Origin of the sequence: Pseudomonas sp. RIT-PI-a (genome assembly GCF_001187875.1) — a bacterium.
Lineage (GTDB): Bacteria > Pseudomonadota > Gammaproteobacteria > Pseudomonadales > Pseudomonadaceae > Aquipseudomonas > Aquipseudomonas coleopterorum.
Genome location: NZ_LGIR01000018.1, coordinates 115,343 through 172,573 on the forward strand (window position 1 = coordinate 115,343; position 57,231 = coordinate 172,573).

51 protein-coding genes and 2 pseudogenes (2 of these 53 only partly in view) are annotated in these 57,231 nt (G+C 62.9%); 24 read left to right on the top strand and 29 right to left on the bottom strand.

All coding sequences use genetic code 11. From position 1 onward, the window contains the following. The 6 genes from AC788_RS13305 to AC788_RS13330 all read left to right on the top strand — a co-directional run. Positions 1-272, top strand: partial view of a DNA-3-methyladenine glycosylase I gene (locus AC788_RS13305; RefSeq protein WP_049861064.1) — the end only. 400 nt of this gene lie to the left of the window's left edge; the window shows 272 of its 672 coding nt (coding positions 401-672); the start codon falls outside the window, past its left edge; it ends in the stop codon at positions 270-272. Positions 273-548: 276 nt separating this feature from the next. Next, on the top strand, positions 549-1,613 hold the full coding sequence (locus AC788_RS13310; protein ID WP_049861065.1) for an ABC transporter substrate-binding protein: 1,065 nt from the start codon (positions 549-551) through the stop codon (positions 1,611-1,613). Positions 1,614-1,900: 287 nt separating this feature from the next. After that, positions 1,901-2,743, top strand: coding sequence for an ABC transporter permease (locus AC788_RS13315; protein ID WP_049861066.1), 843 nt, complete (start codon positions 1,901-1,903; stop codon positions 2,741-2,743). After that, positions 2,730-3,527: an ABC transporter permease gene (locus tag AC788_RS13320; RefSeq protein WP_049861067.1), complete on the top strand. Its 798-nt coding sequence runs from the start codon at positions 2,730-2,732 to the stop codon at positions 3,525-3,527. Before AC788_RS13315 ends, AC788_RS13320 begins: the two co-directional genes overlap by 14 nt. A 1-nt stretch (position 3,528) precedes the next feature. Further along, positions 3,529-4,518, top strand: coding sequence for an ABC transporter ATP-binding protein (locus AC788_RS13325; protein ID WP_049861068.1), 990 nt, complete (start codon positions 3,529-3,531; stop codon positions 4,516-4,518). A gap of 24 nt (positions 4,519-4,542) precedes the next feature. Further along, positions 4,543-5,196 (top strand): HAD family hydrolase, encoded by a 654-nt coding sequence (locus AC788_RS13330; RefSeq protein WP_049861069.1) that lies wholly within the window; start codon positions 4,543-4,545, stop codon positions 5,194-5,196. Positions 5,197-5,199: 3 nt separating this feature from the next. Here the strand turns inward: AC788_RS13330 and AC788_RS13335 are convergent, their stop codons facing one another. Beyond that, the gene (locus tag AC788_RS13335; RefSeq protein WP_049861070.1) at positions 5,200-5,796 is read right to left on the bottom strand and encodes a tRNA-uridine aminocarboxypropyltransferase; all 597 of its coding nucleotides are present in this window, start codon (positions 5,794-5,796) and stop codon (positions 5,200-5,202) included. A gap of 146 nt (positions 5,797-5,942) precedes the next feature. On the opposite strand from AC788_RS13335, the gene AC788_RS13340 reads away from it, so the two are divergent. After that, positions 5,943-6,401, top strand: a complete 459-nt coding sequence (locus AC788_RS13340; protein ID WP_049861071.1) for a hypothetical protein — start codon at positions 5,943-5,945, stop codon at positions 6,399-6,401. Between the two features lie 11 nt (positions 6,402-6,412). Here the strand turns inward: AC788_RS13340 and AC788_RS13345 are convergent, their stop codons facing one another. Next, on the bottom strand, positions 6,413-7,738 hold the full coding sequence (locus AC788_RS13345) for a sensor histidine kinase (protein WP_049861072.1): 1,326 nt from the start codon (positions 7,736-7,738) through the stop codon (positions 6,413-6,415). Beyond that, positions 7,735-8,418, bottom strand: coding sequence for a response regulator (locus tag AC788_RS13350; protein ID WP_049861073.1), 684 nt, complete (start codon positions 8,416-8,418; stop codon positions 7,735-7,737). The genes AC788_RS13345 and AC788_RS13350 overlap by 4 nt, the downstream gene beginning before the upstream one ends. Positions 8,419-8,646: 228 nt before the next feature. On the opposite strand from AC788_RS13350, the gene AC788_RS13355 reads away from it, so the two are divergent. After that, a complete protein-coding gene (locus AC788_RS13355) occupies positions 8,647-9,462 on the top strand; it encodes a TlpA disulfide reductase family protein (protein ID WP_049861074.1) in 816 nt (271 codons plus the stop codon). A gap of 291 nt (positions 9,463-9,753) precedes the next feature. Here AC788_RS13355 and asd read toward each other — a convergent pair whose 3' ends face one another. The 5 genes from asd to leuC all read right to left on the bottom strand — a co-directional run bounded on the left by asd (position 9,754) and on the right by leuC (position 15,091). After that, positions 9,754-10,866, bottom strand: a complete 1,113-nt coding sequence (gene asd / locus AC788_RS13360) for an aspartate-semialdehyde dehydrogenase (protein WP_049861075.1) — start codon at positions 10,864-10,866, stop codon at positions 9,754-9,756. 66 nt (positions 10,867-10,932) lie between these two features. Beyond that, the gene (gene leuB, locus AC788_RS13365; protein WP_049861076.1) at positions 10,933-12,015 is read right to left on the bottom strand and encodes a 3-isopropylmalate dehydrogenase; all 1,083 of its coding nucleotides are present in this window, start codon (positions 12,013-12,015) and stop codon (positions 10,933-10,935) included. 58 nt (positions 12,016-12,073) lie between these two features. Beyond that, complete coding sequence (locus tag AC788_RS13370) at positions 12,074-12,811, bottom strand: class I SAM-dependent methyltransferase (protein WP_049861077.1); 738 nt, start codon at positions 12,809-12,811, stop codon at positions 12,074-12,076. A gap of 208 nt (positions 12,812-13,019) precedes the next feature. Then, positions 13,020-13,661 carry a 3-isopropylmalate dehydratase small subunit gene (leuD, locus tag AC788_RS13375; protein ID WP_049861078.1) on the bottom strand — a complete coding sequence of 214 codons (642 nt, stop codon included), beginning with the start codon at positions 13,659-13,661 and terminating at the stop codon, positions 13,020-13,022. Further along, positions 13,658-15,091, bottom strand: coding sequence for a 3-isopropylmalate dehydratase large subunit (gene leuC / locus AC788_RS13380; protein WP_049861079.1), 1,434 nt, complete (start codon positions 15,089-15,091; stop codon positions 13,658-13,660). Before leuC ends, leuD begins: the two co-directional genes overlap by 4 nt. Before the next feature lie 136 nt (positions 15,092-15,227). Here leuC and AC788_RS13385 point away from each other — a divergent pair, with 136 nt between their 5' ends. Continuing rightward, on the top strand, positions 15,228-16,139 hold the full coding sequence (locus AC788_RS13385; protein ID WP_049861080.1) for a LysR family transcriptional regulator: 912 nt from the start codon (positions 15,228-15,230) through the stop codon (positions 16,137-16,139). Here AC788_RS13385 and AC788_RS13390 read toward each other — a convergent pair. Continuing rightward, positions 16,116-16,910, bottom strand: a complete 795-nt coding sequence (locus tag AC788_RS13390; protein ID WP_049861081.1) for a PhzF family phenazine biosynthesis protein — start codon at positions 16,908-16,910, stop codon at positions 16,116-16,118. The two genes, AC788_RS13385 and AC788_RS13390, sit on opposite strands and share 24 nt — an antisense overlap. Positions 16,911-16,999: 89 nt before the next feature. Continuing rightward, a complete protein-coding gene (ybaK, locus tag AC788_RS13395) occupies positions 17,000-17,473 on the bottom strand; it encodes a Cys-tRNA(Pro) deacylase (protein ID WP_049861082.1) in 474 nt (157 codons plus the stop codon). A 296-nt stretch (positions 17,474-17,769) separates the two neighbouring features. Here ybaK and AC788_RS13400 point away from each other — a divergent pair, with 296 nt between their 5' ends. From AC788_RS13400 to glpD, 4 genes are all read left to right on the top strand, one after another. Then, positions 17,770-18,609, top strand: a complete 840-nt coding sequence (locus tag AC788_RS13400) for an MIP/aquaporin family protein (RefSeq protein ID WP_049861083.1) — start codon at positions 17,770-17,772, stop codon at positions 18,607-18,609. A 55-nt stretch (positions 18,610-18,664) separates the two neighbouring features. Beyond that, positions 18,665-20,167 (top strand): glycerol kinase GlpK, encoded by a 1,503-nt coding sequence (gene glpK, locus AC788_RS13405; RefSeq protein ID WP_049861084.1) that lies wholly within the window; start codon positions 18,665-18,667, stop codon positions 20,165-20,167. Between the two features lie 137 nt (positions 20,168-20,304). Continuing rightward, positions 20,305-21,060 (top strand): DeoR/GlpR family transcriptional regulator, encoded by a 756-nt coding sequence (locus AC788_RS13410; RefSeq protein ID WP_049861085.1) that lies wholly within the window; start codon positions 20,305-20,307, stop codon positions 21,058-21,060. A gap of 253 nt (positions 21,061-21,313) precedes the next feature. Further along, entirely contained in the window at positions 21,314-22,852 is a 1,539-nt protein-coding gene (gene glpD, locus AC788_RS13415; RefSeq protein WP_049861086.1) for a glycerol-3-phosphate dehydrogenase, read from the top strand. A gap of 76 nt (positions 22,853-22,928) precedes the next feature. Here glpD and AC788_RS22070 read toward each other — a convergent pair whose 3' ends face one another. From AC788_RS22070 to AC788_RS13430, 4 genes are all read right to left on the bottom strand, one after another. After that, on the bottom strand, positions 22,929-23,054 hold the full coding sequence (locus AC788_RS22070) for a PA1414 family protein (protein ID WP_330218330.1): 126 nt from the start codon (positions 23,052-23,054) through the stop codon (positions 22,929-22,931). A gap of 149 nt (positions 23,055-23,203) precedes the next feature. Next, positions 23,204-24,130 carry a DMT family transporter gene (locus tag AC788_RS13420; RefSeq protein ID WP_049861087.1) on the bottom strand — a complete coding sequence of 309 codons (927 nt, stop codon included), beginning with the start codon at positions 24,128-24,130 and terminating at the stop codon, positions 23,204-23,206. A 234-nt stretch (positions 24,131-24,364) separates the two neighbouring features. After that, entirely contained in the window at positions 24,365-24,757 is a 393-nt protein-coding gene (locus AC788_RS13425; RefSeq protein WP_049861088.1) for a hypothetical protein, read from the bottom strand. Between the two features lie 141 nt (positions 24,758-24,898). Further along, positions 24,899-26,242 carry a DEAD/DEAH box helicase gene (locus AC788_RS13430; protein WP_049861139.1) on the bottom strand — a complete coding sequence of 448 codons (1,344 nt, stop codon included), beginning with the start codon at positions 26,240-26,242 and terminating at the stop codon, positions 24,899-24,901. A gap of 184 nt (positions 26,243-26,426) precedes the next feature. Between AC788_RS13430 and AC788_RS13435 the strand changes: the two genes are divergently transcribed. Beyond that, on the top strand, positions 26,427-27,692 hold the full coding sequence (locus tag AC788_RS13435; RefSeq protein WP_049861089.1) for a mechanosensitive ion channel family protein: 1,266 nt from the start codon (positions 26,427-26,429) through the stop codon (positions 27,690-27,692). A gap of 135 nt (positions 27,693-27,827) precedes the next feature. Here the strand turns inward: AC788_RS13435 and AC788_RS13440 are convergent, their stop codons facing one another. After that, positions 27,828-28,109 carry a hypothetical protein gene (locus AC788_RS13440; protein ID WP_049861090.1) on the bottom strand — a complete coding sequence of 94 codons (282 nt, stop codon included), beginning with the start codon at positions 28,107-28,109 and terminating at the stop codon, positions 27,828-27,830. A 313-nt stretch (positions 28,110-28,422) separates the two neighbouring features. On the opposite strand from AC788_RS13440, the gene AC788_RS13445 reads away from it, so the two are divergent. After that, the gene (locus AC788_RS13445; protein ID WP_049861091.1) at positions 28,423-29,322 is read left to right on the top strand and encodes an SDR family oxidoreductase; all 900 of its coding nucleotides are present in this window, start codon (positions 28,423-28,425) and stop codon (positions 29,320-29,322) included. A gap of 46 nt (positions 29,323-29,368) precedes the next feature. Here the strand turns inward: AC788_RS13445 and AC788_RS13450 are convergent, their stop codons facing one another. Continuing rightward, a complete protein-coding gene (locus AC788_RS13450; RefSeq protein ID WP_236690521.1) occupies positions 29,369-30,253 on the bottom strand; it encodes a hypothetical protein in 885 nt (294 codons plus the stop codon). 250 nt (positions 30,254-30,503) lie between these two features. Here AC788_RS13450 and AC788_RS22220 point away from each other — a divergent pair. Then, a pseudogene (locus AC788_RS22220) lies at positions 30,504-31,586 on the top strand (HAMP domain-containing protein); the annotation flags it as partial. A gap of 324 nt (positions 31,587-31,910) precedes the next feature. After that, a pseudogene (locus AC788_RS22225) lies at positions 31,911-32,447 on the top strand (methyl-accepting chemotaxis protein); the annotation flags it as partial. 329 nt (positions 32,448-32,776) lie between these two features. Here the strand turns inward: AC788_RS22225 and AC788_RS13460 are convergent. From AC788_RS13460 to AC788_RS13475, 4 genes are all read right to left on the bottom strand, one after another. Next, positions 32,777-35,107, bottom strand: a complete 2,331-nt coding sequence (locus tag AC788_RS13460) for a TonB-dependent receptor (protein WP_236690524.1) — start codon at positions 35,105-35,107, stop codon at positions 32,777-32,779. Positions 35,108-35,274: 167 nt separating this feature from the next. Further along, complete coding sequence (locus AC788_RS13465) at positions 35,275-36,222, bottom strand: FecR domain-containing protein (protein WP_049861142.1); 948 nt, start codon at positions 36,220-36,222, stop codon at positions 35,275-35,277. Continuing rightward, positions 36,219-36,731, bottom strand: a complete 513-nt coding sequence (locus AC788_RS13470; protein ID WP_049861093.1) for a sigma-70 family RNA polymerase sigma factor — start codon at positions 36,729-36,731, stop codon at positions 36,219-36,221. Before AC788_RS13470 ends, AC788_RS13465 begins: the two co-directional genes overlap by 4 nt. 304 nt (positions 36,732-37,035) lie before the next feature. After that, entirely contained in the window at positions 37,036-38,223 is a 1,188-nt protein-coding gene (locus tag AC788_RS13475; protein ID WP_049861094.1) for a sugar transporter, read from the bottom strand. A 302-nt stretch (positions 38,224-38,525) separates the two neighbouring features. Here AC788_RS13475 and AC788_RS13480 point away from each other — a divergent pair, with 302 nt between their 5' ends. Together AC788_RS13480 and AC788_RS13485 are read left to right on the top strand one after the other, a co-directional pair. Then, positions 38,526-38,828 carry a type II toxin-antitoxin system RelE/ParE family toxin gene (locus AC788_RS13480; RefSeq protein WP_236690522.1) on the top strand — a complete coding sequence of 101 codons (303 nt, stop codon included), beginning with the start codon at positions 38,526-38,528 and terminating at the stop codon, positions 38,826-38,828. After that, positions 38,825-39,148: an addiction module antidote protein gene (locus tag AC788_RS13485; RefSeq protein WP_049861095.1), complete on the top strand. Its 324-nt coding sequence runs from the start codon at positions 38,825-38,827 to the stop codon at positions 39,146-39,148. The genes AC788_RS13480 and AC788_RS13485 overlap by 4 nt, the downstream gene beginning before the upstream one ends. Here the strand turns inward: AC788_RS13485 and AC788_RS13490 are convergent. Both AC788_RS13490 and AC788_RS13495 read right to left on the bottom strand, forming a co-directional pair. Then, positions 39,138-40,004, bottom strand: coding sequence for a carboxylate/amino acid/amine transporter (locus AC788_RS13490; RefSeq protein WP_049861096.1), 867 nt, complete (start codon positions 40,002-40,004; stop codon positions 39,138-39,140). The two genes, AC788_RS13485 and AC788_RS13490, sit on opposite strands and share 11 nt — an antisense overlap. Positions 40,005-40,152: 148 nt before the next feature. Beyond that, a complete protein-coding gene (locus tag AC788_RS13495; protein ID WP_049861097.1) occupies positions 40,153-40,470 on the bottom strand; it encodes a hypothetical protein in 318 nt (105 codons plus the stop codon). Between the two features lie 49 nt (positions 40,471-40,519). Between AC788_RS13495 and AC788_RS13500 the strand changes: the two genes are divergently transcribed. From AC788_RS13500 to AC788_RS13510, 3 genes are all read left to right on the top strand, one after another. Then, positions 40,520-41,467, top strand: coding sequence for a LysR family transcriptional regulator (locus tag AC788_RS13500; RefSeq protein ID WP_049861098.1), 948 nt, complete (start codon positions 40,520-40,522; stop codon positions 41,465-41,467). Between the two features lie 150 nt (positions 41,468-41,617). After that, on the top strand, positions 41,618-42,181 hold the full coding sequence (locus AC788_RS13505) for a peptidylprolyl isomerase (protein ID WP_049861099.1): 564 nt from the start codon (positions 41,618-41,620) through the stop codon (positions 42,179-42,181). Between the two features lie 66 nt (positions 42,182-42,247). Continuing rightward, entirely contained in the window at positions 42,248-44,077 is a 1,830-nt protein-coding gene (locus AC788_RS13510; RefSeq protein WP_049861144.1) for an ABC transporter ATP-binding protein, read from the top strand. A gap of 154 nt (positions 44,078-44,231) precedes the next feature. On the opposite strand, the gene AC788_RS13515 is transcribed toward AC788_RS13510, so the two are convergent. Further along, entirely contained in the window at positions 44,232-45,356 is a 1,125-nt protein-coding gene (locus tag AC788_RS13515; protein ID WP_049861100.1) for a GNAT family N-acetyltransferase, read from the bottom strand. 278 nt (positions 45,357-45,634) lie between these two features. Between AC788_RS13515 and AC788_RS13520 the strand changes: the two genes are divergently transcribed. Next, the gene (locus tag AC788_RS13520; protein ID WP_049861101.1) at positions 45,635-46,918 is read left to right on the top strand and encodes a putative porin; all 1,284 of its coding nucleotides are present in this window, start codon (positions 45,635-45,637) and stop codon (positions 46,916-46,918) included. 85 nt (positions 46,919-47,003) lie between these two features. Here the strand turns inward: AC788_RS13520 and AC788_RS13525 are convergent, their stop codons facing one another. From AC788_RS13525 to fadD2, 4 genes are all read right to left on the bottom strand, one after another. Further along, complete coding sequence (locus AC788_RS13525) at positions 47,004-48,125, bottom strand: beta-ketoacyl-ACP synthase III (RefSeq protein WP_049861102.1); 1,122 nt, start codon at positions 48,123-48,125, stop codon at positions 47,004-47,006. A gap of 76 nt (positions 48,126-48,201) precedes the next feature. Beyond that, on the bottom strand, positions 48,202-52,113 hold the full coding sequence (hrpA, locus tag AC788_RS13530) for an ATP-dependent RNA helicase HrpA (protein ID WP_049861103.1): 3,912 nt from the start codon (positions 52,111-52,113) through the stop codon (positions 48,202-48,204). Between the two features lie 101 nt (positions 52,114-52,214). Continuing rightward, positions 52,215-53,912, bottom strand: coding sequence for a long-chain-fatty-acid--CoA ligase FadD1 (fadD1, locus tag AC788_RS13535; protein ID WP_049861104.1), 1,698 nt, complete (start codon positions 53,910-53,912; stop codon positions 52,215-52,217). 261 nt (positions 53,913-54,173) lie between these two features. Further along, on the bottom strand, positions 54,174-55,859 hold the full coding sequence (gene fadD2, locus AC788_RS13540; RefSeq protein ID WP_049861105.1) for a long-chain-fatty-acid--CoA ligase FadD2: 1,686 nt from the start codon (positions 55,857-55,859) through the stop codon (positions 54,174-54,176). A 165-nt stretch (positions 55,860-56,024) separates the two neighbouring features. Between fadD2 and AC788_RS13545 the strand changes: the two genes are divergently transcribed. Beyond that, positions 56,025-56,495: a MaoC family dehydratase gene (locus AC788_RS13545; RefSeq protein ID WP_049861106.1), complete on the top strand. Its 471-nt coding sequence runs from the start codon at positions 56,025-56,027 to the stop codon at positions 56,493-56,495. Between the two features lie 238 nt (positions 56,496-56,733). Here AC788_RS13545 and AC788_RS21795 read toward each other — a convergent pair whose 3' ends face one another. Both AC788_RS21795 and AC788_RS13555 read right to left on the bottom strand, forming a co-directional pair. Continuing rightward, entirely contained in the window at positions 56,734-56,934 is a 201-nt protein-coding gene (locus AC788_RS21795) for a hypothetical protein (protein ID WP_049861107.1), read from the bottom strand. 24 nt (positions 56,935-56,958) lie between these two features. Further along, on the bottom strand, positions 56,959-57,231 hold the 3' portion of the coding sequence (locus AC788_RS13555; protein WP_049861108.1) for a hypothetical protein. It continues 54 nt past the right edge of the window; the window shows 273 of its 327 coding nt (coding positions 55-327); the start codon falls outside the window, past its right edge; its stop codon occupies positions 56,959-56,961.

The following is a 57,231-nucleotide window of genomic DNA, read 5'->3' on the forward strand; positions in this document are numbered from 1 at the left end:
ACATCACCGGCTTGTGGCAGTACATCGCCAAGCACGGCAACCAGATGGGTGGGCTGTCGGCGCCGCGTTTCCTGCGCATGATCGGCAAGGACACTTTCATTCCCAGCTGGGACGTGGTGGCCGCGCTGAACGCCCAGGAGATCGTCGACAAGGTGCCCAGCTCCAAGCGCGATCAGGCGGCCGTGCAGGCCGCATTCAACCAATGGCATGCCGAAAGCGGCCGGCCGATGTGTCAGCTGTCGGCGATGCTGGCCTTTACCGTGAACCACTGATCCCCCTGCGCCTTGCGGGGCCCGCTTGGCGGCCCTGCCCGGCTAGCGCTCCGTACATCCCTGCTTGCAACTGCCCTCGCGCCGTATCGATCGAAACGGCAAATCTCGTCTACGCTTGATTTCCAGGGGCCTGACAGCCCTGAGCATGCCTGCGGCCGACGCGCTCGACGTCAAAATGTCACGCGCGTCTCCTACGTTGGCTCGGGTATTGCTGATCCTGATCAATCCAATCGTCGACAGTCCCCTCGTTTCGATAGGCGCCCATAGGAGCACCGGATGAAAAAGCTTTTCCTGGCCACACTGTTAGGTTCGAGCATCGCGTTGTGCAACCTGGCTTCGGCCGCGGATACCGATCTGCAAACCCTGGAAGCCGCGGCCAAGACCGAAGGCACGGTCAACAGCGTCGGCATGCCCGATGCCTGGGCCAACTGGAAGGGTACCTGGGAAGACCTGGCCAACAAGTACGGCCTCAAGCACATGGACACCGACATGAGCTCGGCCCAGGAAGTGGCCAAGTTCGCCGCCGAGAAGGACAACGCCAGTGCCGATATCGGCGATGTCGGTGCAGCGTTCGGCCCCATTGCCACCAAACAGGGCGTGACCCAGCCGTACAAGCCTTCCACCTGGGCGCAGATCCCCGACTGGGCCAAGGACGCCGATGGCCACTGGATGCTGGCCTACACCGGCACCATCGCGTTCATCATCAACAAGCAACTGGTCAAAGCCGAAGACGCGCCCAAAAGCTGGGCGGATCTGAAGAACGGCAAGTACAAGGTGGCGATCGGCGACGTCAGCACAGCAGCCCAGGCGGCCAACGGCGTACTCGCCGCGGCCATCGCGTTCAAGGGCGACGAGAGCAACCTGGCCCCTGGCCTGCAACTGTTCACCGAACTGGCGCAACAGAAGCGCCTGTCGCTGGCCAATCCGACCATCCAGACCCTGGAAAAAGGCGAGATCGAGGTGGGTGTGGTCTGGGACTTCAACGGCCTGAGCTACCGCGATCAGATCGATCCGAAACGCTTCGACGTGTTGATCCCCTCGGATGGCTCGGTGATTTCCGGCTACACCACCATCATCAACAAGTACGCCAAGCACCCGAATGCAGCCAAGCTGGCGCGTGAGTACATCCTCAGCGATGCCGGCCAGATCAACCTGGCGCGCGGCTACGCGCGGCCGATCCGGGCCGACCACATCAAGCTGCCGGAAGATGTCGCGGCCAAGCTGCTGCCGGCCGAGCAGTACCGCAACGTCACGCCGATCAAGAACCCGGACGTGTGGGAAGCCAGCGCCAAGGCCCTGCCCCAGCAGTGGCAGGAACAGGTCATCTTCGAGATGCAGTGATTGCCTGAGGTGCATCAGGTAGGGCCCCTTCGCGGGCAGAGACCCGCTCCCACAGAGACTCGGACTGCGCCTATGTGGGAGCGGGTCTCTGCCCGCGAAGAACCCACCACCACCCCTCCTGACACCCCGCAACCCCGGAGCCCTCCAGCAGTGATCACCCCCACCCGCGGCAGAACCCTGGCCCTCCCACAGGAGCAGAAGCGTCACTCCTTGTGGGAGCGGGTCTCTGCCCGCGAAGCAGCCACCACCAACCCCCTGATACCCCGCAACCCCGGAGCCCTCCAGCAGTGACCACCCCCACCCGCGGCAGAACCCTGGCCCTGCTCCTGCTGGCGCCCTTCGCCCTGTTCTTCATCGTCTTCCAGATCGCCCCCCTCGCCTGGGTGGCCATCCACAGCGTGCAAACCGATGCCGGTTGGAGCCTGGACAATTTCAGCAAGGCTTTCGGCTCGCGCTTCTACCGCCAGGCCATCCAGTTCAGCCTGGAAATCAGTTTCTGGTCGAGCCTGTTCGGCATCGTCATCGCCGTCATCGGTGCCTACTCCCTGCGCCGGGTCGACTCGCGGCTGCGGGATTTCGTCAGCGCCTTCGCCAACATGACCAGCAACTTCTCCGGCGTACCGCTGGCCTTCGCCTTCATCATCCTGCTGGGCTTCAACGGCGCGATCACCCTGGCACTCAAGCAGAGCGGCCTGATCGACGATTTCAATCTCTACTCCAAGACCGGCCTGATCATCACCTACACCTATTTCCAGATCCCGCTGGGCGTCCTGCTGCTGTACCCCGCCTTCGACGCCTTGCGCGAAGACTGGCGCGAGTCCGCCGCCCTGCTCGGCGCCAACGGCTGGGCCTACTGGCGCTACATCGGCCTGCCGGTGCTGACCCCGGCGCTGCTGGGTACCTTCGTCATCCTCCTGGCCAATGCCCTGGGCGCGTATGCCACGGTGTATGCCCTGACCACCGGCAATTTCAACGTGCTGCCGATCCGCATCGCCGCCATGGTGGCCGGCGACATCAGCCTGGACCCCAACCTGGCCAGCGCCCTGGCGATGATTCTGGTGGGGCTGATGACCCTGGTCACCCTGGCCCATCAATGGCTGCTGCGCAGGAGCTACCATGTCGCGCGCTGAACACAACGCCCCCGGCCTCTACCACAGAGTCGTGGTGTGGCTGCTGTTCCTGATCCTGCTGCTGCCCTTGGCCGGCACCCTGCTGTATTCGTTGGCCACCAGTTGGTCGGCGTCGATCCTGCCCAGCGGCCTGACCTTCAAATGGTATTTGCAACTGTGGGGCGATCCGCGGTTCCTGCAGGCCTTCGGTCAATCGCTGGTGGTCTGCGTGGGCGCGCTGGTGCTGTCGGTGCTGCTGATCCTGCCGCTGCTGTTCGCCGTGCACTACCACTTCCCCAGGCTGGATGCGCTGATGAACATCCTCATCCTGCTGCCCTTCGCCGTGCCGCCCGTGGTGTCGTCCGTGGGCCTGTTGAACCTGTACGGCTCGGGACCGCTGGCCATGGTCGGCACGCCGTGGATCCTGATCGGCTGCTACTTCACCGTGGCCCTGCCCTTCATGTACCGAGCCATCACCAACAACCTGCAGGCGATCAACCTGCGCGATCTGATGGACGCTGCCCAGTTGCTGGGCGCCAGCACCTTCCAGGCAGCGTTTCTGGTAGTGCTGCCCAACCTGCGCAAGGGCCTGATGATCGCCCTGCTGCTGTCGTTCTCGTTCCTGTTCGGCGAGTTCGTGTTCGCCAACCTGCTGGTCGGCACCCGCTACGAAACCCTGCAGGTTTATTTGAACAACATGCGCAACAGCAGCGGCCACTTCAACAGCGCGCTGGTGATTTCCTATTTCTTCTTCGTGTTGCTGCTCACCTGGGGTGCGAACCGCTTGAACAAGGACAAAGACTGATATGAGCTTCGTCAGCGTCGAAAGACTGGATAAGCGCTACGGCAACACCGAAGTCTTCAGCGATATCGGCTTCACCATCGAACGGGGCGAATTCATCACCCTGCTCGGGCCGTCCGGTTGCGGCAAGTCGACCCTGCTGCGGGCGATCGCCGGACTGACGCCGATCAACGGCGGGCGCATCCTGCTCGATGGCCAGGACCTCGCCCCGCTCGGTCCGCAGAAGCGCGACATCGGCATGGTCTTCCAGAGCTATGCGCTGTTTCCCAACATGAACGTGGAACAGAACGTTGCGTTCGGCTTGCGCATGCAGAAGGTCAAGGGCGCCGAAAGCACCCGCCGCGTGGCCGAAGTGCTGGCGCTGGTGGAACTGGACGAGTTCGCCAAGCGTTACCCCCATCAATTGTCCGGCGGACAGTGCCAGCGGGTCGCCCTCGCCCGCTCGCTGGTCACCCGGCCGCGTCTGCTGCTGCTCGACGAGCCCCTGTCGGCGCTGGATGCACGCATCCGCAAGCACCTGCGCGAACAGATCCGGCAGATCCAGCGCGAACTCGGGCTGACTACGATTTTCGTCACCCACGATCAGGAAGAGGCGCTGACCATGAGCGACCGCATCTTCCTGATGAACAAGGGCCGCATCATCCAGAGCGGCGACGCGCAAAGCCTGTACACGGCACCGGCGGACGCCTTCGCCGCCGGTTTCATCGGCAACTACAACCTGCTCGATGCCGCCCAGGCCAGTGCCCTGTTGCAGCGACCGATCCATACCCGGGTGGCGATTCGTCCGGAAGCCATCGAGCTGGGTCCGAGCGGCACGCTGGAGGGCGAAATCCGCAGCCACAGCCTGCTGGGCAACGTGATCCGCTACCGCGTGCAGGCCCATGGCGTACTGCTGGTGGTGGATGTGCTCAACCGCACCGCCGCCGACCTGCTGCCCGACGGCCAGCGGGTGTCCCTGACGATTGGGCCGGATGCGCTTTGTGCGGTAGCCTGAGCACCTTTCCAAGGGAGGTTTCATATGGCTCTAGCGATTTTCGATCTCGACGAAACCCTGATCCACGGCGACTGCTCTTCACTCTGGAGCGAGCAGATGGGTCGCCTGGGCTGGGTCGACCCCGAGTCCTTCATGCAACGCGACCACGAGTTGATGCAGGCCTACAGCGAAGGCCGGCTGGCCATGGAGGACTACATGGCGTTCAGCCTGGAGCCGATGCTCGGGCGCTCGCCTGAGGAGGTCGAACACCTGGTCGGGCCCTGGGTCGAGGACTTCATCGAGCCGATCATTTTCAGCGATGCGACCCGCACCATCGCCGCACACCGTGCAGCCGGCGATCGCATCCTCATCATTTCCGCTTCCGGTGTTCATCTGGTTCAGCCCATTGCCGAACGCCTGGGTGTCGACGACGTGCTGGCGATCGACCTGGAACTCAACCACGGCAGCTACAGTGGCAATACGGTCGGCGTATTGACCTACCGCGAGGGCAAGATCAAGCGCCTGCGCGAATGGATGCACGACGAGGGCGAAACCCTGGAGGGGGCCAGCTTCTATTCGGACTCACGCAACGACCTGCCGCTGCTATTGGAAGTGCCCTTCCCCCATGCGGTCAATCCCGACCCGGTACTGCGCGAGCACGCCGAGAAGGCTGGCTGGCCGATTCATCACTGGCGTTGATGGTTACTGGCGTTGATGGTTGCGTCGATACACGTCTTCGCCCATGGCGGCGATCTGCCCTTCGATGAGTGCGTCGAAGGGCTTGAGCAGCGCCTGGAACGAGGCCGGCGCTTCAAGTACTTCCAGGGCCTGGGTGATGGCCTCCAGGGTCGACAGCGCGCCAGGACCAGGTGCCTTGCGCAGCCGATAACGCGAGGGCTCGGCAGCGGCCAGCTGAACCCTGGGCAGGTCGGCGAGCAACGGGTTGAGGTGCAGCAGCTTGCGCGCCTTGCGCCAGGTGCCGTCGGGCACCACCAGCAACCTTGGCTGGGCATCCGGCGCGTAGACACTCAAGGCTTCACTGCGCTCATCGGGAAACAACAGGCAGGGCTGATAGCCTGGCTGCGCCAGCCACCGGGCCAGGTCAGCGAAGACTTCGCCGACCTTGATCTCGCAGTTCTGCAGTCCAAGCGCGGCCAGGCGCGCCGTATTCAGCGCGTGATTCACCTCGCTGGGATGCTGCAGGATCAGCACCCGCGTTCGGCTGGGCAGGTTCGGGATCAACGCACACAAGCACAGGGCCTGAGGGCGTTGGCAGCGAGGGCATTGAGGTCTGGACATACGCAATTGTGCCATGAGGCCGCATGGCGACAATACCGGGCCGGACGCGCGCGTGCGAAAAAGTCGCGCACCGGGCCGCTAAACCTTTGTACCCCGGTGGCCGATCCGCTCTAATGTGAGCCCCACTGTCCCAGGACCCTGCCGCAATGAAATACTGCTGCGCATTACTTTTCAGCTTGCTGTCCCTTACCGCCCAGGCCACGGAAGTCGGCGAACGGCTGGCCCCCTGGACCCTGCTCGATCAGTTCGAACAACCCTACTCGCTCAGCGACGAGACCCAACTGATCATCGTCGCGCGCAGCATGGACGCCGCCCAGTTGATGGGTACGGCCATGGAAAAACGGCCCAAGGACTTTCTCGAGTCGCGACATGCGGCCTATATCGCCGACATCGAGCGCATGCCGTCGGTGGCCAAGTGGATCGCCATTCCCGGCATGAAGAAACTCAACTATCGCATTCTGCTGGACCAGGAAGGCCGCGTCGCACCGCGCTACGACGGCGACCGCGAAACCGTGCAGTGGCTGGAGCTCAAGGATGGCGTGGTGGTGGACATCAAGACCTTCAGCGATTCGCAGCAACTGGCCAGCGCGCTGTCGGCACGCTGAGCCAACGGCGTTCACACCGGTCGGAACGGGATTTTGAAGCTGACGCGCAAGCCGTCTTCGGTACTGTCGAAGTGCAGGGTACAGCCGCAACGCTGGGCGATCGCCTGAACGATGGCCAGGCCCAGCCCGCAACCGGTGCTGGAACGGCTGCGCCAGAAGCGCTGGGTCAGGTGTTCCAGGTCTTGGGCGGCGATGCCAGGGCCGAAGTCACGGACCGTGAAGCATACGCAGCCAGGCTCCGTGGCCAGCGTCAGCCAGACCGGCGCCTGATCGGGGCTGTGCCGCAACGCGTTGTCGATCAGGTTGCGCAGTGCCTGTACCGCCAGGGTCGATGGCATGCCCAAGGCTATTGATGGCAGCCGCGGCGGGACGTGCAATTCGACCCGCCAGCGGTCCTCCGGGCGAGCGTCGCCGATGGCCAGGCGCGCCACCTGTTCGGCGCTGCACGGTGCGCCATCGTCGAACGACAGGCTGCCTTCGACCCTTGCCAGCAAGAGCAATTGTTCGAGGGTGCGCTGCAGGCGGTCGGCGCCCTCCTCGGCATGGCCCAGCGCCTGTTCGTGGGCGAGCCCGGCCGTCATGCGGGCGACCTGCAGGTGGGTCTTGATCGCGGTCAAGGGACTGCGCAGTTCATGGGCCGCATCACCGGTCAGCTGCCGCTCCCGCTCCAGAGTACGGCCGATGCGCAGGAACAGCTGGTTCTGGGTTTCCAGCAGCGGTTGCAACTCACTGGGCAGCGACTTCAGCGCCAGCGGTTCAAGGGCATCGACGTCGCGCTTGCGCAGCGCCTCGCACATGCGATTGAGGGGCGCCAGGCCTTTGCCGATGCCCAGCCAGAGCATCGCGATGCTACCCAGCAGGGCCATCAGTACCGGTGCGGAAGCGGCCAGCAGTACCGAACGGTTCAACGCCTCGCGTTCCAGTTCGCGGTCTGCGGTGGTGATCCGCACATCGTCCCGAGCCAGGGTGAAACTGCGCCAGTGTTCGCCATCGATCTCCTGATCGTGGAAGCCGGTGCGCTGGTCATCCAGCACTTGATCGGCATTGCCATGGCTGCGGGCGAGGATTTCACCACGCAGAGAGCTGACCTGGCAGGCGATACCGTCGGGGATGCTCCATTGATCGGCGCTGAAGCGGGTGCCCTCGCCCTGCGCGGACAACGGTTGCGGCAGCCGATCGACCAGGCCGGCGACCATGCGCGCCGACGCCACCAGGCGCTGGTCGAGAGAGAACATCATCTGGCTGCGCAAGTCGCGGAACATCCAGGTCGCAGCCAGCGCCCAGATCAGCACGAAGGCCGTGCCCAGAATCAGACTCAAGCGCAGGCGCAGGCTCATTGCGGCTCCTGCGCTGCGGCCTGGGCCGGCCCCAAGCGATAGCCCAGGCCGCGGACGGTTTCGACGATGCCGTTGCCCAGCTTGCGCCGCAGATGGTGGATGTGAACGTTCAACGCATTGCTTTCCACTTCGTCGCTGAAGCCATAGACACTGTCCTTGAGCTGCTCGCCCGAGAGCACGCGGCCTCGGTTCTGCAGCAGGGCGTACAACAGCGCCTGCTCGCGACGGGACAGGTCGACGGCCTGGCCGGCCAGCCAGGTCTGGCGGGTGCTGGGGTCGTGTTGCAAAGGGCCGTGTTCGATCATGTTCAGGGTCCGCCCGGCCACTCGGCGCTGCAGGGTGTGCAGGCGCGCGCACAGTTCACGCAGGTCGAAGGGTTTGAGCAAGTAGTCGTCGGCGCCGGCCTGCAGACCAGCAACCCGATCGCTGACGCTGTCGCGGGCGGTCAACACCAGCACCGGCAGCGCCTCGCCCTTGTGGCGCAACCGTTGCAGCAGCTTGATACCATCCTCGTCGGGCAGCCCAAGATCCAGCACCATCACATCGAAGCTGGCGGCCTGCAGCATGGCCTGGGCGGCAGAAGCCGTGGCCACCCGATCGACGTTCAGACCCTGGGCATTGAGCCCGGCGACGATGCCGCTGGCGATCAGGTCATCGTCTTCGCAAAGCAATACGTGCATGACAGCGCTCGAAGGATAAATGCCCACGGTGACAGGCCGTGATTAACACAACATTATGCGCGCAAACGCCCGTGACGACGGGCATCGGCCGCGAAAAATGCAGCGCGGTGTGACTGTCGGGGCCGGGCTGCCCGTTCGCGGCCGCGGACGGCTCATGCGGATTGGGTTAACCGTCGGTTAACCTGAGTGCCGCCATACTTGCTTCATCACCTCAAGAGACCCCTACCGATGCTGAGCCTTTCCGTGGGGCCATTCGCGCTTTCCCTGCATCACCTGCTGATACTGCTGGCCTTGGGCCTGGCCAGCGTCGTGGGTTGGCAGATGTCGCGGCGAGGGCTGGGCAGCAATCCTGAAGTGCTGATCTTTCGCCTGTTCCTGCTGTGCCTGGTGGTGGCACGCGTCGCTTTCGTGATGCGTTACTGGGCGCAGTACCGTGCCGATCCGTGGCAGATTCCCGATATCCGCGATGGCGGCTTCCTGCTGTGGCCGGGGCTGGCGGTCAGCGGCGTGACGGCGCTGGTGTATGCCTGGCGGCGCCCACTGGCGCGGGTCACCTTGGGCACAAGCCTGGTCAGCGGCCTGATGTTCTGGGCCGTCACCAGTCTGGCCAGCCAGTGGTACCTGCAGGAACGCCACGCGCAATTACCCGACGTCACCCTGCACACTGCAGCAGGTGAGCCTGTGGCGCTTCGCAGTTACTCAGGGCAACCGCTGGTGATCAATCTCTGGGCCAGCTGGTGCCCGCCTTGCAGACGGGAAATGCCAGTGCTGCTGGACATGCAGAAACGCCATCCGCAGGTACGTTTTCTGTTCGTCAACCACGGGGAAACCGCGCAGATCATCACAAGCTTTGCGGGAACGATGGGGCTGGATCTGCAACAGGTGGCATTCGACAGCCAGGGCGATCTGGGCCGCGCATTGGGTTCGGTCGCACTGCCAACCACGCTGTTCTACAGCGCCGACGGCAAGCTGCTGGGCAGTCATCTGGGCGAGCTGTCGACGGCCAGCCTGAACCACGCGCTGGAAGCCTTCGAAAACCGGTAACCGCCGACGCCCCCTGTAGCAGCGGCGCAAGCCGCGTCGGCGATGAACGCGGTATGCCTGAAAGAACGCGATGAACCCGGACGCGGCTCGCGCCGCTGCTACAGAGACCGCGCACCCTGTAGCAGCGGCGCAAGCCGCGTCGGCGATGAACGCGGTATGCCTGAAAGAACGCGATGAACCCGGACGCGGCTCGCGCCACTGCTACAGAGACCGCGCACCCTGTAGCAGCGGCGCAAGCCGCGGCGGCGGTCGGTGCGGTTCGGCTGGGGGAACCCAGCGAACCTGAGGAAATCAACGCTCCAGCAAAATCCGCAGCATGCGGCGCAACGGTTCGGCGGCGCCCCACAGCAGCTGGTCGCCGACGGTGAACGCGCCCAGGTATTGCGAGCCCATGTTCAGCTTGCGCAAGCGCCCGACCGGAATGTTGAGCGTGCCGGTGACCTGGGTCGGGGTCAGTTCCTGCATGCTCGCTTCACGGCTGTTGGGTACCAGTTTGACCCATGGGTTGTGCTGGCTGATCAGGCCTTCGATGTCCGCCATCGGCACGTCCTTGTTCAGCTTGATGGTCAGCGCCTGACTGTGGCAGCGCATGGCGCCGATGCGCACGCAGATGCCGTCCACCGGGATCGGGCTCTTGAAGCGACCCAGGATCTTGTTGGTCTCGGCCTGAGCCTTCCACTCTTCACGGCTCTGCCCGTTCGGCAGCTCCTTGTCGATGTACGGAATCAGACTGCCGGCCAGCGGCACACCGAAGTTCTCGGTCGGATAACCCTCGCCACGCATGGCCTCGGCCACCTTGCGATCGATGTCCAGAATGGCACTGGCCGGGTTGGCCAGGTCATCGGCCACCGAGGCGTGGGTGCTGCCCATCTGCTTGATCAGCTCGCGCATGTTCTGCGCACCGGCACCGGACGCCGCCTGGTAGGTCATGGCGCTCATCCACTCCACCAGACCGGCCTCGAACAGGCCGCCCAGGCCCATGAGCATCAGGCTCACGGTGCAGTTGCCGCCGATGTAGTTCTTGGTGCCGGCATCGAGCTGCTGGTCGATCACGCGGCGGTTGACCGGGTCGAGCACGATCACCGCGTCATCCTGCATGCGCAGGCTGGAGGCGGCGTCGATCCAGTAGCCCTGCCAGCCGGCCTCGCGCAGCTTGGGGAATACCTCGCTGGTGTAGTCGCCACCCTGGCAGGTCAGGATCACGTCGAGTGTCTTCAGCTCTTCAATGCTGTAGGCATCCTTGAGCGGGGCAATGTCCTTGCCCACCGCAGGCCCTTGGCCGCCCACATTGGAGGTGGTGAAAAACACCGGCTCGATAAGATCGAAATCCTGCTCTTCCAGCATCCGCTGCATGAGCACGGAACCGACCATGCCGCGCCAACCGATCAGACCTACACGTTTCATCGCAACTACACCTTCTTGAAAAGTGGGCCGCTGCTTTCGATTGAAAGTCGCAGCGGGCCCAAGAGATTACAGATTCCGCAGCGCGGCGACTACTGCATCGCCCATTTCCTGCGTACCGACCCGCGCGTTGCCTTCGGACCAGATGTCGCCGGTGCGCAAGCCCTGGTCCAGGACCAGGCTGACCGCCTGCTCGATGGCATCGGCGGCCGCGTGCTGATTGAAGCTGTAGCGCAGCATCATCGACACCGAGAGGATGGTCGCCAGCGGGTTGGCGATGCCCTGCCCGGCGATGTCCGGTGCCGAACCGTGGCACGGCTCGTACATGCCCTTGTTGTGGGCGTCCAGGGAGGCCGAGGGCAACATGCCGATGGAGCCGGTGAGCATCGACGCCTCATCGGAAAGAATGTCGCCGAACATGTTGTCAGTGACCATCACGTCGAATTGTTTCGGCGCCCGCACCAGCTGCATGGCGGCGTTGTCGACGTACATGTGGCTCAGCTCGACATCGGGATAATCCTTGCCGATCTCTTCGGCCACTTCGCGCCACAGCTGGCTGGACGCCAATACGTTGGCCTTGTCCACCGAGCAGAGCTTCTTGCCGCGGACCTGGGCCATGTCGAAGCCCACGCGCACGATGCGGCGGATTTCGCTCTCGCTGTAGGGCAGCGTGTCGTACGCCTGGCGCTCGCCGCCTTCCAGTTCACGGGTGCCACGGGGGGCGCCGAAGTAGATGCCGCCGGTCAGCTCACGGACGATGAGGATGTCCAGCCCGGCAACGATTTCCGGCTTCAGGCTGGAAGCGTCCGCCAGTTGCGGATAAAGGATGGCAGGACGCAGGTTGGCGAACAGGCCCAACTGCGAACGGATTTTCAGCAGGCCGCGCTCCGGGCGTATGTCGCGCTCGATCTTGTCCCATTTCGGACCGCCCACGGCGCCCAGCAGCACCGCATCGGCGGCACGGGCGCGTTCCAGGGTTTCATCGGCCAGCGGCACGCCGTGCTTGTCGATGGCTGCGCCACCGATCACGTCATGGGCCAGCTCGAAGCCCAGTTGGAACTTGTCGTTGGCCAGCTCCAGCACCTTGACCGCTTCGGCCATGATTTCCGGGCCGATGCCGTCGCCTGGGAGAATCAGAATCTGCTTGCTCATGCTTTCCTCGTTAATTCCGGTAATACGGCGCGCCCTCGGGCAGACCGTGAATGAATGCTCAACGCTGGGCCCACAACACCAGCACGTCGGTGCTGAACGAACCATTGTCGTCGATCTGGTAATACTCGCGCACCTCGGCGCCCACGGCTTGCTGCAAGGTGCGGATGGCCGCACGCATGACCTCAGGGGTGCGCATGCGCTCGACCCAGGACACGTATTCAAGGCGCAGGCGCTGGCGTGTATGCCCGCGCACCTGCAGCCCGGCCGCATTGATCTGGCTCAGCCATTCGCCGGCACTGTAGTCGCGCACATGACTGGTGTCGCGCAGCACTTCCACGCTCTGCAGATAGGTATCGAGCAGAGGGTTGCCCGGCGACATCACGTCGATGAAGCACGCCACGCCACCGGGCTTGAGCACCCGGCGCACTTCGCGCAGGGCCAGGCCCAGGTCGCTCCAGTGGTGAGCCGAGTAGCGGCTGAACACGTAGTCGAATTCGCCATCGGCGAACGGCAGCTGTTCGGCCGGGCCGAGCTGGGTGCTGACGTTGCCCAGCCCTCGCTCGTGAGCGGCGCTGGCGACTACATCGAGCATCTGCTGCGACAGATCATAGGCCACCACCTGCTTGACCAGTGGCGCGCAGTGAAAGCTGACGTGCCCGGCGCCGCAACCCAGATCCAGCAATCGAGCCTGGGACTGGCCGGCCAGTTCCGCCTGAAGCAGCGCAAATTCCGCGCCCTGGGCGTGAACGGCGCTGCTCAGGTAGGCCGAGGCCTGCTCGCCGAACTGTTTCTGCACGACTTGGCTGTGCTAGGTCATGGACTGGGCTTCCTTGTGCCTGGGTTTGTGGTGGCCTTGCCGGCCCCTTCGCGGGCAGAGGGCTCGCCGCCCGCCCCGCTCCCACAGGGTCTCCACTTATCTGTCATGAAGGGAACGGGTGGGAGCGGGGCGGGCGGCGAGCCCTCTGCCCGCGAAGAGGCCAATCCTGCCTACATCAATCAATCAATCAATCGCGAAACAACCAGGGCTGGCTCGCCCGATGCTTGGCCTCGAACGCCGCAATGGCTTCCCCGTCCTGCAAGGTCAGCCCGATATCATCCAAGCCGTTGAGCAGGCAATGCTTGCGAAACTCGTCGATCTCGAAGCTGTACACCTTGCCGCTCGGGCTGGGGACAGTCTGCGCGGCCAGGTCCACGGTCAGCTGGTAACCCGGCGCCGCCTCGACTTCCTTGAACAGCTCATCGACTTCCGCATCGCTGAGGATGATCGGCAGCAGGCCGTTCTTGAAGCTGTTGTTGAAGAAAATGTCGGCATAGCTGGGCGCGATCACGGTGCGGAAACCGTACTCGTCCAACGCCCACGGCGCGTGCTCGCGACTGGAACCGCAACCGAAGTTTTCCCGCGCCAGCAACACGCTGGCGCCTTGGTAGCGCTCATGGTTGAGCACGAAATCCTTGTTCAGCGGGCGCTTGGAGTTGTCCTGGTAAGGTTGCCCGACATCCAGGTAGCGCCACTCGTCGAACAGGTTCGGGCCGAAGCCGGTGCGCTTGATCGACTTCAAGAACTGCTTGGGAATGATCTGGTCGGTGTCCACGTTGGCACGATCCAACGGAGCGACCAGGCCGGTGTGACGAGTAAAGGCTTTCATGCTGCGCTCCCCTGGATCAATTCACGAACGTCGACGAAACGGCCGACAACGGCGGCGGCGGCGGCCATGGCCGGGCTGACCAGGTGGGTACGCCCACCGGCGCCCTGACGGCCTTCGAAGTTTCGGTTGGAGGTCGACGCGCAATGCTCGCCCGACTCCAGCCGATCCGGGTTCATCGCCAGGCACATGGAGCAGCCCGGTTCGCGCCACTCGAAGCCCGCCTCGAGAAAGATCTTGTCCAGGCCTTCGCTTTCGGCCTGTTCCTTGACCAGGCCCGAGCCCGGCACGACGATCGCCTGCTTGATGGTCGAGGCCACCTTGCGGCCCTTGGCGATGACGGCGGCGGCGCGCAGGTCTTCGATGCGCGAATTGGTGCACGAACCGATGAACACACGGTCGAGCTGAATATCGGTGATCGCCTGGTTGGCGGTCAGGCCCATGTATTTCAAGGCACGCTCGATGGAACCGCGTTTGACGAGATCCGCCTCACGGGCCGGATCCGGCACGTTCTGATCCACGGCCAGGACCATCTCCGGCGAGGTGCCCCAGCTGACCTGTGGCTTGATCTGCGCGGCATCCAGATGCACCACCGTGTCGAAATGGGCATCGGCGTCGGACACCAGCCCTTTCCAAGACTCCACCGCCTTGTCCCAATCGCCGCCACGAGGCGCGAACGGGCGACCCTTGACGTAGGCGATGGTCTTTTCATCGGCGGCCACCAGACCCACGCGGGCGCCAGCCTCGATGGACATGTTGCAGATGGTCATGCGGCCTTCCACCGAGAGATCGCGAATGGCGCTGCCGGCGAACTCGATGGCATGGCCATTGCCGCCAGCGGTGCCGATCTTGCCAATCACGGCCAGCACGATGTCCTTGGCGGTGACACCGAACGGCAAGGTGCCTTCGACCAGCACCTGCATGTTCTTCATTTTCTTGGCCACCAGGCACTGCGTGGCGAGCACGTGCTCGACCTCCGAGGTACCGATACCGTGAGCCAGGGCACCAAAGGCACCGTGGGTCGAGGTGTGCGAGTCGCCACAGACCACGGTCATGCCGGGCAAGGTCGCGCCCTGCTCCGGGCCGATCACGTGAACGATGCCCTGGCGCACGTCGTTCATCTTGAATTCGGTGATGCCGTATTCATCGCAGTTGTCGTCCAGAGTCTGCACCTGCAGACGCGACACCTGGTCGGCGATGGCACCGATGCCGCCCTTGCGCTCCGGGGTGGTCGGTACGTTGTGATCGGGCGTGGCGATGTTGGCGTCGATGCGCCATGGTTTGCGGCCGGCCAATCGCAACCCTTCGAACGCCTGGGGCGAAGTCACTTCGTGGATGATGTGACGGTCGATGTAGATCAGCGCCGAACCATCGTCGCGCTGCTTGACCAAATGCGAATCCCAGAGCTTGTCGTAGAGCGTTTTGCCGGCCATCAGACGTTTCCTCATCAGTGTTTCTAATCTTTCTATGCCAATAACCGCTTGGCTTGTAGGGATGATGCTATGGGGTTATCTTGAATAACTCAAATTCATAATTTTCATACTTTGGATAACCAAAAGGAATCGGTTCATGGACCTGGCCAGTCTCAATGCCTTTATCGCCATTGCCGAAGTGGGCAGCTTCTCCAGAGCCGGGGATCGCCTGCATTTGACTCAACCTGCGATCAGCAAACGCATTGCCAGTCTGGAGCAGCAGCTGGGTGTGCGGCTGTTCGACCGGCTGGGTCGGGAAGTCAATCTGACCGAGGCCGGAAGAGCGCTGCTGCCGCGGGCCTACCAAATTCTCGACGTGCTCGAAGACACCCGTCGCGCCCTGACCAACCTCAGCGGTGACGTCACCGGTCGGCTCACTCTGGCCACGAGCCACCATATCGGCCTGCACCGATTACCCCCGCTGCTGCGCACCTACACGCGCATGTACCCCAAGGTCGCCCTGGACATTCAGTTTCTCGATTCGGAAGTGGCCTATGAGGAGATTCTCCACGGTCGGGCGGAGCTGGCGGTCATCACCCTCGCGCCCGAGCCCCACCACCTGGTGCGCTCGGTGCCGGTGTGGCATGACCTGCTGGATTTCGTCGCCGCACCTGAACATCCGCTGGCCCTGCAGGACGCGGTGAAGCTGAGCGATATCGCCGAACATCCGGCGGTGTTTCCCGGCGGCAATACCTTCACCCACCACATTGTCAGTCGTCTGTTCGAGGCTCAGGGCCTGAGCCCCAACATCGCCATGAGTACCAACTACCTGGAAACCATCAAGATGATGGTGTCGATTGGACTGGCATGGAGTGTGTTGCCGCGCACCATGCTCGACGATCAGGTGGCGCGCTTCGTACTGCCCGGTGTGCAGTTGAGTCGGCAGCTGGGCTACATCCTGCACACCGAGAGAACCTTGTCGAACGCCGCCCGGGCATTCATGGCGTTGCTCGATGGCCAGGCCAGCATTTCGGCGGCGGATGAATCAGAGCTGCGGGCCCAGGAGTAGCCGCCCGCTGCTGACCAGCGTGGCATAGCCGCCGATCTTGACCCGATCGCCTTCCCTGCGGCAAAACAGCTCGCCCCCGCGGGCCGAGCACTGGTACGCGCTGAGGCTGGTCTTGACCAGGCGCTTGGACCAGTACGGAATGAGGCTGCAGTGGGTGGAACCGGTCACCGCGTCTTCGTCGATGCCAATGGCCGGGGCGAAATAGCGCGAGACAAAATCGTGATGATCACCCCGTGCGGTGATGATCACCCCAGGCCAGGGCAAGCGAGCCAGCGCCGCCATGTTCGGCTGACATTCGCGCACTGCCTGCTCCGACTCCAGCAGCACGAACAGTGAGGTTGCCGCCATCACATCGACCGCCTCGCAGCCCAGCGCACGCTCCACATCCAGCGTCAGGCCCAGTTGTTCTTCAGGCATCATGGCCGGGAAATCCAGCCACAGGCGGTCGCCCTCGCGGCTGACGGTCAGGGTGCCGGAACGGCTGGCGAACGACAGGCTGGTCGCGGTTTCGCCATAGACGTGGAACAAAACGTAGGCACTGGCCAGAGTGGCATGACCGCACAAGGGCACTTCGGTGCGCGGCGTGAACCAGCGGATGTGCCAGCCCTGAGCCTCGCGCACCATGAACGCGGTCTCGGCCAGGTTGTGTTCGGCAGCGATCTTCTGCATCAGTTCGTCGGCCAGCCAGCTGTCCAGGCGATAGACGATGGCAGGGTTGCCAGCAAACGGATGTTGGGTAAACGCATCGACCTGATGGAAATCCAGTTGCATGGCATTCCTCGCTGTAGCGGAAAGGGGTAGCGCCCAGGCCGTGGGCTATTGGCGTTCGACTCGTGGAGTCGATGAATAATTTCTTGCGTTCATCCAGCACGGCCGATATCGGCGAAGCAGCCTTGGGTATGCTCGGCCAGCAACTGCGGCGCCAGTTCCACTTCCAACCCGCGTCTGCCGGCGCTGACATACACGCTGGGCATCGTCGCTGCGGTTTGATCGATGAACGTGCGCAGGCGCTTTTTCTGCCCCAAGGGGCTGATGCCGCCCAGCAGGTAGCCGGTGGCGCGCTGCGCGGCCTGTGGGTCGGCCATCTCGCACTTCTTGACCCCCGCCGCCTGTGCCAGTGCCTTGAGGTCCAGCGTGCCGGTCACGGGCACCACTGCCACCAGCAGTTCGCTTTTTTCAGTGGCCGCCAGCAGGGTCTTGAACACCTGAGCCGGGGCCAGGCCGAGCTTTTCGACCGCTTCCAATCCGTAGGACGCGGCCTTGGGATCGTGTTCATAGGCATGCACCCGATGGTCGGCGCGATGCTTCTTCAAGAGGTCCAGGGCAGGTGTCATGCAGGGACTCCAGACAAATAAAACCGATGCCCGGCATTAGGACACAGGCAGGCAAGCCACGCCAACCGTGGCTTTGCCGCAAATGGACGAATCCGTTCTCGACCATTGAACGAACTCGTTCACTTTCGACCTTTGACAGCGGCGTTTCTTGTCTATATTTTTTCGTTTGCGAAGATAGGCACGATAGTACAATGTGCTGAAAGGTTGTAATCCGGCGCGCGATGGGGATCGCACGACGGCAGATTCCAGGCGCCAAAAACGGCGTCAGACAAAAAAAACAATTGGGGTAACACACAATGACCGCACAGCAACAAGCGACCCTGTCGGGTCAGTGCATTGCCGAGTTTCTCGGAACCGCACTGCTTATCTTCTTCGGTACTGGCTGCGTCGCGGCGCTCAAGGTCGCAGGGGCCAGCCTCGGCCTATGGGAAATCAGCATCATCTGGGGCGTCGGCGTGAGCATGGCGATCTACCTGACGGCTGGCGTGTCCGGAGCGCATCTGAACCCGGCCGTCAGCATCGCCCTGTGCCTGTTCGGCGGTTTCGAAAAGCGCAAGCTGCCCTTCTACATTCTGGCTCAGGTTGCCGGCGCGTTCTGCTCGGCGGCGCTGGTCTACACGCTCTACAGCAGCCTGTTCTTCGATTACGAACAGACCCACGGCATCGTCCGCGGCACGCAGGCGAGCCTGGAAACGGCGAGCATCTTCTCCACCTATCCGCACGCGGCGCTGTCCATCGGTCAGGCTTTCCTGGTCGAGATGGTCATCACCGCCATCCTGATGGGAGTGATCATGGCCTTGGGCGACGAGCACAATGGCCTTCCGCGCGGCGCCATGGCACCGTTGCTGGTGGGTTTGCTGATCGCGGTGATCGGCAGCGCCATGGGCCCACTGACCGGCTTCGCCATGAACCCGGCCAGGGATTTCGGTCCCAAGCTGATGACCTTTATCGCCGGGTGGGGTGAAATAGCCTTCACCGGTGGCCGTACGATTCCCTATTTCATCGTGCCCATCGTGGCGCCGATCGTAGGTGCCTGCCTGGGCGCCGGCGCTTACCGGGTACTGATCGCCCGCCACCTGCCCAACTCGCTCAACGAGTCGGCCAAGGCGGCCGCATCGAAGGTCCAGGCCTCCTGAGCCTGCACAGCTACTCCATTCCGCATCTATTTCAAACTTGCGCAAGGCCATCGACATGACCGATACCGACAACAAGAACTACATCATCGCCCTGGACCAAGGCACGACCAGCTCGCGGGCCATCATTTTCGACCGCGACGCCAACGTCGTCGGCACCTCGCAGCGCGAGTTCGCCCAGCACTACCCGCAGGCAGGCTGGGTGGAGCACGATCCGATGGAAATCTTCGCCACCCAGAGCGCGACCATGGTCGAAGCCCTGGCCCAGGCCGGGTTGAGCCACGCCCAGGTCGCAGCCATCGGCATCACCAACCAGCGTGAAACCACCGTGGTGTGGGACAAGAACAGCGGTCGCCCGATCTACAACGCCGTGGTCTGGCAGTGCCGACGCAGCACCGAGATCTGCCAGCAGCTCAAGCGCGATGGCATGGAAGACTACATCAAGCAGACCACCGGCCTGGTCGTCGATCCGTACTTCTCGGGCACCAAGCTCAAGTGGATTCTGGACAACGTCGAAGGCAGCCGCGAGCGCGCCCGCAACGGCGAGCTGCTGTTCGGCACCATCGATAGCTGGCTGATCTGGAAATTCACCGGCGGCAAGGTCCACGTCACCGACTACACCAACGCCTCGCGCACCATGCTCTTCAACATCCATACGCTGGAGTGGGACGAGAAGATGCTGCAGACCCTGGACATCCCCCGCGAGATGCTGCCAGAGGTCAAGTCGTCGTCGGAAGTCTACGGCCACACCAAGAGCGGCATCGCCATTGCCGGTATCGCCGGCGACCAGCAGGCCGCCCTGTTCGGCCAGATGTGCGTCGAACCCGGCCAGGCCAAGAACACCTACGGCACCGGTTGCTTTCTGCTGATGAACACCGGCAAGAAGGCTGTGACTTCGCAACACGGGATGCTCACCACCATCGGCTGCGGGCCGCGTGGCGAAGTGGCCTACGCCCTGGAAGGCGCCGTGTTCAACGGCGGCTCGACCGTGCAGTGGCTGCGCGACGAACTGAAGATCGTCAACGACGCCTACGACACCGAATACTTCGCCAGCAAGGTCAAGAACACCAACGGCGTGTACCTGGTACCGGCCTTCACCGGCCTGGGCGCGCCCTACTGGGACCCCTATGCCCGTGGCGCACTCTTCGGCCTGACCCGCGGCGTGCGCGTGGACCACATTATTCGCGCCGCACTGGAATCGATCGCCTACCAGACCCGCGACGTACTCGACGCGATGCAACAGGACTCCGGCGAACGCCTGAGCGCCCTGCGCGTGGACGGCGGCGCGGTGGCCAACAACTTCCTCATGCAGTTCCAGGCCGACATCCTCGGCACGCCGGTGGAGCGTCCGCAGATGCGCGAGACCACGGCTCTGGGCGCCGCCTACCTCGCAGGCCTGGCATGCGGCTTCTGGGGCAGCCTGGACGAATTGCGCGGCAAGGCCGTGATCGAACGCACCTTCGAGCCGCTGCTCGATGAAGCCGGCAAGGAAAAACTGTACGCCGGCTGGAAAAAGGCCGTCGAACGCACCCGCGACTGGGAACCGCACGAAGAGCAGTGATCGAGCAGGCACCGGCCGGGCAATCCGGCCGGTGCCTTGCGGATTGATGCAATGCCGGCCCCTGCAATCAAGTCTGGCGATGGGGGCCTTTGCTGCGGCATCATGCATGCTTTTGCATGGCAGCCAAAGGAAGCCCCATGAACCTGCCTCCCCGCCAACAGCAGATCCTGGAACTGGTACGCGAACGCGGCTATGTCAGCATCGAGGAAATGGCCCAGCTGTTCGTCGTGACACCGCAGACCATTCGGCGTGACATCAACCAACTGGCCGAGGTCAACCTGCTGCGCCGTTACCACGGTGGCGCCGCCTACGACTCGAGCATCGAGAACACGGCCTACGCCATGCGTGCCGACCAGATGCGTGACGAGAAACAACGCATCGCCGAAGCCATCGCCGCCCAGATCCCCGACCATGCTTCGCTGTTCATCAACATCGGCACCACCACGGAATCCATCGCTCGCGCCCTGCTCAACCACAGCCATCTGAAGATCATCACCAACAACCTGCACGTGGCCTCGATCCTCAGTGGCAAGGACGATTTCGATGTGCTGCTGGCCGGCGGCAACGTGCGTCGCGACGGCGGCGTGGTGGGTCAGGCCAGTATCGACTTCATCACCCAGTTCAAGGTCGACTTCGCCCTGGTCGGCATCAGTGGCATCGACGAAGACGGCAGCCTGCTGGACTTCGACTATCAGGAAGTTCGCGTCAGTCAGGCGATCATCGCCAACGCGCGGCAGGTCATCCTGGCCGCCGACTCAAGCAAGTTCGGCCGCAATGCCATGGTTCGCCTGGGCCCGATCAGCCTGATCGATTGCCTGGTCACCGACCAGCCCCCCGTCCCCGCCCTGCTGCAATTGCTGCAACAGCACAAGATTCGTCTGGACATCGTCTGACCCTGTGGCAGCGGCGCAAGCCGCGCCCTTCCCCCGCCCGTTCGCCCACGAACCCCACCCGGCAAGGGTCGCGTTCGGTTGCACGCACCTCTGATGTTCACATTTCTTCGCTTTCGCCTGCGACGATCAACAAATTCAATCATCTTCGACTGGCTAACCCCTACGTATTGGGCTAGTATTTTCGAAATTGAACATTGATGTTCGAATTCAAAGCACCCATTCGAACGCTCCTTGATAAACGCAGGAGGCTGCCATGCCCCATTCGACCTTGCCCCGCCAACCGTTGGCTGAAATCTACGACGTCGCCGTGATCGGTGGTGGCATCAATGGTGTGGGGATCGCCGCCGACGCTGCCGGGCGTGGGCTCTCCGTCTTTCTCTGCGAGAAGGACGACCTTGCCAGCCACACCTCGTCGGCCAGCAGCAAGCTGATCCATGGTGGCCTGCGTTATCTGGAACACCATGAATTCCGCCTGGTGCGCGAGGCGCTGGCCGAACGCGAAGTGCTGCTGGCCAAGGCCCCGCACATCGTCAAGCCGATGCGTTTCGTGTTGCCACACCGACCTCATCTGCGTCCTGCGTGGATGATCCGCGCCGGGCTGTTCCTCTACGACAACCTGGGCAAGCGGGAAAAACTGCCCGGCTCGCGCAGCCTGCGTTTCGGTGCCGACAGTGCACTGAAGCCGGAAATCACCCGCGGCTTCGAATACTCCGACTGCTGGGTGGACGACGCCCGCCTGGTGGTATTGAACGCCATGGCCGCGCGGGAAAAAGGCGCACACATCCACACCCGCACCCGTTGCATCGATGCGAAGCGTGTGGACGGTGTATGGCAGGTCAATCTGCAGCGCGAGGACGGCAGCACCTTCACGTTGAAGGCTCGCGCCCTGATCAACGCAGCAGGCCCTTGGGTGGCGAAGTTCATCCGCGACGACCTGCAACTGCAATCCCCGTATGGCATCCGCCTGATCCAAGGCAGCCACCTGATCGTGCCACGTCTGTACGAAGGCGAGCAGGCGCACATCCTGCAGAACGAAGACCAGCGGATTGTCTTCACCATTCCGTACCTGGACCGCTTCACCATCCTGGGCACTACCGACCGCGAGTACACCGGCGATCCGTCCAAGGTGGAAATCACCGACGCCGAAACCGACTACATCCTCAAGGTGGTCAACGCCCACTTCAAGAAGCAGGTCAGCCGCAGCGACATCGTGCGCACTTATTCAGGTGTTCGCCCGCTGTGCAACGACGAGTCGGACAACCCGTCGGCCATTACCCGCGACTACACCCTGTCGCTCAGCGGCGGTCAGGGTGAAGCGCCGATCTTGTCGGTGTTCGGCGGCAAGCTGACCACCTACCGCAAGCTGGCGGAGTCGGCCATGGCGCAGCTCAAGCCATTCTTCACCCAGATGCGCGGCAGCTGGACGGCGACCAGTGCCCTGCCTGGCGGCGAAGACATGACCACGCCCCAGGCACTGGCTCAGGCCATGCGCGCCAAGGCACCTTGGCTGCCAAGCGGGCTGGCTGAACGGTGGGCCGTCAGCTACGGCAGCCGCAGTTGGAGCCTGATCGAAGGCGCACAGTCGCTGGCCGATCTGGGCGAAGAACTGGGTGCAGGCCTGTACAGCCGCGAAGTGGATTATCTGTACGAGCAGGAATGGGCCACACGCAGCGACGACGTCCTGTGGCGGCGCAGCAAGCTGGGCCTGTTCGTCGACGAAGCGGCCATCGCACGGGTAGACGCCTACCTGGCCAAGATCGACGCCAGCCGCGCGAACACTCAGGCGGCTTGAACCACGCCAGCGATGCCCGGAACGAAAAACGCCCCGTAAGGGGCGTTTTGCATAGCGCGAGGCGGGCCGAAAAGGCTCAGCGCCGTGGACGCTGTCGTGGTCGGTGGTTATCGACCGGGATGGGCACAGGCTGCGGCGGCGGTGGCACCAGCCCCAATGCGACAGCCAGATCATGGAGCCAGTTGTACAAGTTACCGTTCATATCGCCCCCCTTCAGGGAAAAACCCTAACGACGGTCATGGTCCGTCGCTTCTGTTCGATCATAGCGCTAAGCGACGTAGGATGCATGCACGCACTTGTGTCGAAAAGTCGCAGTCCTATTAATTGATCATCGACCCGGCGAGTAATTCATTACGTTATCCAGATTCGTAATCGGCGGCGCACCCACTGCTCGGCACTGACCAGGGTGATGCCCAACAGCACGCAAACCGCCCCCAGAATGAAGTTCATGCTCAACGGCTCGCCCAGCAATACCACACCGAAGGTCACGCCGAACAAGGGCGTCATGAACGAGAACACGGCAAGGTTGGACGCCAGGTAGCGGCGCAGCAGCCAGAACCAGATCAGAAAGCTGGCAAAGGAGACCACAACGCCTTGGAACAACACGCTGGCGGTGCCAATGGGCGTGAAGGTGACATGGCTGAACTGGCCCGTGGCGAGGGCGATGATCAACAGTCCAACCACGCACACGATCAGCTGATAGAACAAGGTCAGGGCAACGGGCGCTTCGGACAGCCGTGAAGTGCGTACCACCACCGTGGTCGCCCCCCAGCAGAGCCCCGCCATCAAGCCCATGGCGTCCCCCAGCAGCATGCGTCGATCCAGATGCTCCCAGGAGATGCCTCCCGCGAAAGCAAAGGCGATACCGCTGAACGCCAGGGCAATGCCCAGCCATTGCAAAGGCCGCAGGCGTTCCCCTGGCAGCAGCGCATGCAGGCCGAGTGCGGTGAAGACCGGCGCGGTGTAAAGAAAGACCGACATGTGCGCCGCCGAAGTCAGCTTCAAACCTTCGGCGATGAACAGGAACTCCAGACCGAACAGCGAGCCGGCGACCAGCCCGGCACGCCAGGTATAGGGCACATGCCCCCAACCACCGCGCCAACAGAGCAGCATCGCCACCAGCACGGCGGAAATACCCGAGCGCATGGCCGCCTGCATCACCGGGGCGATATCCACAGCGGCCCATTTGATGGTGACCTGCTGGATCCCCCAGATCAGGCAAAGCCCAAGCATGACCTTGAGGGCGAAGCCATCGGTCTGACGACGTTCCGCGCTCATGGGACAAATGACCTCGGCATCACAGTGCTCTCCCGCAAGGAAAACACCAGTGTATCAAGCCATACAACCCAAGGCCCTCAACGGTACCGAGCATTCCGGAAGATGACCGCTCCGGCACGGACTTAATTGCGCCGTGGGGGCACACTCTGCCCATATTGTGGGAGCGGGCTCTGCCCGCGAAGCAGGCGCCGCGAAGTTTCAGGCAGACCGCCCTACCGAATTATCCGCCCCAACTCACACAATCTGCGGCTTACTGGCCACTTCATCAAAAGTCGCCGGGTCCAGCGCATCATCCTGATCATCGAGCACTTCGAGCCCGTGGTCGTTATCCGGAATACTGCTATCTATCAGGCTCAACAGACTGGATCCGCGCAAGGTCAGTTGGAAATTGCGCCCCGTGCCGCCCTCGCTGTCCGGACGCTGCTCGATGAAGCCCCGCTCCAGCAACAGCGCTTGATAATCGCTCGCTTGAGTCGCCAACTGATCGACAGCGGCCGACGTATCACCCTGCGCGGCGGTCGCCTCGGCGTGGTCCTGAGCGTAGATATCTGGGGTGAAATCCTGATGGGCGCCGTTCTGCACTTCGTGCAACAGACGCTCGATCAATTGCCAGTTGTAAGTGGTCATCCGGAAGAACCTCCAACACATGAGTGAAAGGGCTTGCCAGGCATGGGACCGGGTGTGTGCGGGGGAGTTGCGGGAAGACGGCTTTGCGGGGTGTTTTGGCAGGTCTGGCCTCCGGAGGGAAGCAGACCTGCCCTACGCAGGTTACTCGCTGACGGCAGGCTTGCGGCGCTTGAGCGGCGCCAGGCCGTCTTGGCTCACCAAGGCTGGGGTATCGGCCTTGGGACGGTTGACGCTCTTGCGCTTGGTCGGGCCCTTGGCGACGCTTTTCTTGTCGCCCTTCTTGTCCTTGTCGGTCTTTTTCTTCTTCACGCCGACTGCCTTGCCCGACGCCTTGACCTTCTTGGGTCCGCCGTAGGTACCTTTCACTTCCTTGATCACACGACGCTCGAAGGTCTGCTTGAGGTAGCGCTCGATGCTGGACATCAGGTTCCAGTCACCGTGGCAGATCAGGGAAATCGCCAGGCCTTCGTTGCCGGCACGGCCGGTGCGGCCGATGCGGTGCACGTAGTCGTCGCCGCTGCGTGGCATGTCGAAGTTGACCACCAGATCCAGACCGTCGACGTCCAGACCACGGGCGGCCACGTCTGTGGCCACGAGGATCTTCACGCCACCCTGCTTGAGGCGGTCGATGGCCAGCTTGCGGTCTTTCTGGTCCTTGTCGCCGTGCAGGACGAAAGCCTTGTATTCCTGTGCCACCAGACGCCCGTAGATACGATCGGCCATGGCCCGGGTGTTGGTGAAGATGATCGCCTTCTGGTACGTCTCGTTGGCCAGCAGCCAGTTGAGGATCTGCTCCTTGTGGACGTTGTGGTCGGCCGTGACGATCTGTTGGCGAGTGCCCTCGGCCAGCTGGCTGACGTTGTTGATCAGCAGGTGCTCGGGGTCCCTGAGCACCTTGCCGATCATCTCGCGCAGACCGGCGCCGCCGGTGGTCGCCGAGAACAGCAGAGTCTGTTCACGCTGGGCACACTCCTGGCTCAGGCGCGTCACGTCTTCGGAGAAGCCCATGTCGAGCATGCGGTCGGCTTCATCGAGCACCAGCACCTCGACGTTCTTGAGGTCCAGGTTGCCAGCGTTCAACTGCTCCAGCAAACGGCCCGGCGTACCGATGAGGATGTCCGGCACCTTGCGCAGCATGGCGGCCTGCACCTTGAAGTCTTCACCACCGGTGATCAGGCCGGCCTTGATGAAGGTGAACTGGCTGAAGCGCTCCACTTCCTTCAAGGTCTGCTGCGCCAGCTCGCGGGTCGGCAACAGGATCACGGCACGGATGTCGACGCGGACCTTGGCCGGCCCCATCAAGCGGTTGAGGATCGGCAGCACGAATGCCGCGGTCTTGCCGCTGCCGGTTTGCGCCGTCACCCGCAGGTCGCGCCCTTGCAAGGCCAAAGGAATGGCCGCTACCTGCACCGGCGTCGGCTCGACAAATTTCAGCTCGGCGACGGCTTTGAGCAGGCGTTCATGCAGGGCGAATTGGGAAAACACGGGTGTTACCTCGACGGAGTACATAAATTCGACTGCATAGGGTACCGGTTTGCGGACGATTAGCCGAATTTCTTTACCCGTAACTCGGTAAATTGCGTGCAAATCTTTCCAGGCGTGGCGATTGCCCTGCGCAATGGGCTTTAATCCCCGCCCCCTTTTCAACTCGGGAGCTGCACGCCCACCCATGAATATCGAATCGCTCTGGCAACAAACCGTCATCTTCGTCACGGGCCTCGACGACCAGCCGATCCTGCAGGCCGGTGTGTCGCTGTTCCTGCTGCTGATCGCCGCCTTCACCCTGGGCCGCCTGGCACGCTTTCTCACCCTGCACGCGGTCAAGCTGCTCAGCCGCCGACCTTCGCTGCACTGGCTCACCGACTTCCTGCACAACAAGGTCTTTCACCGCCTGGCGCAAATGACGCCGTCGCTGGTGGTGCAGTTCAGCCTGGGCCTGATCCCGGTGCTGAGCGACAACAGCAAGCACGTCATCGGCAACATCGCGCTGGGCTTCACCATCCTGTTCATGGTGCTGGCGCTGGGCGCCCTGCTCAATGCCCTGCTCGACATCTACGCCCGCACCGAACACGCCCGCACCCGCTCGATCAAGGGCTACGTGCAACTGGCGAAGATGATCCTGTACATCTTCGGCGCGATCATTATCGTCGCCACCTTGATCGACCGCTCGCCGTTACTGCTGCTGTCCGGCCTGGGTGCCATGTCGGCGGTCATCCTGCTGGTCTACAAAGACACCCTGCTGTCGTTCGTCGCCAGCGTGCAATTGACCAGCAACGACATGCTGCGCGTCGGCGACTGGATCGAAATGCCCCAGGTGGGCGCCGACGGCGACGTCGTCGACATCACCCTGCACACGGTGAAGATCCAGAACTTCGACAAGACCATCGTCTCCATCCCCACCTGGCGCTTGATGAGCGAGTCGTTCAAGAACTGGCGCGGCATGCAGCAGTCCGGCGGCCGTCGCATCAAGCGGGCGCTGAACATCGATGCCAGCGGCGTGCGTTTTCTCGACGAACAGGAACAGCTACGCCTGACCCAGGTGCATCTGCTCAGCGGCTATGTCAGCAGCAAGCAGGCCGAACTCAAGGCCTGGAACGCAGCCCAGGGCGAAGTGGCTGAACTGTCCGCCAACCAGCGCCGCATGACCAACCTGGGCACCTTCCGCGCCTACGCCCTGGCGTACCTCAACGCCCACCCCGACATCCAGCCGAACATGACCTGCATGGTCCGGCAGATGGAAGCCACCGCCGAAGGCGTACCCCTGGAAATCTACTGCTTCACTCGCACCACGGCCTGGGCCGAGTACGAGCGGATTCAGGGGGATATCTTCGATTACCTGCTGGCGGTGCTGCCGGAGTTCGGGTTGAGCGTGTACCAGAAGCCCAGCGGCGCGGATCTGCGCGGTGGGTTGGTGGCGGTGACTGGCCCGCATTGAAAGCAATGCCTTTCGTAGGAGCGGTCCGTGGCCGCGAACCAGGCGGTGCGGTGTACTAAGCACTACGCAGTGCGCCCTTCGCGGCCGATGACCGCTCCTACGGCATGCCGCAGCCTCGGTGGAAACGAACCAGACTCACCCCTCCGACTTAGCCTTCTCCTCCCGATCCGCAGCCGAATGCTGGGTTTCGGCTTCCTTGTCACCGTCCGTCATCCACGGCTTGGCGCTTTGCTGTGCCTTGTCGATCGTCTCGTTGATCTGCTTGGCGGATTCGCTGAAAGTGTCGCGCGCAGCTTCGACCAGCTGTGTCTTGGACGTTTCGATGACTTTGTTCGCGGCATTCTCGGCCGCGTCGCAGCCAGCAAGAAGCACGGTCAACGCGACCACGGCCGGGTAAGCGATCAGTCTGGACGACATGGAAACCTCTGCAAGGGATGGGGATGCGCCAGATCATACCGTTACCATTTTTTGCCGAAGGCAGGATTCTGAATCAAGGTGTGTCTTGGTAGAGCTCGTCAGCCGAGCCGGTGTTTTGGCGTAGAAGTGACGAGAAGGCTTCGCGGGAAGAGGGCTCGCCGCCCGCCCCTCCCCCACAAGATCGCGAACAACTTCACTTTTGTTTCATCCAGAAAAACTGAACGATGACTTTCCACGCGCCCTCCATTTTCAGGACTACCCGATGCTGTGCAGCACCGTACAGCCCCGAGCAATCTTTAGAGGACACTGCCTTATGACCACCGAAAACCAGTACAGCATGCAGAATCCCCTTACCCAATACCCGACCCCCGAGTTTCCCAAGCAGCCGCAAACGGCGCCGGGGACTGTGCACAAAATGCAGCCGGCGGCGGATCATGGGGAAACCAGTTACAAGGGGTTTGGCCGGATGGTCGGGCGCAAGGCGCTGATTACCGGGGCTGACTCTGGCATTGGCCGGGCAGCAGCCATCGCCTATGCTCGCGAGGGTGCCGACATCGTCCTCAACTATCTGCCCGAGGAAGAAGCCGATGCCCGGGAAGTGGTTGCTTTGATCGAGGCCGAAGGGCGCAAGGCGATTGCCGTGCCAGGCGACCTGAAGGATGAAGCGTTCTGCAATTCCCTGGTCGAGCAGGCGGTTGAGGCGCTCGGCGGACTCGACGTGCTGGTCAACGTGGCCGGCAAGCAGACGGCCCAGAAGGACATCGCCGAGCTCACCACCGAGCAGTTCGACGCGACCTTCAAGACCAACGTGTATGCAATGTTCTGGCTGTGCAAGGCGGCGCTGCCGCACCTGCCAGCGGGTGCAACCATCATCAATACGGCGTCGATCCAGGCCTATCAGCCGTCGGAAACGTTGCTCGACTACGCGCCCACCAAATCTTCGATCGTGGCGTTCACCAAAGCTCTGGCCAAGCAGGTCATCGGCAAGGGCATCCGGGTCAATGCCGTGGCACCTGGGCCGTTCTGGACACCTCTGCAGCCCAGCGGTGGCCAACCCCAGGAGAAGATCCCCGAGTTCGGTTCGGAAACACCCATGGGTCGTCCAGGGCAGCCAGCCGAGTGCGCGCCGATCTACGTGCTGCTGGCCACTCAGGAATCGAGCTACATCACCGGCGAAGTGTTCGGTGTCACCGGCGGCAACCCACTGCCCTGAGCCTTGCTGGAACGGGCGTCGCCTACGGCACGCCCGCCCTCCTCTTTCAGTACGCCATGGACAGACTCAGGGTCACCTGAGGCACGACGCTGTCGGTCTCTCCGTCCGGGCCGCTGAGTTCGCGCAGGGTGCCGTCGCGATAGATGGCCAAGGCTTCGGCACGGGCGCTCCAGCGGGTTTCGCTCCACTGGAAGGGTTGCTCGAGCGCCAGTCCGGTACGGGCATACAGGCGATCACCTGAATCGGGACCGTAGAAGCCGTTCCAGCCGACCCCGACGGCACTGGGGAAACTCAGGCGCAAGCCTGCATCGCTCAAGTCCATGCCGGGCTCCAGCGTACCTTGGGTGTAGAGACCGCTGTCACCTTGAGTGCGGCTGGTGACGGCCAGTCCCGGTCGCCACGCGCCGAACCCGGAGTCAGCCTGGTAGGCCAGGGTGAAACTTGCCTCCTGGGTGGTGGCGGCGACATCGTTCGGGCTGGTCTTGACGGTATAGACGAAGCCCAGTCGCAACCTCTCGCTGGGCGAAACCACCAGACCGAGCAGGTTGTTGCTCTCGTACCAGCGGCGTGGGCTCACTGTTTCGTCGCTCGACGCGCTGTGGAAACCGTTGCTAGTGCTGAACACCAGCCAGGCATCGGCGCTGCCGTCGGCGGCCTGATGCAGGTCCAGGGCGAAGCCGGCCTGGGCATGCAACGGAATCCGATCGAGACTGGCGGCGTCATCGTCGTAGTTGCCGCGCGCGAAATCACCATTGCGGGCATCGATGCTCAACTGCGGGTGAAAGCGACCGGAGGCCTCGCCGATTTCGACACTGCCCAATGCGGCATCTTCGGTTTCGATGGAGGGCACACTGCGCGGCGCAGCCAGGCAGGGTTGCATGACCGCTGCCAGCGCAGCGGCGAGCAGAGGGAGGCGAGGTACGGTGGGCATGCGCGAAGGCTCTGTGAGGAAGGTCGCTCTGTAGACTCTGAACGGTTGGGAAAGTACCGCCGAACAACGCTCGTCCCTCAATCTTTTCGATACTCCTCCCCTCCGTCTGTCCGGTCGCCGATGGGCCTCATTCAGATTTGCCGTTCGTCGCCGATAGTTAGAAAACACTCAAAAGAATATGCCTAGAGCTCACGCTGCACGTCTTGTCTTTTTCTGCCGACCAACACTTACAACACCAGCGGAATAGTCCATGAACATCAAGCAAAAACTCACTTGGGGCTTTGCGGTCATCGCCTGCCTCCCGGTCATCGTGGTGGCCGCGCTCGTCGTCTTCAACCTGCGCGAAGCGGCCAGGGCCGACTTCGTCGACAGCAGCGGCCGTGAGATCCGGCAGATCGACAATGGCATCAAACAGTTCTTCGACGGCATCAGCCAGAACGTCGAGTACATCGCCAAGGATCCTCGTATCGTCGCTGCCAGGGATCTGAAGAACTACACGGGCGCGGACGCAGCGCAGGTGCCTCTGACCGAGAGCAATCGGCGCCTGCTGGACATCTTCGATGGCTTCGCCAAGACCCATCCGAGCACGGCTTACCTGTCGCTGGGCTTGAGCGACGGTGGTTACGCCAGCTGGCCCGATGACCCCAAGATCGCCAATTACGACCCGCGCCAACGGCCCTGGTACAAGGCTGCGATGGCCGCTCCGGGAACCACGGTGCGCACCGACGCCTACTATTGGGCACCGGACGATGTGTCGTTGATCGGCACGGTGCGCAGTGTCACCGACGCCGCAGGCCAGGTGGTCGGCGTGGTCGGCCTGGATGTGTCGCTCAAGCAGATGACCGAACTGGTGAAGAACATCAAGCTGGGCACCAGCGGCTACCTGATGCTGATCGAAGCCAACGGCAACGTGCTGGTGGATGCCAGCGATGCGAAGCACAATTTCAAACCGCTGGCCGACCTGGGCGGCAACTACGCCGAGTTGGCCAGGCATGGCGATGGCCCGACTCAGATCGAGATCGACGGCAAGGTCTACATGGCCAACATCGTCAGCTCGGCCGGGCTGGGTTGGCGGTTCATCGGCCTGATCGAGCGAGAGGAAGGGATGGCCCAGGCTTCGAACCTGACCTGGCTGATCGCGGCCATCGCGGCAGTGCTGGCCGTGGTGTTCGCCTTGGTTGGCGCCAGCTTCGCCGGTGTCATCGTGCGTCCGATCCGTGGCGTCGCCAACGGTCTGCAGGAGATCGCCGAGGGTGAAGGCGACCTGACGCGCCAGCTCAAGGTCCAGGGCAAGGATGAAACGGCGGCGCTGGCGGGCTGGTTCAACCAGTTTGTGGGGATGATCGCTCAATTGGTGCAACGCATCGGGACCGCGTCTTCCGATCTGCAGGTGGCCGCTGCCGACACCCAGGAGGTGGCTCGCAACATGGACGAAGTCGCCGGTCGCCAGCGCGAAGCGGTGGAACTGGTCAGCACCGCGTTCAACGAAATGGTCGCCACCGCCAATGAAGTGGCCCGTTCCTGCGGGCAGGCGGCCACCAGCGCGGACAACGGTTATCAGCAAGTCCATGATGGCCAGCAGCGTATCGGCGAGGCGACCACCAGCGTGCTCAGACTGAGTTCCGAGCTGCAGCAATCGACCGAAACCATGCAGCTGCTGCAGCAGGACAGCAAGAACATCAACAGCATTCTGGACACCATTCGTTCGATCGCCGAGCAGACCAACCTGCTGGCCCTGAATGCGGCCATCGAAGCGGCTCGGGCCGGTGATCAGGGTCGCGGTTTTGCGGTGGTCGCCGATGAGGTACGTGCGCTGGCTCGGCGCACGGCCGACTCGACCGGCGAGATCGATGGGCTGCTAGGCAACCTTGCCCGCCGCACCGAGGTGATCACCCAGCAGATGCAGGGCAGCCTGCAGGTGTCCCAGGACAGCGTCGAATGCATCCAGTCGGCGCGGGACAGTTTCGACAAGATACGCACGTCGGTCGATTCGATACGCGACCAGAACAATCAGATCGCCACGGCCGCCGAGGAGCAGCATCAGGTGGCCGAAGAGATCAACCGGCACATCGCGCAGATTCATGCCGATGCTCAGTTGGTCGAGGAGTATGCGCACACGGCGCAGTCGGGGTCGGGGCGTCTGACGGACATTTCCGCGAACCTGCGCGGCCTGGTCGGGCGCTTCAAGGTGTGACGCCGAAATCCGCGGCGCCTTCTTCGCGGGCAGAGCCCGCTCCCACAGTTTGTCGGTGCTCCACAGGTAAGCAGCACCGCGCAATGGGGCAGGCGAGCACCGCTCCCACAATTTGTTGGTGCTCCACAGGTTAGCAGCACCCCGCAATGGGGCAGGCGAGCACCGCTCCACTGTGGGAGCGGGCTCTGCCCGCGAAGGCCTCACCGCCGTACACCTGACACACCGCGGTGCTCTTTTCGCGGGCAGAGCCCGCTCCCACAGATGCCTGCCTCCACAGATGCCTGCCTCCACAGATGACTGCTCCCACAGATGGCCGATCCCACGGACAGTCAGAAGCCGACCGTGGCAGAAACCAGATAGGTTCGCGGGGTAGCGAGGGTCAAACCAGGTTCGCTGTCGTCGGAGGCGCCGGCCGAGGCCCAGTAGCGTTTGTCCAGTAGGTTCTCGACATTGGCGCGCAGGGTAACCGCCTTGCCCTGCACCTTGAATGCATACCGGGCACCTACATCGAATCGCTCCCAACTGTCGATTTCCTTGCTGTTGGCCTGATCCAGGTATTGCGAGCTGGAATAGATACCGCGCCCGGTGAGGGTCAACCCGGGCAATGCCGGAACGTCCCACTCCGCCCCCAAATTGACATTGAGCTCGGGCGTGGCCGGTGCGCGGTTGCCATCGAAGGCCCCTGCGCTGGTGCCCGTCAACTCGCTGTCGATGTACATCACCCCGCCCAGCAGGCGCACGCCCGTCAGCGGTTCGCCGAACACACTCAATTCCACGCCATTGTTCTCGCGCTTGCCATTGGGGCCGAAGGTGCGGGTGAGCGCGTTGGTTTCGTACGCCGGCTGCTTGATGCGAAAAGCAGCGGCGGTGATGGCCAGGCTGCCGAGATCGTACTTCGCACCTACCTCGACCTGCCGGCTGATGAAAGGCGGGAATATCTCGTCTTCGTTGATCGACGTGGAAGGCGCAATCTTGCCTTGGCTCAGACCTTCCAGATAGTTCGCATACAACGACAGCTCGTCGGTGAGCTTGTAGAGCACGCCCGCAGACGGTGAAAACTTTTCCTCGTCGTAAGCCGTATCGCCTTTCACCCCATCGCTCCAGTCATCCACCTTGACCCGCTGCCAGCGACCACCGAGGGTCAACAGCAGCCGATCGTCGAAGAAGCCAAGAGTGTCGGACAGGGCCACGCCGTCGAACCGGTTCTCGGTATAGACCTTGGGGTCCTGACGGGTGGGGTTGGACGGCGTCGCCGTGGCAACGGGCGCGTAGAGATTGCTGCGCCCCCTGGCGTAGCGCGCGCCGCCATTGGTGAAGTCCATGTAGAAATGACTGACAGCCAGGTTCAGCTCGTGGCTGACCGGGCCGGTCTGCAGCCACTTGCGCGCGCCCAGCGTGGCCGTGCGTACGCTTTCATCACGGGTGAAGTCGCGGGGCAGCACGTCGAAATCGCCGGCATCATTGATGACCGACACGTTGTGCCGAAGGAAATCATGATTACTCTCCCTAGCACCGACGCTGCCGTACAGCATCAGCGAATCGCTCAGATCATACTCACCATTGAACGCCCCGAAGGTATCCTGGGTACGCGCCTTGCTCCAGCCCTGCGCATAGTTGTCGCGCACATGGTTGGCACCGGGCACGCGGGCATTGGCGCCGACCTGAACACGCTCCTGAGGCGCATCGGTATCACGCTCGGTATGCCCAACATCGGTAGACAGCCGCAGGCGTTCGCCGCGGAAATCCAGGCCGATCACGGCCATTTCCCGGTCCACGCTCTGCTTGTCCCAGGTAGTGTCGCCCGCCTGTTTCACCGCGTTCAGGCGCAGGCCAAACTGGTTGTCCTGGCCAAAGCGTCGGCCGATGTCCAAGGCGCCACCGGCCTGGCTGTCGGAGGCATAGCTGGCGGTGAGCTCGTTGATCGGCGTGTCGGTGGCGCGCTTGGGCACCACGTTGATACCGCCGCCGACGCTGCCCCGAGGGGAGATGCCGTTGATCAACTGGCTGGGCCCACGGAGGATATCCACCCGCTCGGCCATCTCCATGTCGATGGAGTACGTGGGCAGTATTCCGTATAGCCCGTTGTACGACACATCGCTGTTGAACAGGCTGAAGCCGCGGATGGTGAACTGCTCGAAACGCCCGCCGGCCGGGTTGGTGGTACGCACTGCCGGGTCGCTGGCCACCAGATCGCCCAGGGTGCGGGCCTGCTGATTTCGCGCGGTCTCGCTGGTGTAGCTGGTCATGCTGAAGGGCGTGTCCATGAAGTCACGTGCGCCGAGCAAACCTTGAGCGCCACTGCGTGCGACCTGCCCACCGGCATAGGGCTGCTCCGTCACGCTGCCTTGTGCGGCACCGGTCACGGTGGTGGGCGTGATCTCCAGCACGTCGGCACCCAAGGGCGCAGCCACGAGCGTATAGGCATCCTCTCCCACCGCTTGCAGGCGCAGACCGCTGCCGGCCAGCAGTTGAGCGAAGCCGCCCTCCACGCTGTACTCGCCGACCAGACCGGCGCTCTGCCGACCGTTGACCAAGGCAGGCGCCACCGACAGGCTGACGCCCGCCTGGCTGGCAAAGCGGGTCAACGAGGCGGCGAGTTCGCCTCGGGGTACGTTGTAGACACGGGCTGCGTCCTCGGCAAACGCCATCTGCATGGGCATGGGTGCAATGCCAAGCAGAAGGCTGAGGGGCAAGGCACGCGCGTAGTGCGCCGAGGCTGTGCGGCTGTAACGGAGAAACGAACGAGGGGGCCGAGGGGGCATGGCTGAAGGCTCTTTGAGTGTGCTTACCTCTCCATGACAAGCGAGCGCGAAAAAGGGGACAGGCGCTAGGCAGGTTTTTCCTGTGGCACCAGCGTGGCCCAATAGCGTGTGCGCCACTGGACCCGCAGCGGCAGACTGACAGCCAGCAGGTTCAGCACCTGATCTGGATCTTCCAGACGAAAACTGCCCGTGACGCGCAGCGCTTCCAGCTCCGGCTGCCAGCGCAAGATGCCGGGACGATAGCGATCCAGATCGCGCAGAAAATCCCCAAGAGGCTGGTCCAACGCAACGATCACGCCCTCGCGCCAGCCAGGCTGGCGAGGGTCGAAGCGCTCGATCGGACCTGGACCGGTGCCGGACAACTGAACGTGCTGGCCCGCGCGCAAGGTGAGCGGCGCAAAACCGGTAGGCCGCACATCGGCCTGCCCGGTGAGTACCGACAGCCGACAGAGGCCGTCGTCCTGGCGCACATTGATTTCACCCTGGTCAAGCCTCACGCTGCCAAGCGGCGTATGGATGTCGAACGGCATGGCATTGGCCAGACGCAACCGAATCTCCCCGCGCAGCAGCGTGAGTTGCCGTTGGCCAGGGTCGATATCGACCGCAGTGGCGGTATTGATGTGCAACACGCTGCCATCGGCCAAGGTCAATTGGCGTCGCTCGCCGGTGGCGGTGGCCACGTCGGCGCGCCAGGCATCGATGGGCAGCTCACGCGCAACCCACCAGGCGGCCGGCGCAGCCACGGTCAGCCCCAACAACCCCTTGAGCAGGTCGCGGCGGCCGTGGCCGGGACGATCGAGGCTGGCCATTGCCAGCGCCGGCGGCAGAACCTGGAAACGGCCCTTGAGCGCCGCTACCCGGCGCCAGGCGGACTCATTCGCCTCACTGGCTTGGCGCCAGCGTTGCAGGCGGGCGAGGTCCTGTTCCGTGACGGCGCCAGACTCCATGCACACCCACCAGCGGGCCGCCGAGCGGGCAGCGTGGCGGGTTTCGTCCCTCGGCTCGGCATTCAGCACAGTTCGGCCAGCAGGCAATGTTCGTAGGCCTGGGCCATGTAGCGCTTGACGCTGCGCTCGGTGACCTTCAAGCGCTCGGCGATTTCTCGATAGCCCAACCCTTCTAGCTGGCTGAGTAGAAAGGCCCGGCGAACCTTGGCCGGTAAGCCATCGAGCAGTTGATCCAGAGCGTGCAGGGTTTCCAGCACCTGCCAGCGCTGTTCCGGCGCAGGTGCGACATCGGCGGGCAGGGTGGCGAGCGCGTCGAGATAGGCCTGTTCCAGACTGCGCCGACGGTAGAAATTGATCAGCAGCCGTTTGCCGACCGTCTTGAGGTAAGCACGCGGCTCCTGCAACTCGGCCACCGACTGAGAACTGGCCAGCACCCGGATGAACGTATCCTGGCTCAGGTCCGCCGCATCCCAGGCACTGCCCAGGCGCCGGCTGAGCCATTGCTCCAGCCAGCTGCGATTGTCGCGATAGAGCGTCTCGAACGCCCGAGCGTCCACCCTCGCCGGCTCGACCATCATCGGCATCCTGTCAGATGTAAATGAGATCGATTGTATTTTAAAAAGGGTTTGCAGCGGAACCGTTAGTTACGCCCTCGATGCTGCATTCGGCCGCAATGCGTTTAGCCAGACAAACCGCGTGCGCCGCCGACGCGGCTCGCGCCGCTGCTACAGAGACCGCATTCCGTGCACCAGCGGCGCAAGCCACGTCCGGCAACAACGCATTCGCGTGCACCAACGGCCAACCCGCGTCCAGCATCAACGCATCCCCTGTAGCAGCGGCGCGAGCCGCGTCAGCGATCAACGCGATATTGCAGATCGATCAACCCGAGGCAGGCGCTGACTGAACGCGCCGATAGGTCGTGTGCCAACACAGAAGCAGACCCGCCCCTGCCATCAACGCGCCAACGAGGCCGATGTTGGCCACGCCCACCTGGGTGATCACCACACTGCCCAGCAACGCCCCACCGCCGATACCGACGTTGTAGATCCCCGAATGCAGCGCCATGGCCACGTCCGTGGCATCCGGGGCCAGCTCCAGGACCTTGGACTGCATCGCCAGGCTGAAGCACATGATCGAAATGCCCCAGACCACACTCACCCCACCCAGATAGGTGGCGTAGCGCGCCAACGGCAGCAACAGCATCAGGCAGAGGGCCAGCAACGCGATCGACGCCACCATGAAACCACGCGGATAGCGACCGCTGTAGCGGCTGAACACCAGCGAGCCGATCACCCCGGCACCGCCGAACAGCAACAGCAGCGTCGTGGTCATTTCCCCGCTCATGCGCGCCGCAGCCTGCACGAAGGGTTCGATGTAGCTGTAAGCGGTGTACTGAGCGGTAATCACCAGCGCAGTCGTCACATACAACGCCACCAGCACCGGCCGCTTGAGCAGCATGGGCAGGCTGCGCAGCGAACCTGAATTCTGGCTGGGCAGCGCCGGCAGGCTTTTCGCCAGCCACAGCGCCACTAGCGTGGCCACCACGCCGATTCCCACGAATGTGGTGCGCCAGCCCAGCGCTTCACCGACCACCCGCCCCAATGGCACGCCCAGCACCATGGCCAGGCACGTGCCGGTGGCCAGCAGGCCCAGCGCCTGAGTGTGCTTGCCCGGTGGCGCCAGCCGCACCGCCAGCGATGCCGTGATCGACCAGAACAAGGCGTGGGCGAACGCGATGCCGATACGGCTGGCCAGCAGCACGCCATAGCTCCAGGCGATACTGGACACCGCATGGCTGGCCACGAACAGGATGAACACGCCGATCAGCAACCGACGCCGCTCGATGTTGCGCGTGAGCAGCATGATCGGCAGCGACATCAGCGACACCACCCAGGCATACACCGTCAACATCAGCCCCACCTGCGCCGTCGGCATCGCAAAGCTCAGACCGATCGAGGTCAACAACCCGACCGGCGCGAACTCCGTGGTATTGAAGATGAAAGCCGCCAGCGCCAACGCAATCACGCTGGACCAGCTGCCTGTGGGTGTATTCGAAGGCGTATTCATTGGATGGCTTCAGCGACTCTCAAAAATAGTGGGAACGGTCGCGCCTTAACAAACACCACGCATACGTGTGCCGCCTGACCCTCAAGCCAAGCGGAGCATGCAATGAATGATTGTTATGAGTTTGAGGGGCGACGCCAGATGCGGCGGATTCTACGCCCCGCATACGGTAGGCACAATGCGGTCGCCCACCCGGCCCATAAAGTAGAAGACGATACCTGGAAACCCCGGTACACAGTTTCGGGCTTGTCCTAGGAACCAGCGTTCAAGAAAATTTGTATCCCATGGGATACGGATCTATGCTGATGAAGATAGCCACAACGGATGTGTTTGAGCGCTGGTTCACTCGATTGCGTGATCGCCAGGCAGCCATACGGATCCAGGCCCGGATCGACAGGCTGGAAGACGGGAACTGGGGTGACTGGCAGTCAGTGGGAGAAGGCGTATGCGAGATGCGGCTTCATTTTGGGCCAGGGTACCGCCTGTACTTCATGCGACACGAGCAGTGCTGGATAGTGCTGTTGGCCGGTGGCGACAAGTCGACACAGTCCTCCGACATTGCTACCGCCAAGCGTATGGCACAACAACTTCAGGAACAGGAACGATGAAAATCAAGCTACGGGAATGGGATAGCGCCGAACATCTCAAAACCGATCAAGACATGATCATGTACTTCGATGCTTGCATGGCCGAAGCTGGTGATGACGCGGCATTCATTGCCAAGGCGTTGGGCAACATTGCGCGCGCCAAGGGCATCGCCCAGGTGGCGAGGGACACCGGGCTGGGTCGGGAAAGTCTGTACAAGGCTCTTTCGGAGGACGGCAATCCGAGCTTCGCGACGATACTGAAGGTGACGCGTGCACTGGGTATCTCGCTGCATGCAGGGCTGCTTGCATCACCTTCCCGCCCTGCCCCCACTATCGGCTAGCGATCTGGGCGCGCGCATCCAACCGACTCAACCAGACCGAGAACAAGATCACACCACCGCCGAGGAACAGTCGCCCCAAGGGCTCGTCCTGATTCCAGATCAGCAGGTTGAGCAGCAGGCCGACCGGCACGTGGAGATTGTTCATCACCGCCAGTGTGGCGCCCGGCACGCGGCTGGCGCCCTTGTTCCACCAATACATGCCAAGCGCCGTTGACACCAGCCCCAGGAACGCCAGCACGCTCCACTGTACCGGCGTCTGTGGCAGATTGTGGGGGTTGCCGAACAGCAGGAAGGCCGGCAGCACCACCAGCAAGGCACCGACGTAGAAGTAGCCGAAGCGTCGGTACTGTGGCTGGTCGCTGGGGTGGCGCGCCAGCAGATGCTTGTACAGCACCTGTCCGGCCGCATAGGTGAAGTTGGCCAGCTGCAGCAACAGGAAACCGATGAAGAAGTCCGGGCTGACGCGGTCGAAACGAATCACTGCGGCCCCCGCCACCGCGACCAGCGCCGCCACCAGCGCCCAACGGTTGAAACGACGGTTCAACGCGTCCTCGATCAGCGTCACGTGCACTGGCGTCAGGATGGTGAAGAGCAGCACCTCCGGCACGCTCAAGACCCGAAAGCTCAGGTACAGACAGACGTAGGTGATGCCGAACTGCAGCGCGCCGATCAGCAGCATGGCGCGCAGGAAGCGCGGTTCGACCTGACGCCAGCGCGTCAGCGGCAGGAATACCAGCCCGGCGAGCAGCACCCGGGCGAGCACAGCAAAGTAGCTGTCGACGTGGCCAGCGAGGTATTCGCCGATCAAGCTGAAAGAGAAAGCCTGGATGAGGGTGACGATCAGAAGGTATTGCATGGTGCGTCCCGAATTGGCGAGGCGCGGACCTTAGCGCATGTGGGCCGGGTCAGGCCAGTGAAGCGCACCGCGGATCGCTACCGTGATTCATCAAATGAGTTGTCTTGTCCGATCATTGCTCTACCCTGTGTCGCATCTGTGCCGGTGGCTACACGCTCGACTGGCATTGCACCTCGATTCGCAACCTGAGAATGCTGCGCTTGAAGCTGGCCACCGCGTCGGTCGACGCCCCTGCGGCGACGCTGACCCGCCGGGTCCGCACCGGCTCGGGGCCATTGCGAAAGCGCACACTGCACTGCGCCGCGCGGGCTCCGTAGTTCTGCAGGGTCACGGCGGCCATGTCGGGGGCGGTGTCGTGGGCCGTGACCAGAATGTCGGTGTCGTCGAGCTGCTTCTGCACGTCGATGGGGTAGGCGAAACACACGCCTGGCAGCAGGGCCAGCACTACAACGCAGCATTTGATCATCGAGCAGTCTCCGTGGCGGGCTGCCAGCTTAGGACACCAGGAGTCGAAGATGAAAGCGCCCCGCGTCACCCTTGAGCAATGGCGAACCCTGCAGGCCGTGGTCGACCACGGCGGCTTCGCCCAGGCTGCCGAAGCCCTGCACCGTTCGCAGTCGTCGATCAGCTACACCGTGGCGCGCATGCAGGACCAGCTCGGCGTGCCGCTGTTGCGCATCGACGGCCGCAGGGCGGTGCTCACCGATGCCGGCGCGGTGCTGTTGCGCAGGTCCCGCCAACTGGTCAACCAGGCCAGCCAGCTGGAAGACCTCGCCCACCACATGGAGCAGGGCTGGGAAGCCGAAGTGCGCCTGGTGGTCGACGCTGCCTATCCCAATGCACGGCTGATCCGCGCCCTTACCGCGTTCATGCCGCAGAGCCGCGGCTGTCGCGTACGGCTGCGCGAAGAAGTGCTGTCGGGGGTCGAGGAAGTGCTGCAGGAAGGCGTCGCCGACCTGGCGATCAGCGGCTACGGCATACCGGGCTACCTGGGCACCGAACTGAGCGCCATCGAATTCATCGCCGTGGCCCACCCCGAGCACGCGTTGCTGAGCATGGGTCGCGCGCTCAGCGTGCAGGATCTGCACGGCCACATGCAGGTGGTGATCCGCGATTCGGGCCGCCAGCAACCGCGTGACGTCGGCTGGCTAGGCGCGGAGCAGCGCTGGACGGTCGGCAGTCTGGCCACGGCTGCCAGCTTCGTCGGCAGTGGCCTGGGCTTCGCCTGGCTGCCCCGACACATGATCGATCGTGAGCTGCGCGAGGGCACCCTCGCCGCCCTGCCCCTGGAACAAGGCGGCAGTCGGCACCCGACCTTCTATCTGTATTCGAACAAGGACAAGCCGCTGGGTCCGGCCACGCAGATTCTCGTCGAGTTGCTGCGCACCTTCGACACCGCGCCTCTGGACGTGCCGATTCCGGCCCTGGAGCAGGTCAGTGTCGTCATGAACCAGGACGACTGACTCTCGTCTTGCGAACATTAAGTAACATTCATTTTTTCCAAGCCGGCTCGCCTGGGCCGCCCTTTGGCGGCACGCTTGCTACATTGCCCCGAACGCTTGCGCCACTTGCGGCTCAAAGCCTATGCCTCCCCCCTCAAGGACCTCGTACCGATGCTGAAGAAAATCCTCCTGACCGCCTGCTCCCTCTCCTTCGCAGGCCACCTGATGGCTGCCGATGCCCAGCACCCCCATGTGTTGCTCGACACCAGCATGGGCGCGATCGAAGTCGAACTGGACGCGGTCAAGGCGCCGATCAGCACCGCCAACTTCCTCGCCTACGTCGACAAGGGCCATTACAACAACACGGTTTTTCACCGCGTGATCCCGGGCTTCATGGTGCAAGGCGGTGGCTTCGACGCCAACATGCGTGAAAAGCCTACCCAGGCCCCGATCAAGAACGAGGCCGACAATGGTTTGCACAACGTGCGGGGAACCCTCGCGATGGCGCGCACTCAAGTAAAGGACTCGGCCACCAGCCAGTTCTTCATCAATCAGAAGGACAACGATTTCCTTGACCATGGTGGTCGCGATTTTGGCTACGCGGTCTTCGGCAAGGTGGTCAAGGGCATGGAAGTGGTCGACAACATCGCCAACACGCCGACGACCACCAAAAGCGGCATGCAGAACGTGCCCAGTGATCCGATCATGATCAAATCGGCGAAACGCGTGGACTAAGCCGCGCGCCCTGCCGGCCATGTCTCAGCCAGGACCGTCAACCCGCACAGGAGAGCACGCTTGAGCATTTATCGCCGCTTCGAACAATGGATCGATATCTTCCGCGAAGCGCCTACGGAAACGCCTCCCAACAAGGTCCTGGCCTTCTACATCTACTACCTCAAGCAGGTCTGGCCCAGCTTCGCCACGCTGCTGGTGGTCGGCCTGATCGGCGCGTTGATCGAGGTCGCGCTGTTTCGCTACCTCAGTCGCATCATCGACATGGCCCAGGGCACGCCCAACGTGCACTTCTTCAGCGACAACGCGCTGGAGCTGACCTGGATGATGGTGGTGGCGCTGGTCCTGAGGCCCATCTTCATCGGCCTGCATGACCTGCTGGTGCACCAGGCGATCAGCCCGGGCATGACCAGCCTGATCCGCTGGCAGAACCACAACTACGTGCTCAAGCAGAGCATGAACTTCTTCCACAGCGACTTCGCCGGACGCATTGCCCAGCGCATCATGCAGACCGGCAACTCCCTGCGCGACTCGGCGGTGGCGGCGGTCGATGCGCTGTGGCATGTGCTCATCTATGCGATCAGTGCCCTGGTGCTGTTCGCCGAGGCCGACTGGCGGCTGATGATTCCGCTGATCCTGTGGATCATCGCCTATGTGATTTCGCTGTATTACTTCGTTCCGCGGGTCAAGGAACGTTCGGTAGTGTCCTCCGACGCCCGCTCGAAGTTGATGGGGCGCATCGTCGATGGCTATTCGAACATCGCCACGCTCAAGCTGTTTGCCCACACCAGCATGGAACAACAGTACGCCCGTGACGCAATCAGCGAGCAGACCGAGAAAACCCAACTGGCCAGCCGGGTGATCACGGCCATGGATTTCGCCATCACCACCATCAACGGTCTGTTGATCGTCGGCACTACGGGCCTTGCCCTGTGGCTGTGGACGCAATCGCTGATTTCCGTGGGGGCAATCGCTCTGGCAACGGGCTTGGTGATCCGTATCGTCAACATGTCCGGCTGGATCATGTGGGTGGTCAACGGCATCTTCGAAAACATCGGCATGGTGCAGGACGGCCTGCAGACCATCGCCCAACCGGTCAGCGTGACCGACAAGAAGGGCGCGCCACGGCTCAAGGTCGACCGCGGCAACGTGCGTTTCGAAGACGTGCATTTCCACTACCCCAAGGGCGACAGCATCATCGAGGGCCTGACCCTGGATATTCGTCCGGGGGAGAAGATCGGGTTGATCGGGCCTTCCGGGGCGGGCAAATCGACACTGGTCAACCTGCTGCTGCGTCTCTACGACCTGCCCAGCGGGCGCATTCTGATCGATGGCCAGGACATTGCCGACGTGACCCAGGAAAGCCTGCGCGAGCAGATTGGCCTGATCACTCAGGACACGTCGCTGCTGCACCGCTCCATTCTCGACAACTTGCGCTACGGCAAGCCCAATGCCACCGAGGAGCAGGTCTGGGAAGCGGTGCGCAAGGCGCGTGCCGATGATTTCCTGCCATTGTTATCCGACAGTGAAGGTCGTCGCGGTTTCGATGCCCATGTCGGGGAGCGCGGCGTGAAGCTGTCCGGTGGTCAGCGCCAGCGCATCTCCATTGCCCGCGTGCTGCTGAAGAATGCACCGATCCTGATCATGGACGAAGCGACTTCGGCGCTCGACTCCGAAGTCGAGGCGGCGATTCAGGAAAGCCTGGAAACCTTGATGAAGGGCAAGACCGTGATCGCGATTGCCCACCGGCTGTCGACCATCGCCAAGATGGATCGCCTGGTGGTGTTGCAGAAAGGCAAGGTGGTGGAAATCGGTAGTCATACCGAGCTTCTGGCACAGCAGGGCCTGTATGCACGCCTCTGGCACCATCAGACCGGCGGTTTCGTCGGGATGGATTGATCCTGGCGCTCCCATGGCTCACGGGGCCATGGGACCCCCCTGTAGGAGCGGTCATCGGCCGCGAAGACGTCACCGCGGCTCGCCTGACACACCATAGCGCTCCCTTCGCGGCCAATGGCCGCTCCTACAAGTCAGGCACCCAGTAATGAATGACTCAGGCCTGCCGATACGGCAACGCCTCCCGCGCTTGCTCCGCGTACCCCAGCACCCCCACCCGCTCCTCTTGCAGAAAATTCTCCACCGCAACCCGCAATCCCGGATGCCGCAGGTAGTGCCATGACCGCGTGATCACTGGCTCGAACCCGCGGATCAACTTGTGCTCACCCTGGGCCCCGGCATCGAAACGCTGGATACCGTGGGCAATCGCATAGTCCATGCCCTGATAGAAACAGGTCTCGAAGTGCAGCCGGTCATACTCGGCCAGGCATCCCCAATAACGACCATAGAAGCTGTCGCCTCCCAGCAGACTGAAAGCCATCGCCACGGGCCGACGTTCATGGGTCGCCAACACCACGCGGATCGCCTCGGGCATGCGCTCGGCCAGCAGACTGAAGAAGTCACGAGTCAGATAGGGAGAGCGTCCACGCACGTGGTAGGTATTGGCATAGCAGGCATAGACGAAATCCCATTCGGCCTCGCTGACCTGCCCGCCCTCGCGCCATTCGAACTCGATGCCTTGCGCCCGCACCTGTTCACGTTCCTTGCGCATCTGCTTGCGCTTGCGCGAGCTGAGCGCATCGAGAAAGTCCTCGAAATCCCGATAGCCACGATTATGCCAGTGATACTGGCAACCCAGCCGTTCCATCCAGCCTTCCTCGGCGCCGATCAGCGCATCAAAGGCAGGATCGGTGAAATTGACATGCGCACCACTGAGCCCTTCCAGCTCCAGGTACCCCGGCACACTGCGCAGCAACTCGACGCCATGCTCGGGCCGACGCATCAACAGGCGTGGGCCGCTGACCGGACTGAACGGCACCGCCCCCAGCAGCTTGGGATAGTAGTCGATACCGGCCCGCGCGCAGGCGTCGGCCCAGCCGTGATCGAACACATACTCCCCATACGAATGCCATTTACGGTAGCTGGGCAAGGCCGCCACCAGTTGCCCCTCTTCGATCAGCACCAAGTGCTCCGGCGCCCAACCGGAGCGCTCGCCCAGACTTCCACTGTCTTCCAGCGAGCTGAGAAAGCCATGGCGCAGGAACGGTTGGGATTCGGGCAGCAGCACGTCCCATTGCGCGGCGTCGATGGCGGACAAGCTGGCAGCAACATGCAACGGCATCGGTAGGCTCCAATGGATGAGACGTGCCGAGCAGTATCGCGCAGCCTCTGCCTGCGGTCACCCGCCAATACGGTGCCATCACTCGGCGAGCGCTCTGGATCAATGCATACCGTCTTTTCAATGTAATCACTAAGCCATTGTTCTGACATTGTTTTGTCATCACCCCTCGCAATACTTGCGCCAGTTTTTCGGGGTCTGCCACGCCATCTGCCAGGCGTGTCCGAAAGCACTTTCAGGTTCGGCGCTTGCCGGCCTTTTTTTGCGATAGGGAGAATGTCATGCGTCGTGTTTCAACACTCACCAAGGTCAGCCTGAGCGCCACCGTTCTGATGGCCATCAGCAGCCAGGCCAGTGCTGCGGTCGATGCCAAGCTGCTCGACATGCTGCGCGCCAACGGTTCGATCAATGCTGCGCAATACGCCGAACTGAAGACCGAGCTGGACAGTGAGAAACAGGCCCAACAAGTGGCTGCCGCCGAACAGTCGAAGAAGATGAGCGCATTCGACCAGAAAGTCGCCTGGGCCGCGAAGACCCAGATCAAGGGCGACGTGCGCCTGCGTCATGAAAGCATCAACGTCGACGGCGAACGTGATGGTTCCAGCGGCGATCGCAACCAGGACCGCCAGCGCATCCGCGCACGTCTGGGCGTCTACAGCGAGATCAACCCGCAGGTCGATGCCGGTATCCGCGTTGCCACCGGCAGCAGCGCCGATGCCCGCTCCACCAACCAGAGCCTGGATGGCGCCTTCAGCAAGAAATCCATCTGGCTCGATCAGGCCTACCTGGACTGGCACCCAACGGCCGTCAAGGACCTGCACCTGATCGGCGGCAAGATGAGCCAGCCCTGGGTCAGCATGGGCGACGTGATCTGGGACGGCGACATCAACCCCGAGGGTGTGGCCGCCACCTACAAGCTGCCACTGGGCGGCGCCGAACTGTTCGGCAGCACCGGCTACTACGTGCTGACCGACAACATCGACGGTGAAGGTCGCCAGTTCGAACATGACCTGCGCATGTACACCGGCCAGGCCGGCGCGCGCTTCGCGCTGGGCGACAACGTCAAGATGACCCTGGGCGGCAGCGTCTATTCCTACGACAACGACAACGCCACCAACGCCGCTGCCGTACTGGCCGTCAACGGTAACGCCTCGACCGAATTCACCCTGTACGAAGGCTTCGGTCAACTGGACATCACCGGCCTGCCCCTGCCGCTGTCGATCTATGGCCAGTACGTGGTCAACGGCGATGCCGAAGCCACCGCCACGGTCGGCAAGCAGGACACGGCCTGGCTGACCGGTTTCAAGACCAAGTTCGCCGGCTTCGGTCTGGACTACAACTACCGCGACGTGCAACGCAATGCCGTGGTGGGCGCGTTCACCGACTCCGACTTCGCCAACGGTTTCACCGGCTCGCGCGGCCACAAGGTTAAGCTGGGCTACGAGATCGACAAGAACTTCGCCGTCGGTGCCACCTACTTCCTGGCCGAATCCGACGTCGCCAGCCGTACCCGTACCGATGCCGACGTGAACACCCTGCAGCTGGACCTGGAAGCCAAGTTCTAAGCCTGCTCTCCTCGCTTCAGACAAAAGGCGCAAGCTGCGAGTGCATCGCAGGTTGCGCCTTTTTCAATGCCACTGCCGCCGTCGATCAGCGCTTGCGCAGAATCACGCTACCAATCGAATAGCCTGCACCGAACGAGCTCAGCACACCGAGCGAACCCGCGGCCAGGTCGTCCTGATGGGTATGCAAGGCGATCACCGAGCCGGCCGAACTGGTGTTGGCATAGCGGTCGAGAATCACCGGCGCCTCCTCGACGCTGGCATCGCGGCCCAGCAGCTTCTTCACGATCAAGTGGTTCATGCTCAGGTTGGCCTGGTGCAGCCAGAACCGCCTGACGGCCTGGACGGCAATGTCGTTCTGCGCCAGGTGGGCGGCGATCAGCTCGGCGACCATCGGGCAGACTTCCTTGAACACCTTGCGGCCTTCCTGGACGAACAGTTTGTCCTCTCCACCAGGCCCCAGCGCCTCCGCCCGATTCAGAAAACCGAAGTTGTTGCGAATGTTGTTGGAAAACTGGGTCTGCAGACGGGTGCTGACGATGTCGAACTGGTGCGCCGAAGTGGCCAGGTCCGCACGCTCCACCAACACGGCAGTGGCCGCATCGCCGAAAATGAAGTGGCTGTCGCGGTCGCGGAAATTCAGGTGGCCGGTGCAGATCTCCGGACTCACCACCAGCACCGCTCGCGCCTGCCCCAGCTGCACGCTGTTGCTCGCTTGCTGGATACCGAAGGTGGCCGACGAACACGCCACGTTCATGTCGAAACCGAAGCCCTGAATACCCAGCGCCTGTTGCACCTCGATGGCCACCGCCGGGTAGGGCCGTTGCAGGTTGGAACAGGCAACGATCACCGCGTCGACGTCGGCAGCCGTGCGACCGGCGCGTTGCAGCGCCTGCTCCGCTGCAGCCACGGCCATCTGGCACAGAATCGACTGCTCTTCGTTGCTGCGCTCGGGCAGGTTGGGTTTCATCCGCTGCGGATCGAGAATGCCCGCCTTGTCCATGACGAAGCGGCTCTTGATGCCGCTGGCTTTCTCGATGAAGGCCGCGCTGGAGGGGGCCAGTGCCTGCACGTCGCCGCGCTCGATGGCCGCAGCGTTGTCCTGGTTGAAGGCGGCTACATAAGTGTTGAAAGACTCGACCAGCTCCTCGTTGGAGATGCTCTGGGCCGGTGTGTACAGGCCGGTGCCGCTGATGACGACGTTATGCACGGTCGTTCCTCTATTGTTAGGGGCAACTCAATCAGATGAATGCCACGCAAGCCCGAGTCGAAAGACCGGGCCGCACTCAGGCGTCCACTGCACTCCACTGCTTGCTCAAGCGCTTGTCCGACACGGGCACCTTGGTGCCCAACTGTTGCGCGAACAACGACACTCGATACTCCTCCAGCAGCCAGCGGTATACCTCCAGCTGTGGATCACGCTTGCCCTCCTGGCCATGCTTGTTCAGGCGTGTCTGATACTGGCTCCAGAGATTGGCCAACTCGCCGCTCCAGACCCGATCTTTCTGCACCTGACTCGGCAGTTTCTCCAAGCGTAGCTCGACCGCCTTGAGCAGGCGCGGCATTTCCTTGAGCCAGGCTGCCGGGGTATCGCGTACGAAACCGGGATAGACCAGATTGCCCAACTGCTGCTTGATATCGTTCAGCGCCACGGCATGGGTCAGATCGATCTTGCCCTTGAAGCGCTTTTGCAAGCCATGCCACAGCTTGAGGATATCCAACGTCAGGCGCGCCAGGCGTTCGGCGTGCTCTGCCCAGGCGCCACGCTTGCGCTCGGCCAGTGCTGCCAGGGCCACACCGTCGCGCGGCAGGCTCGCTTCACCTTCCAGCACGCAACTGTCCAGGCTGGCCAGCAGGATGTCCTCGACGAGGGCTTCGACACGGCCGAGTTCGCGGTACAGCAGGCCCAGTTCGGTCTGGCCCGGCAACTTGCTGCGCAGGAACTTGGCCGGTTCGGCCAGTTGCAGCAGCAGCAGCCGCTGCAGGGCGCGTCGGTGCTGGTACTCGGCTTCGGCGCTGGTCGAGAACCGCCCTTCCTTGACCGTGCCGCCTTCCTCGACCAAGGCCGGGTAGACCGTCATCGACAGTCCGGCGATGTTCTGCTGGGTGGTCTGCTCGACCTTGGCGAACGCCTTGGCCTGCACCGGTTGCTGGCTCTTCGCGGTATTCGGCACCGCCAATGCGGCGCTGCTGGCCTCGGCGAAACGCGCGGTGAGCTCGGCCAGGTCACGTCCCTCACCGAGAAATTTGCCTTGGCCGTCGAGCACTTCGATGTTCATGCGCAGATGGCTGTCGACCTGCTGCGCGGCCTCGGCCCATGCCTCGTCGCTGACCCGCGCGCCGGTCATGCGCAGCAGTTCGCGGCCCAGGGCCTGGGGCAAAGAGCCTTCGCCGAAGGTCAGACGTGCGAGGGCGGCGCGAACGAAGTCCGGCACCGGCACGAAATTCTTGCGCAGGGCTTTGGGCAGGTTGCGCACCAGGGAAATGCACTTGGCCTCCAGCAACCCCGGCACCAGCCATTCCAGGCGCTCGCCCGGCAAGGCCGGCAGCAGCGGCGCGGGCACGCGCAGAGTGACGCCGTCGCGAGGGTGGTTGGGCTCGAAGTGGTAGCTCAGCTGCAGGCTCAGATCGCCCAGACGCAGGGTGTCAGGGTATTGCGCGGCAGTGACTTCGCTGGCCTCGCGGGCCAGTACGTCCTCTTCGCGCATGATCAGAAGATCGGGGTTCTTCTGGCTGTTGACCTTGTACCAGCTGTCGAACGTCGCCGTCTGGTGGATCTCGGCGGGCAGGCGTGCCTCGTAGAACCCGTAGAGGGTTTCTTCGTCGGCCAGAATGTCGCGTCGCCGGGCCTTGGCCTCCAGCTCGTCGAGCTGCTCGAGCAGCTGGCGGTTGGCCGTCAGGCACTTGGCCCGCGACTGGATCTCGCCGCGCACCAGCCCTTCACGAATGAACAGCTCGCGCGACGCCACCGGATCAATGGGCCCGAAATGCACCGGGCGACGGCCGACCACGATCATGCCGTAGAGGGTGATCTGCTCGAACGCCACCACCTGGCCGCGCTTCTTCTCCCAGTGCGGCTCGAAATGATTTTTCTTGATCAGGTGCCCGGCCAGCGGTTCGATCCAGTCCGGCTCGATCTTGGCGACCATGCGCGCATACAGCTTGGTCGTCTCGACCAGCTCGGCGGCCATCAGCCACTGCGGCTTCTTGCGCCCCAGGCCCGACGACGGATGCACCCAGAAACGACGCTGTCGCGCGCCCAGATAGTCGCCGTCTTCGGTTTTCTGGCCGATCTGGCTGAGCAGGCCGGACAACACCGCCTTGTGAAACTTGGGATAGTCCGCGGCGTCCTTGTTCACCTGCAGTTGCAGGTCACGGCAGATCAGGCTCAGTTGACGGTGTGCATCACGCCACTCGCGCAGGCGCAGGTAATTGAGGAACTGTTTACGGCACCAGTTGCGCAAGGCACTGGAGCCCAGTTCCTGACGCTGGGTTTCGAAACCCCGCCACAGATTGACCAGCGCGGCGAAATCCGAATCGGCATCCTTCCACTGCGCGTGGGCCTGATCGGCCGCCTGCTGACGCTCGGGCGGACGCTCGCGCGGATCCTGCACCGAGAGCACGCTGGCGATGATCAGCACTTCCTGCAAACTGCCCTGGCGCGCGCCTTCGAGCAGCATGCGCCCCAGCCGTGGATCGATCGGCAAGCGCGCCAACTGTCGGCCCATCGGCGTCAGCTGGTTCTCGCGGTTGACCGCGGACAGCTCCTGCAGCAGGTTGAAGCCATCGCTGATGGCCTTGCCGTCCGGTGGCTCGATGAACGGGAAGCGGTCGATTTCGCCCAGGCGCAGGTGCAGCATCTGCAGGATCACCGCCGCCAGGTTGGTGCGCAGAATCTCGGGATCGGTGAATTCCGGGCGCGAGAGAAAATCCTCTTCGCTGTACAGGCGGATGCAGATGCCGGGCTCGACTCGGCCACAGCGACCCTTGCGCTGATTGGCGCTGGCCTGGGACACCGCCTCGATCGGCAGACGCTGGACCTTCGCCCGGTAGCTGTAGCGGCTGATGCGCGCCGTGCCGCTGTCGATCACGTAGCGGATGCCGGGCACGGTCAGCGAGGTCTCCGCCACGTTGGTGGCCAGCACCACGCGACGCCCGGGATGGGACTGGAAAATGCGCTGCTGCTCGGCCGGCGACAGGCGCGCGTACAGCGGCAGGATTTCCGTGTGCCGCAGCTGAGCCTTGCGCAGCATGTCGGCAGCATCGCGGATCTCGCGTTCGCCGGGCAGGAACACCAGCACGTCGCCCGGCGTCTTGCGCTCGCTGCGCTCGAACGCGGCGATTTCGTCCAGCGCCGCCAGAATCGCCTGGTCGACGGTCAGGTCGTTCTCGATCTGGTTGCCTTCTTCGTCCTGCTCGGCCGTCAGCGGTCGGTACCAGGTGTCGACCGGGAAGGTACGCCCGGACACCTCGATGATCGGCGCATCGTCGAAATGCTCGGAGAAGCGCTGCAGATCGATGGTGGCCGACGTGATGATGACCTTGAGGTCGGGACGCCGTGGCAGCAGGGTCTTCAGGTAGCCCAACAGGAAATCGATGTTCAGGCTGCGCTCGTGGGCCTCGTCGACGATGATGGTGTCGTAGCGTTCGAGAAAACGATCGTGCTGGGTCTCGGCCAGCAGGATGCCATCGGTCATCAGCTTGACCAGGGTATTGGCATCGCTCTGATCTTCGAAACGCACCTGGTAACCCACCAACCCGCCCAGCGGCGTCGCCAGTTCCTCGGCGACACGACTGGCCACGCTGCGCGCAGCGATCCGGCGTGGCTGGGTATGGGCGATCAGGCCATGCTGGCCGCGGCCCAGCTCCAGGCAGATCTTGGGCAACTGGGTGGTCTTGCCCGACCCGGTTTCGCCGGCAATGATCAGCACCTGATGCTCGGCGAGCACCTTCTTGATTTCATCGCGCTTGGCGGCAATGGGCAGACTGTCGTCGTAGCGCACGGTCGGCACACTCAGCCGACGCGCCTCGACGCGAGCGAACGAAGCCTGGACTTTTTCGACCCACTGACCAAGCTTTGCCTCGTCGGGCCGCTTGCGCAGTTCATGCAACTGCCGGCGCAGGCGGTGACGATCGCCAATCATGGCCTGGTCGAGGTTTTTCAGAAGCTGGTCAATCGAAGCGGTTTGGTCGGTCATCAGGTACGCAGAGGTCTTGGTGGGGTACGTCGAAGGTCACACCCCGCAATTGTCGCAGATTTGCGGGGGTTATGTCGGTAGCACCCGGCACCCGGCAGGGATCAAGCCGATTTCTTGATGCCCAGTTTCTTCAGTTCTTCATCGCGCAGCTCGCGGCGCAGGATCTTGCCCACGTTGGTAGTCGGCAGCACATCACGGAATTCAACCGTGCGCGGGACCTTGTAGGCAGTGACGTTGGCGCGCATATGCTCCATGACCTTTTCCTTGGTCAGGGTGACACCAGGTTTGGCCACGACGAAAATCTTGATCGACTCGCCGGACTTTTCGTCCGGTATGCCGATGGCGGCGCATTGCAGCACGCCCGGCAAGGTGGCAAGGACGTCTTCGAGCTCGTTGGGATACACATTGAAGCCGGAGACCAGGATCATGTCCTTCTTGCGATCGACGATGCGCATGTAGCCATCGGGCTGGATCAGCGCAATGTCGCCGGTCTTCAGCCAGCCCTGCGCGTCGAGGATCTCGGCGGTGGCCTCCTGGCGCTGCCAGTAGCCCTTCATGACCTGCGGGCCCTTGATGCACAACTCGCCGATCTCACCCAATGGCAGTTCTTCGCCTGCATCGTTGATGATCTTGGCCAGAGTGGACGGCACGGGAATGCCGATGGTACCGATCTGGATGCGCTGGTTGGGGTTGACCGTCGCCACCGGGCTGGTTTCGGTCATGCCGTAACCTTCGCAGATGGCGCAGCCAGTCACTTCTTTCCAGCGCTCGGCGGCGGCCAGTTGCAGGGCCATGCCGCCCGACAGCGTGACTTTCAGCGCCGAGAAGTCCAGCTTGCGAAACGCCTCGTTGTTGCACAGGGCCACGAACAGTGTGTTGAGCCCGACGAAGCCGCTGAACTTCCACTTCGACAGTTCCTTGACCATCGCCTGCAAGTCGCGCGGGTTGCTGATCAGCACGTTGTGGTTGCCGATCAGCATCATGGCCATGCAGTGAAAGGTGAAGGCATAGATATGGTAGAGCGGCAGCGGCGTGATCAGGATTTCGCAGCCTTCGTCGAGGTTGGAACCCATCAAGGCCTTGCACTGCAGCATGTTGGCCACCAGGTTGCGATGGGTGAGCATCGCCCCCTTCGCCACGCCGGTGGTGCCGCCGGTGTACTGCAACACGGCCACTTCCGAGCTGGCCGGGTTGGCCTCGTTGACAGTTTGGCCGCGCCCCTTGCTCAACACATCGTTGAACTTCACTGCCCGTGGCAGATGATAGGCCGGGACCATCTTCTTCACGTACTTGATCACGCTGTTGACCAACAGACGCTTGAGCGGCGGCAGCAGGTCGGCGACTTCAGTGACGATGACATGGCGGACGGACGTCTTGGGGACGACCTTTTCCGCCAGGTGCGCCATGTTGGCCAGGCACACCAGGGCCTTGGCGCCGGAGTCCTTGAACTGGTGCTCCATTTCCCGCGCGGTATACAGCGGGTTGGTGTTGACCACCACCAGGCCTGCGCGAATCGCACCGAAGACCGCCACCGGATACTGCAGGACGTTGGGCAACTGCACCGCAATGCGATCACCCGGCACCAGGTCGGTGTTCTGCTGCAGATAGGCGGCGAAGGCTCCCGATAGCTCGTAAAGCTCACCGTAGGTGAGGGTCTTGCCCAGGTTGCTGAACGCCGGCTTGTCGGCGAAGCGCTGGCAGGACTGCTTGAGCACCGCCTGGATATTGGGATACATGTCTGGATCGATATCCGCCGCGATTCCAGCCGGATACTTATCCTTCCAGAAATTTTCGATCATGGAAGCCCACTCCTCCAGCGCCAGCGAATCTTCACCGCATTCGATGCGATTATTATTGATATGTCAGCACGACCCATACAGGTCCGAATGCCGAAAAGCGCGCCGAGAGTAGCAGCTTTGCCATGAGGCGACTAGAGGCTGAAGGTGGCCAGACGGTAACCATTGTGACCGGATTGGCAGTTCCAGTCACAGCGGATCCATGTTGTATCCGGGCTCGCTGGCGCCCCTCTGCAACGCCCGCCACGCCCCCTGTTCGGTGCATCAACCGTCGCGCAGTTCACGTCGCAGGATCTTGCCCACGGGTGTCATTGGCAAGGCGTCGCGCAGGACGATTTCCCGTGGCAGCTTGTAGCCGGTGAAGTTGGCCTTGCAGTAGGCCATCAGCTCAGCCGTGGTCAGCCGTGGATCACGGGCCACCACGAACAGCTTGACCGCCTCGCCGGAGCGCTCGTCCGCTACCCCGATGGCCGCGCAATTGGCCACCTGAGGATGCGCCATGACCACGTCCTCGATTTCGTTCGGATAGACGTTGAAACCCGAAACGATGATCAGGTCCTTCTTGCGGTCGACGATGCGCACGTAGCCATCGGGATCGATGACGGCGATGTCGCCGGTCTTGAACCAGCCGTGCGCGTCCAGCGCCTCGGCGGTCGCCTCGGGCTGCTGCCAATAGCCGCGCATCACCTGCGGACCCTGGATGCACAGCTCGCCACGCTCGCCCAGCGGCAACTCGGCCCCTTGGTCGTCGATCACCTTCAGCCCGGTGCCGACCACGGGAATGCCCACGCTGCCGATGCGCGCGCTCTGGCCATAGGGATTTGTGCAGGCCACCGGCGACGTCTCGGTCAGGCCGTAGCCTTCGACGATGCGGCAGCCGGTCAGGCTTTCCCAGCGCTCGGCCGTGGCCTTGACCAGCGCCGTACCACCGGAGTTGGTGACCTTGAGATGGGAGAAGTCCAGGGATCGAAACTCGGCATGCTCCATCAATGCCACAAACAGGGTGTTCAGGCCCAGCAAGGCGGTGAACTTCCATTTCTTCAGCTCCTTGATGAAGGCGCCGATATCGCGGGGGTTGGTGATCAGCACGTTATGGTTGCCGGTGACCATCATGCACAGGCAGTTCGCCGTGAACGCGTACACGTGGTAGAGCGGCAGCGGCGCGATCATCACCTCGTGGCCTTCGCGCAGGATCGTCTGGCCCTGCTCGTCGAGCTGGCGGAAACAGGCCCTCACCTGCAGCATGTTGGCGACCAGATTGCCATGAGTGAGCATGGCACCCTTGGCCAGCCCGGTGGTGCCGCCGGTGTATTGCAGCACCGCGAGGTCATCGAGGGTCGGCGTCACCGGACGGGGTGACGACCCCGCGCCTTGCGCCAGAATCGTCTTGAAGGGTATCGCCTGGGGCAAATGGTAGGCAGGGACGCGCTTCTTGACCTTGCTCACCAGCGTGTTGACCAGCCAGCCCTTGGCAGCGGGCATCAGGTCGCCCAGACGGGCTTCGATCAGGTATTCCAGCTTCGTGTCCTGCAGCACCTGCTCGACCTTGTCGCCGAACAGGTTGAGGTAGACCAGCGCCCGTGCCCCGGAATCGGAGAACTGATGGCGCATTTCGCGCGCGGTGTATAAAGGGTTGGTATTGACCACCACCAGGCCGGCGCGCAATGCACCGAACACCGCAATGGGGTATTGCAGGACGTTGGGCAACTGCACCGCGATGCGGTCGCCGGGGACCAGGTCGGTGTGCTGCTGCAACCAGCTGGCGAAAGCGGCGCAGTGCCGGTCGAGCTGGGCATAGCTCAGGGTCACGCCCATGTTGCTGAAGGCCGGACGTTGGGCGAAGGTGGTACAGGAGCGATCGAACACATCGACAATGGAGGTGAATTCACCGACCGCAAGAGTGTGGGGCACGCCCGGCGGGCGCTTGTCGTTCCAGAAATCAGGATGCATTATTATTGTCCTCTGATTCGAAGCCCGCCCGGCCATTGCGCCTGCGGTATGCTGCCGACGTTAGCAGCTGCCGCAACCGACGCAAATGCGCACGACCCTCCTGTTAACATCGTGAATCTATTTGACGCGGCACCGGTCCCGTCAAGCCAAGGAACCCGCACCCCCATGACCCAAGTCAGCAATACTCCGTACGAAGCGCTCGAAGTCGGCCAGACCGCCAGCTTCAGCAAGACCGTGCAGGAGCGCGACATCCAGCTGTTCGCCGCGATGTCGGGAGACCACAACCCGATTCACCTGGACGCCGAGTTCGCCGCCGCCAGCATGTTCAAGGAGCGCATCGCCCATGGCATGTTCAGCGGTGCATTGATCAGCGCCGCTGTCGCCTGCGAGCTGCCCGGGCCGGGCACCATCTACCTGGGTCAGCAGATGAGCTTCCAGAAACCGGTGAAACTGGGCGACACCTTGACCGTGCGCCTGGAAATCCTCGAAAAGCTGCCCAAGTTCCGTGTCCGCATCGCCACCCGCGTGTTCAACCAGCGCGATGAGCTGGTCGTCGACGGCGAAGCTGAAATCCTTGCCCCACGTAAGCAGCAGACCGTCACCCTGGTCAGCCCGCCACCCATCACCATCGGCTGAACGCGACCCACAAAAAAGGGGCGACCCTGGTCGCCCCTTTCGTTGATCAGCCACCGCTCACCGGTCACTGTAGGAATCCCTCCAGATGTACAGCGCAACGCCGACCGTGAGCAAGGTCGCGAGGCCGAAGGTCAGTGCCCCGGCAAAAAAAATGTCATCGAACATCATCGCTGGTCGTTCCCGCATCCACTCGAAACGTCACCCTACGCGGGCACGCCGTTGCCTGGATTGACCTGGGTCAACGCTTCTTCGGCTTCTTGGTCTTTTTCCTGGACTTGGCCGGGTCCAGAGGCAGCGCCTGTTCGAAGGCCTGACGCATCTCGTTGAGGCGCTTGTCCTTGAGGTCGTGGATACGCTTGCCGCGTTCGCTGGCGAAATCGATCAGGTTGTCGTCTTGGCTCATGGCGGTGTCGAATCGGTGGCGAAAAGGATCGTTCATGATGCAGCGCGCGAACGGCCCTGACTAGACCTGGATGTCGACCCACAGTCCCTGGCGCGGCGGGTCCTCGACCAAGGGGGCCACCGGTACCGTGTTGTCGGCGTTGAGCGAGTCGCCCGGCACCGGCGCGTGCTCGTCCGGATCCGGTGGTCGGCCTTCGCGCTGACGCCGTCGCTGCTCCTCGCGCAGCACCAGCGCCGCTTGATCGGCATCGTGATGACGCAGATCGATGGCATTGTCATTGGAGCCTGGCTGAGCCGGCGCCACAGGTGCGATGCTCGGCGTTGGCTTGACCGG

Coding starts and splice junctions, on each gene's coding strand:
- AC788_RS13310 (WP_049861065.1), top strand. CDS start 549: ATGAAAAAGCTTTTCCTGGCCACACTGTTAGGTTCGAGCATCGCGTTG.
- AC788_RS13320 (WP_049861067.1), top strand. CDS start 2,730: ATGTCGCGCGCTGAACACAACGCCCCCGGCCTCTACCACAGAGTCGTG.
- AC788_RS13325 (WP_049861068.1), top strand. CDS start 3,529: ATGAGCTTCGTCAGCGTCGAAAGACTGGATAAGCGCTACGGCAACACC.
- AC788_RS13330 (WP_049861069.1), top strand. CDS start 4,543: ATGGCTCTAGCGATTTTCGATCTCGACGAAACCCTGATCCACGGCGAC.
- AC788_RS13335 (WP_049861070.1), bottom strand. CDS start 5,796: ATGTCCAGACCTCAATGCCCTCGCTGCCAACGCCCTCAGGCCCTGTGC.
- AC788_RS13340 (WP_049861071.1), top strand. CDS start 5,943: ATGAAATACTGCTGCGCATTACTTTTCAGCTTGCTGTCCCTTACCGCC.
- AC788_RS13345 (WP_049861072.1), bottom strand. CDS start 7,738: ATGAGCCTGCGCCTGCGCTTGAGTCTGATTCTGGGCACGGCCTTCGTG.
- AC788_RS13350 (WP_049861073.1), bottom strand. CDS start 8,418: ATGCACGTATTGCTTTGCGAAGACGATGACCTGATCGCCAGCGGCATC.
- AC788_RS13355 (WP_049861074.1), top strand. CDS start 8,647: ATGCTGAGCCTTTCCGTGGGGCCATTCGCGCTTTCCCTGCATCACCTG.
- asd (WP_049861075.1), bottom strand. CDS start 10,866: ATGAAACGTGTAGGTCTGATCGGTTGGCGCGGCATGGTCGGTTCCGTG.
- leuB (WP_049861076.1), bottom strand. CDS start 12,015: ATGAGCAAGCAGATTCTGATTCTCCCAGGCGACGGCATCGGCCCGGAA.
- leuD (WP_049861078.1), bottom strand. CDS start 13,661: ATGAAAGCCTTTACTCGTCACACCGGCCTGGTCGCTCCGTTGGATCGT.
- leuC (WP_049861079.1), bottom strand. CDS start 15,091: ATGGCCGGCAAAACGCTCTACGACAAGCTCTGGGATTCGCATTTGGTC.
- AC788_RS13385 (WP_049861080.1), top strand. CDS start 15,228: ATGGACCTGGCCAGTCTCAATGCCTTTATCGCCATTGCCGAAGTGGGC.
- AC788_RS13390 (WP_049861081.1), bottom strand. CDS start 16,910: ATGCAACTGGATTTCCATCAGGTCGATGCGTTTACCCAACATCCGTTT.
- ybaK (WP_049861082.1), bottom strand. CDS start 17,473: ATGACACCTGCCCTGGACCTCTTGAAGAAGCATCGCGCCGACCATCGG.
- AC788_RS13400 (WP_049861083.1), top strand. CDS start 17,770: ATGACCGCACAGCAACAAGCGACCCTGTCGGGTCAGTGCATTGCCGAG.
- glpK (WP_049861084.1), top strand. CDS start 18,665: ATGACCGATACCGACAACAAGAACTACATCATCGCCCTGGACCAAGGC.
- AC788_RS13410 (WP_049861085.1), top strand. CDS start 20,305: ATGAACCTGCCTCCCCGCCAACAGCAGATCCTGGAACTGGTACGCGAA.
- glpD (WP_049861086.1), top strand. CDS start 21,314: ATGCCCCATTCGACCTTGCCCCGCCAACCGTTGGCTGAAATCTACGAC.
- AC788_RS22070 (WP_330218330.1), bottom strand. CDS start 23,054: ATGAACGGTAACTTGTACAACTGGCTCCATGATCTGGCTGTCGCATTG.
- AC788_RS13420 (WP_049861087.1), bottom strand. CDS start 24,130: ATGAGCGCGGAACGTCGTCAGACCGATGGCTTCGCCCTCAAGGTCATG.
- AC788_RS13425 (WP_049861088.1), bottom strand. CDS start 24,757: ATGACCACTTACAACTGGCAATTGATCGAGCGTCTGTTGCACGAAGTG.
- AC788_RS13435 (WP_049861089.1), top strand. CDS start 26,427: ATGAATATCGAATCGCTCTGGCAACAAACCGTCATCTTCGTCACGGGC.
- AC788_RS13440 (WP_049861090.1), bottom strand. CDS start 28,109: ATGTCGTCCAGACTGATCGCTTACCCGGCCGTGGTCGCGTTGACCGTG.
- AC788_RS13445 (WP_049861091.1), top strand. CDS start 28,423: ATGACCACCGAAAACCAGTACAGCATGCAGAATCCCCTTACCCAATAC.
- AC788_RS13450 (WP_236690521.1), bottom strand. CDS start 30,253: ATGCCCACCGTACCTCGCCTCCCTCTGCTCGCCGCTGCGCTGGCAGCG.
- AC788_RS13460 (WP_236690524.1), bottom strand. CDS start 35,107: ATGCCCATGCAGATGGCGTTTGCCGAGGACGCAGCCCGTGTCTACAAC.
- AC788_RS13470 (WP_049861093.1), bottom strand. CDS start 36,731: ATGGTCGAGCCGGCGAGGGTGGACGCTCGGGCGTTCGAGACGCTCTAT.
- AC788_RS13475 (WP_049861094.1), bottom strand. CDS start 38,223: ATGAATACGCCTTCGAATACACCCACAGGCAGCTGGTCCAGCGTGATT.
- AC788_RS13480 (WP_236690522.1), top strand. CDS start 38,526: ATGAAGATAGCCACAACGGATGTGTTTGAGCGCTGGTTCACTCGATTG.
- AC788_RS13485 (WP_049861095.1), top strand. CDS start 38,825: ATGAAAATCAAGCTACGGGAATGGGATAGCGCCGAACATCTCAAAACC.
- AC788_RS13490 (WP_049861096.1), bottom strand. CDS start 40,004: ATGCAATACCTTCTGATCGTCACCCTCATCCAGGCTTTCTCTTTCAGC.
- AC788_RS13495 (WP_049861097.1), bottom strand. CDS start 40,470: ATGATCAAATGCTGCGTTGTAGTGCTGGCCCTGCTGCCAGGCGTGTGT.
- AC788_RS13500 (WP_049861098.1), top strand. CDS start 40,520: ATGAAAGCGCCCCGCGTCACCCTTGAGCAATGGCGAACCCTGCAGGCC.
- AC788_RS13505 (WP_049861099.1), top strand. CDS start 41,618: ATGCTGAAGAAAATCCTCCTGACCGCCTGCTCCCTCTCCTTCGCAGGC.
- AC788_RS13515 (WP_049861100.1), bottom strand. CDS start 45,356: ATGCCGTTGCATGTTGCTGCCAGCTTGTCCGCCATCGACGCCGCGCAA.
- AC788_RS13520 (WP_049861101.1), top strand. CDS start 45,635: ATGCGTCGTGTTTCAACACTCACCAAGGTCAGCCTGAGCGCCACCGTT.
- hrpA (WP_049861103.1), bottom strand. CDS start 52,113: ATGACCGACCAAACCGCTTCGATTGACCAGCTTCTGAAAAACCTCGAC.
- fadD1 (WP_049861104.1), bottom strand. CDS start 53,912: ATGATCGAAAATTTCTGGAAGGATAAGTATCCGGCTGGAATCGCGGCG.
- fadD2 (WP_049861105.1), bottom strand. CDS start 55,859: ATGCATCCTGATTTCTGGAACGACAAGCGCCCGCCGGGCGTGCCCCAC.
- AC788_RS13545 (WP_049861106.1), top strand. CDS start 56,025: ATGACCCAAGTCAGCAATACTCCGTACGAAGCGCTCGAAGTCGGCCAG.
- AC788_RS21795 (WP_049861107.1), bottom strand. CDS start 56,934: ATGAACGATCCTTTTCGCCACCGATTCGACACCGCCATGAGCCAAGAC.